The sequence below is a fragment of the Altererythrobacter sp. Root672 genome, assembly GCF_001427865.1.
Classification (GTDB): Bacteria; Pseudomonadota; Alphaproteobacteria; order Sphingomonadales; family Sphingomonadaceae; genus Croceibacterium_A.
Map to the genome: position 1 here is coordinate 280,220 of NZ_LMHH01000003.1, position 56,732 is coordinate 336,951.

A 56,732-nucleotide genomic window follows, 5' to 3' on the forward strand; every position below is an offset into this window, starting at 1 on the left:
CCGCGATCCGCGCTTCGTGGAAGAAGGCGCAAGAGCACCTCATCATGGCCAACACGGCCGAAGAGGAGCACGCAGCCGAGCTCGAGCAGGGCCCGGAAGCAGCGCTGGGTGGCGATCCGTTGGCTGAGGTCGAGGGCGAAACCCACGGCACCGACGCCGATGCGGGCGAGTACCTGGTCCAGAGCGACGAGACGCTCGAAGCGCCCGAGGCCAGTGAAGAAGTCGTGGAAGAGGGCGCTCCCGAAGAGGAGTGAGCTCTAGCTCGCGCTTAAAGAAAGGCCCCGCCGGAGCGATCCGGCGGGGCCTTTTCTTTGTGCGGGGGTAGGCACCTGCTCGCAGTTGCCCGTCATGCAGATGAAACAAATTGCAAAGACGTGACACAAACGCTTGACTTACATTCTCAACTGAATAACTTGAGAATGTAAGAAGTTGATCCCGTCCTTACGAAATAGACTCGCCCAGGGATCCGCGGCTTTTGACCGGGAAGCAGCTTGCTCCGCGTTACCAACGGCTAAAGCGCGCGATGCCCAGGCGACCACGCTCGGCGTCGTGTTCCCTCTACAAGAGGCAATACGATGCGCATGACCAAGACTTCATAAAAGACCGACACAGGGCCGTGTCCATCAACTGCGGCCTATTCCTCGGCGTCGAGTAACGCCGTGGCCCGTCGCGACTGCGTGGTCGCGGCCCTGTGTTCCAACGGCACGAACGAAAGAGTGAACCCACTACGGCTAAACCTGCGGCGCTGAGGATGTGAACACGATGAACCTGCTCACCCCGATTGCAGTGACTCCCTCGGCAACCGACGTTCCGGCCTTCCCCGGAGCCGAACGGCAAGTCGAGTTTGTTGGTCCTCCAGGGGTGGGGAAGTCGGCGATCTATCATGCCGTCCGCGATCGCCTGGGAAGCCAGAGCATCTATCGCACGGCGCAGGAGGGCCGATTCCTGGCAGCGAAGGCAAGCCTGGGTAAGGTAAGCCCGCTGCGCCGCCCCGCCTATCGCGCCGTGTTTCAATTGCCGCGTGTTGGGGAGTTCTATGCCCGGCGGTTGGCCGTGGCCTCGTCGGAGGACACATTGCGCCAAGCCCTGCAGCTCCAGGGGGCGTTCCTCGAATGTTGCAGCGAACTGGCGCAGACTGGCTTCGGCGATCCCCTTGCCCGGTTCTCCAGGTTGCCGATCATGTTGGACGAACTACGCGACCTGCATCTCTGGACCCGGCTGCCCGGTAACGTGCAGGTGCTGCAACCAGACGGTCTGGTCCAGAAGGGATGGGTGAGCGCGCCACAGTCGCGGGAAGCGTACTTCTCCTCGGTACCCAAGCCCGGCGCGGTCGTCGTGGTCACGGCTTCGCCCGATGTCATCGTGGACCGTCTCCGGACCAGGGGGCGCAGGATCCACGCTCATGTGGGCCTTAGCGATAGCGAACTCCATGCCGCTTCAGTGCAGGCTGCTGAGACCTTCGCTCTCGCCACTGAGCTGCTGCGGCGCCGTGGCGTTCCTGTGTTCGAGGTGGACGGGGAGGCGCCGCTGTCGGAATCAACCGAGCGGGTCGCCGAGTTGTTGCGGAACAGGGTTGCTTGGCAGGAGGCCGGCTGATGGATTTTCAAGCATTGAGCACTGCGTACACGGGCGAAGCGGCTGCAGGCTACGATGCCCGCCGTGCGCCGACTACGAAATGGCTGACGGAGGACGAGACGGTTCGCGAACTCTTGCGCGTTCTGCCGGCCGGCGCCTCGGTCCTCGACGTACCGGTCGGGACCGGGCGGTTTCTCGAGCTCTACCAGGAGCGCGGCTTCAAGGTGGCGGGGCGCGACATTTCGCCCGACATGTTGAGCGCTGCACGCCACAAGCTAAGCGAGCTGGACGGGCTGGACTGTTCGCTGGAGCTTGCCGACATTCGCAACATCCCCGGTACCGACGACCAGTATGACTGCGTCCTCAGTATCCGTTTCCTCAATTGGGTGGATGCCGGTGGCCTTGAAGAGGCACTGCGCGAACTCCGCCGTGTGTCGAAGCGCTATTTGATCGTGAGCATCCGCCACAACGTTCCCACGCGCGACTTGCTGCTCCACGGGCCGAACGGCTTGCGCCGGTTCGTGCTGCGATATCTGCTCGGCTTCAGGCGATTGCTCAAAGATCTGCGCAGATTCGGGAAACCGAAGGCACCCCGGACGAACCAGCACGAGAAGGAAGTAGTCCTGCAGACTTTCAGCAGGCTGAGGCTCAATATCGATTCCATGCAGCTCGTCGAACACGGGCGCGACGGGACCGATTTTTACCTCTATCGCCTGACCAAGGAAGCGTCCTAGGCGGTTGGGCCTTTGCTGCTCCCGCTGTAGAGCCCCCAGACGCTAACCCCGTCAGTCAAACAACATCACGGCCCACGCGGCCAAGCTCCCTGCCGCTACGAGCACGATTCCCACCTTTGCGGTGATCACCTTCTTCTGTTCGCGGACCACTTGCCGCCGGCGCTGTTCTTCCTTTGACATAGCGCGGGCCACTGCAAGATTGGAATTCACCGGTCAACAGGGTGGTTGGCAGAACCGTCACTCCAATGAAAACAAACACTGCTGTGGCCTGGGCTCGATCGAGAGAGGTCACTTGCAGTTCTTACGCGCTGCTTTTCTTTGTCCCCCTGAAAGACGGGTTGATGCGGGCGTCGTCACCCCCAGATACAGGCCCAGACCTTTTCCGGAGCTTCCTGCATGACCGACACCTCCGTCCTCTTCCAGCCGTTCAGTTCGCCCAAGCTGACCTTGCCCAATCGCATCGTCATGGCCCCTATGACGCGCAACATGGCGCCCGAGGGCGTGCCGGCCCGGCCCAATGCCGACTACTACCGCCGCCGTGCCGAAGGCGGCGTGGGCCTGATCCTGTCCGAGGGCACGGTCATTGCCCGGCCCGCCTCGCGCAATATGGCGGCCATTCCATTCTTCCACGGCGACGCCCCGCTCGGCGGCTGGCGCGGCGTGATCGAGGGAGTGCATGAAGCGGGCGGCAAGATGGGCCCGCAGATCTGGCACACCGGCGGGGTGCCTTCCTCCGACGCAGGGTTCGAACGCGGCCCGCTCGATACGCCCTCGGGCCTCGACGCCCCGGGCAAGCCGGCTGGCGAGCCGATGACCGAAGAGGCGATTGCCGACACCGTTGCCGCCTTCGCCCGCGCCGCCACCGACGCCAAGGCGCTCGGCTTCGACACGCTCGAGATCCACGGGGCGCACGGTTACCTGATTGATCAGTTCTTCTGGTCCGGCACCAATCACCGCGACGATCGCTACGGCGGCGCGACAATCGCCGAGCGCTCGCGCTTCGCTGCCGAGATCGTGGCCGCGATGCGTGAGGCGGTCGGGCCGGACTATCCGATCCTCCTGCGCGTCAGCCAATGGAAGCAGCAGGACTACGCAGCCCGCCTGGCGGAAACGCCGGAGGCCTTGGAGCAGTGGCTCGGTCCCCTGGTGGCCGCGGGTGTCGACGTCCTGCATTGTTCGCAACGCCGCTTCTGGGAGCCGGAGTTCCCCGAGATCGACGGCGAGCAGGGCCTGAACTTCGCCGGCTGGGCCAAGAAGGTCACCGGCGCGCCAACCATCAGCGTCGGATCGGTCGGCCTCAACTCGGACTTCATCTCCACCTTCCAGGGTGGCGAAGCGCAGTCCTCCGGTCTCGAGGGGCTGGTCACGCGGATGGAGCGAGGTGAGTTCGACCTCATCGCGGTCGGTCGCGCGTTGCTGTCCGATCCGCACTGGGTCGAGAAGGTCCGCGAAGCCCGCCACGACGACATCCGGGACTTCGATCCGGGTACTCTGTCGGTGCTCGCCTAAGCGCCGAAGCTTCCCCCCGGCGTGAAATCGCTTATGGGGCGAAACATGGTTGCAACCACCCGTTTCGCCCCGTCGCCCACCGGCCGGCTCCACGTCGGCAACTTGCGCACGGCGCTCCACAACTGGATGCTGGCGCGCAAGGCCGGCGGGCGGTTCCTGCTGCGGATCGACGATACCGACGCCGCACGCAGCGAAGAGCGCTTCGTCGAGGCGCTCCGTACGGATCTCGCCTGGCTCGGGCTGGAGCCCGATGGCGAGGAACGGCAGTCGGCCCGGCTGGCGCATTACGAGGTCGCATTTGACAAGCTGAAGGCGACGGGGCGGGTCTACCCCGCTTACGAGACGGCACAGGAACTGGAGCTCAAGCGCAAGGTCGCGCTGGGGCGCGGACTGCCACCGATCTACGACCGCGCGGCGCTCTCGCTGACTGACGCCGAGCGAGCCGCCAAGGAGGCGGAAGGCGTGGCCCCGCACTGGCGCTTCAAGCTCGACCACGACACGCCGATCGAATGGCTCGACGGCATTCGCGGACCGCAGCACTTCGAGGCGGCGCAGTTGTCCGACCCGGTCGTGAGGCGGGCTGACGGTTCGTGGCTCTACATGATGCCGAGCGCTGTCGACGACATCGAGATGGGCGTGACCGACGTTCTGCGCGGCGAGGACCACGTGCCCAACACCGCGGTGCAGATCCAGATGTTCACCGCGCTCGACGCCGAGCCGCCACGCTTCGCACACGAGGCTCTGCTGGTGGGCAGCGAGGGCAAGCTCTCGAAGCGGCTCGGCTCGCTCGGCTGCGATGCCTTCCGCGATACCGGCATCGAGCCCGAGGCGATCGTCGCCCTGCTCGCCCGCATCGGCACCTCGCAGCCGGTCGAGCCGATCGCCGACCGTGCGGCGCTGGTCGAGAGTTTCGACCTTGCACACTTCGGCCGCGCGCCGGCCCGGTTCGACGAGACCGAGCTGGCCCGGCTCAACACCGCCATCGTGCACCAGTTCCCCTATGACCACGTGGCGCAGCGCCTGCCTGAGGGCATGGGCGCCGCTGCCTGGGAAGCGATCCGCCCCAACCTCGAGAAGGTGGAGGATGCGGCCGACTGGTGGAGCGTCGTCACCGGGCCCATCGACGCCCCTGAGTTCGATGCCGAGACTCGCGCTTTTCTCGGCGAGGCGGCCCGGCTGCTGACGTGGAGCGACGATCCGTGGGGAGGCCTGACCGGCGTCCTCAAGGAAGCCACCGGGCGCAAGGGCAAAGCCCTGTTCCTGCCGCTGCGCCAGGCCCTGACCGGGCGCGATCACGGTCCAGACATGCATACCCTGTTGCCGTTGATCGGTGAGGACGAGGCCCGTGCGCGCCTGTCCCGCCACTCCACCGCCTGACGCTCCCCCAGCGCAACTCATCGAAAAAGCGCTTGCCCGGATGAGAGCCCGCCGTTAGCGGCTAATGTGATAGTATCACATACCATATAACAGGGTCCCTCTCACATGAATGCATATCGCCTCGCGCTCTTCGCCGGGACCTCGCTTGCGCTTTCAGCGCCGGCCCTGGCCCAGGACGCGCCCGCCGACGCGTCGGCCGCTTCCAGTAGCGCCGACGATTTTCACGAGGACGTGATCGTCGTCACCGCGGGGGGCCTAAACCGGCTCGACATGCTCGCCGGGACTTCGGTGATGGACGGCGTGGACCTGCAGCGGAACCTCAGCGGACAGATCGGTGAAGTGCTGACCCAGATTCCCGGCGTCTCCGCCACCAGCTTCTCGCCCGGTGCCTCGCGCCCGGTGCTGCGCGGTTTCCAGGGGGATCGGGTGCGCGTGCTGGTTGACGGGATCGGCTCGATCGACGCTTCGAACACTTCGGCCGACCACGCGGTGACGATCGATCCGCTGACCGCCGACAAGGTCGAAGTGTTGCGCGGGCCGGCGGTGCTGCTCTACGGCAGCTCGGCCATCGGCGGCGCGGTTAACGTGATCGACAAGCGCATCCCACAGAAGGTGCCGAACGAGTCCATCCACATCGATGCGCTGGTTGGCGCCGACACTGCCTACGATCTGCGTGAGGGCGGTGCTTCGGCTGACGTTCCGCTGTCGAGCGAGATGGTGTTTCACGTTGATGGATCGTGGCGGAAGACCGACGACGTCAAGATTCCCGGGTTCGTGCTCACCGACTCCTTACGCCAGGAATTGCTCGAAGAAGCCGCTGCCGACCCGGATCATGCCGACACACTGATCGCCCAGGCCAACCAGCGCGACGTGCTGCCTTCGAGCGCGACCGAGACACTCTCGCTCGGCTCAGGCCTCGCCTGGATCGGCAGCGGCGCCAGCCTTGGCGTTTCGGTGGGCTATTACGACACCCAGTATGGCGTTCCGATCCGACCGGGCGCGCACGCGGACGAAGAGGGAGCGGTCTCGATCGACCTCAAGCAATGGCGCGCGGATTTGCGCGGATCGGTCGATCTTGGCGGCGGCTTCTTCGAACAGGTCAAGACCCGCTGGGGCTATTCGGACTACACGCACGTTGAGCTCGAGGGCGATGAAACCGGCACTACCTTCGCGGTCAAGGGCGTTGAAGGCCGGGTCGAGTTGATCCAGCGCGAACAGGGTGGCTGGCGCGGCTCGTTCGGCGGGCAATACATGTTCCGCGACTTCTCGGCGGTCGGAGACGAAGCCTTCGTGCCGCCCAACACGACCGAGAGTCTTGCTGCCTTCACCTTGCAGGAACTCGACCTCGATCCGTTTGAAGTCGAGTTCGGAGGACGCTTCGAGCACACCGGGATCAAGACCGAAACCCTTGGCCTCGATCGCAGCTTCGACGGCTTTTCCGGCGCGCTGGGCCTGGCCTGGAACGTGGCCCCGGACGTGCGCATAGGCCTCAACGGCTCGCGCGCGGCCAGAGCGCCCTCGGCCGAAGAGCTGTTTGCCAACGGCCCGCACATCGCCACGCAGCAGTTCGAAATCGGCGATCCGGACCTGAAGATGGAAACCGCCTGGGGCCTGGAAGCCTATGCCCGCGCGGCGGTAGGTGGAGCGGACCTGGGGCTAAGCGTGTACCAGTCGTGGTTCGACGATTTTGTCTATCTCCAGGCTACCGGAGACGTGATCGACGAGCTGCCAGTCTATGCCCAGATGCAGCAGGGGGCGAAGCACTTCGGCGTAGAGGCGGAGGCCAGTGTCCCGCTGTTCGACGTGGGGCCGTTCAAGGCCGTGGGCGACTTGCAGGGCGACTATGTCCGGGCGACCCTGGCGGATGGCTCGCCGGTACCGCGCATTCCTCCGCTGAGCGCACTGGCTGCGCTAGAGCTGCAGTCCGATCCGGTGGACTTCCGCGGGGAAGTGCAGTGGTTCGATGCGCAGAACCGTATCTCGCCGCTCGAAACGCCGACCGATGGGTTCGCGCAGGTCAACATGTCGGTCGCCTGGAAGCCCCTGCGCGGGGGCAAGAATGTCACCGTCATGCTCCAGGCGAACAACCTGTTCGACGCCGAAGGGCGGCGGCATGCGAGCTTCACCAAGGATTTCGTCCCGCTCGCCGGGCGCAATGTGAAGCTGAGCGTGAAGACGAGTTTCTAACTCAGATCCTCCCCGAGCTTGTCTCGGGGAGGTGGCGCGTGCCGTAGGCGCGTGACGGAGGGGTAAGCGGAAGAACGCAACACCCCTCCACCATCCGCTTCGCGGACGGTCCCCCTCCCCGAGACAAGCTCGAGGAGGATCTACACCTTGTCGTAATGAAACGGCGCGATCACCGGCTCGGGATAGGCCTCGTACTCGAAGCTCGGCGGCCGGTCGGGCTGCGCGCCTTCGACTGAGCGCAACAGGGGCACCCCGCCGCGATGCCAGCCTTCGTCATACTCGGAGTAGAAGTTGACGATCCCGTGCAGGCTGGCGATGCGCCACTTTCCGTCCTCGCGGACATAGCTGTTCTCGTAGGTCGCCTCGCCCCAGCGGCCTTCCTTGCCCAGCGCGCCGACCATCATCAGCGTGCGCCAACGGCCCTTCGCGGTGCCGGCCTCGCAGTCGATGTGCAGCACCGGCTGCAGCTGCATGTGGTTGTAGATCACGCCGTAGCCGTAGGGTGGCAGGCGATGGAGATACTCGCGCACCCGCTCGCGCCCGACATAGACGCCGCGCCCGGCGATCTCGAGCGAGCCTTCACGTGCGAACAGCTCGGCCGCCTTGTCCCACAGCCCCTTGTCGACGAAGTAGCCGTAGGCGCCCTGGAGGTTGACGAGGTCGCGATAGTCCTCGGCCGCCTGGGCGCGTTTTTCGAGTCCCTCGATACGCGCGGTGAGCGCAGCGATCTGATCGGTCATCGCAATCCTCTCATTCCAACCCGTTCGTCCTGAGCTTGTCGAAGGACCCTGGCGTAGCGCTACGGTGGTTCGACAAGCTCACCACGAACGGAGAAGGGCTTGGCCCGGGTCCTTAGAGCTTGGGCAGCGTAACTCCGCGCTGGCCCATGTACTTGCCCGAACGGTCGGCATAGCTCGTCTGGCACGGTTCGTTCCCCTTGAGGAACAGGAACTGGCAGGCGCCTTCGTTGGCGTAGATCTTGGCCGGGAGCGGGGTGGTGTTGGAGAATTCCAGCGTCACGTGGCCCTCCCACTCCGGTTCGAGCGGCGTGACGTTCACGATGATGCCGCAGCGGGCGTACGTCGACTTGCCGAGGCAGATAACCAACACGTCGCGTGGGATGCGAAAGTATTCGACCGTGCGCGCGAGGACGAAGCTGTTGGGCGGGATCACGCAGACGTCGGTCTTGCGGTCGACGAAGCTGTTGGAGTCGAAGTTCTTCGGATCGACGACGGCGGAATCGACATTGGTGAAGATCTTGAAGTCATCAGCCACCCGGGCGTCGTAGCCGTAGGACGACAGCCCGTAGCTGATGCAGCCGTCGCGCTTCTGGTGTTCGACAAAGGGTTCGATCATGCCGGATCGGCGCGCTTCGTCGCGGATCCAGCGGTCGCTGAGAATCGTCATAGGTCAGGGATTCCGGAGTGGGCGGGCGGGGGCAAGCTCGCCGCGGATTTATCCCCCGGCAAGCAGGCTTGCGTTGCCCCCCGCGGCGGTAGTGTCAATGGTGGTGACGCGTTCGGTAGCGAAGCGGACGACGTAGTTCGGGCCGCCTGCCTTTGGCCCGGTACCCGACAGGCCTTCGCCGCCGAACGGCTGGCTGCCGACGACCGCGCCGATCTGGTTGCGGTTGACGTAGAAATTCCCCGCCCGCGCGCGGCTCTCGACAAGGCGGCGCGTGGAGTCGATGCGGCTGTGGAGGCCGAGGGTCAGGCCGTAGCCGGTGGCATTGATGGCTTCGACCACTTGTTCCAATTCTCCCGCGGCAAAGCGCGCGACGTGGAGGACCGGGCCGAAGTTCTCCTTCTGCAAGTCGGCGATTGAGGAGACCTCGATGATGGCCGGTGCTACGAAAGTGCCGTTCTCGCACTCGGCCGGAAGCTCGCGCTGCCAGACCTTGCGGCCCGAGGCGCGCATGGCGGTGACGTGTTCGTCGAGAGAGGCCTTGGCCTCGGCATCGATTACCGGGCCGACGTCGGTCGCGAGCTCGGCTGGATCGCCGATCACCAGCGTCTCGAACGCGCCGCGGATCATCTCGATCATGCCATCGGCCACGTCCTCCTGCACGTAAAGCACGCGCAGGGCCGAGCAGCGCTGGCCGGCGCTCTGGAACGCCGAGCTCATCACGTCACGGGTGACTTGTTCGGGCAGAGCTGAGCTGTCGACAATCAGCGCGTTCTGGCCACCGGTCTCGGCGATCAGCGTGGCGATCGGCGCGTCGCGCGAGGCGAGCGTGCGGTTGATGATGCGGGCGGTTTCGGTGGAGCCGGTGAAGGCAACCCCGGCGATGCGAGGGTCGGACGTGAGTGCGGCACCCACTCGGCCATCGCCCGGCGCTAGTTGGAGCACGTCGTCGGGAATTCCGGCGTCGTGACAGAGCTTTACCGCAAGGGCCGCGACCAGCGGGGTCTGCTCGGCGGGCTTGGCAATCACCGTGTTGCCCGCCGCCAGCGCGCCGGCGCATTGGCCGATGAAGATCGCCAGCGGGAAGTTCCACGGACTTATCGTCGCGAAGACCCCGCGGCCATGCAGGCGCAGCAGGTTCTGCTCCCCGGTCGGTCCCGGCAGCGGCTGCGGTGCGCTGAACAGCATGCGCGCTTCGCAGGCGTAGTAGCGCAGGAAGTCGACCGCCTCGCGCAGTTCGAGCACGCTGTCGGTGAGGCTCTTGCCCGCTTCGCGCTGGCACAGGCTGATGACCTCGGCGGAATGGGTTTCAAACAGGTCCGAGGCTGCGATCAGGCGGGCGGCCCGTGCTTCGCCGCCGAGCGCGTCCCATGCGGGTTGGGCGGCCTCAGCGCGCGCGAGCATCAGGGTGACGTCGGCAGGCGTCGCGTCGAGTGACTGCCCAATGAGAGTGCCGTCCTGTGGCGAGCGGACTTCGCGTTGCGATGCGCCGGACGGGCTAGTGATGACCGTAGCGACTGCAGCCCAGTCGCACGCTTGGAGCGCGCCCAGTTTCGCCAGCAGGGGTTCGCGCACCAGCGGATCGGCCAAATCGATCCCGGCGCTGTTGAGGCGGTTGGGATAGATGCCGGCTGGGAGCGGGATGCCCGGATTGCGCCGAGGCTTGAGTGCGGCGAGTTCCTTCACCGGATCGGCGACCAGCTCGGCAATGGGCACGTCGGCGTCGGCCAGGCGGTTGACGAACGAGGAGTTGGCGCCGTTCTCGAGAAGGCGGCGGACGAGATAGGCCAGGAGGTCTTTGTGACCGCCCACAGGGGCGTAGACGCGGACGCGGGTGGGACGCTCGCCCTCGGTCTCGGCAAGCTCCTCATAGACCTGCTCACCCATGCCGTGGAGGCGCTGGAATTCCAGTTGCCGGCCGGCAGCAAGGACCTTGATCGCGCCGACGGTATAGGCGTTGTGCGTGGCGAAAGCCGGGTAGATCACGTCCTCGGCCGCAAGCAGCTTGGCGGCACAGGCTAGGTAGGAAACGTCGGTCGCGACCTTGCGGGTGAAGACCGGGTAGTCGGTATGGCCGCCGACCTGGCTCAGCTTGATTTCGCTGTCCCAATAGGCGCCCTTCACCAGCCGGACCATGAGCCGCCGGTTATGTCTGCGAGCCAGCGCCGCCACCCAGTCGCACATCGGCACCGCGCGCTTTTGATAGGCCTGCAGGGCCAGGCCAAAACCTTCCCAGCCGTTGGCGAACAGGGTGTCGTCGGCGACCAGCGCTTCGATCAGGTCGAGCGACAGCTCCAGCCGCTCGGCTTCCTCGGCGTCGATGGTGAAGTGGATGTTCGCCCGGCTCGCGGCGAGGGCCAGGTCGTGCACGACCGGCAGTAGCGCTGCTTTCGCCGCATCGGCGTGGAGGAAATCGTACTTCGGGTAGAGCGCCGAGAGCTTGACCGAAATGCCGGGACTGGCGCGCATGTCGCCCGAGGCCTCTCGGGCCAGTCTTGCGATCGCGGCCTGGTAGCTCTTCCGGTAGCGTTCGGCGTCGGCCAGGGTCATCGCCGCTTCGCCGAGCATGTCGAATGAGTGCGTCTCGCCGGGGCGGGGCGAGCTATCGGCCCGCTTGAGCGCCTCGTCGATCGTGCGCCCGAAAACGAACTGGCCGCCCAGGATACGCATGGCTTGCAGCGTCGCCTGCCGGATCACCGGCTCGCCCAGCCGGCCGACCGCGCGGCGCAGGGCGTTGGCGAACCCCTCGTCCTGCCGGGACCCGCCGCGCAGAACCTCTCCTGTCAGCATCAGCGAAAAGGTCGCGGCGTTGACGAAGGTGGAGTTCGAGTCGCCCAGGCGTTCGCCCCAGTCGATGCCCGAAAGCTTGTCGTGGATCAGCGCATCGGCGGTCTCGGTATCGGGTACGCGCAGCAGCGCTTCGGCCAGGCACATCAGCGCGATGCCTTCGTCGGTGCCGAGCCCGTAAGTCGCGAGAAACGCGTCGAGCCCGCCGGGCTTGCGTCCCCTGGCGCCCTCGATCAGCCGCCCGGCGAGCTTGGCGGCTTCCGCATGGACGGCCGAGGCCGGGGCGGCCTGGCGCAGCCTCTCTTCGATGCAGGCGCCTTCTTCCAGGCGGTAGGCGGTGCGGAGCGCGGAACGATCGATTGCCATGACCTGCGCCCCTGCACCCGGTATCAACTGTAATCAATCCATTCGTAGCGGAACGCATCGCCATCGCGCTTTACGTAGCCCGCCGAAGTCCGCCGGAAGTGCGCCGGGAAACACATGGTGTCGGTATCGGCGAGCCGCTCCATCGTTGCCTTGCGCACTTTGCAGGCGGTGGCGCCGTCGGCGTCGAAGGCGAAGGGTAGGTCGTGACGGATCAACTGCACCGGGTGATGGATCACATCGCCCCAGAACGCGCCCGGAGGGCCATCGGCCTGGGCGTTGATGATGCAGCAGCCGGGTGAGTGGCCGAACGCCGGCTCGAGCCACACGCCGTTGCCGATTTCGCGGTGGGCGATGGTATCTTCGTCGACCAGGTCGCCCTGGCCCGCCTCCATCACCGGCACGATCGAATCGAGGAACGCCGCGTTGTGCAGTTCCTCGCCCTCGGGGTTGCTCTTGAAGTACTCGAAGTCGCGCTTGCCGAAGACGTAGCGGGCCTTCGGGAAAGTCGGGACCCACTTGCCGTTGTCGAGCCGGGTGTTCCAGCCGACGTGGTCGAAGTGCAGGTGGGTGCACATGACCATGTCGATATCTTCGGGCGCGAAGCCGGCGCGGTGCAAGTTGCCGAGGTAGTCGGTGTTGAGCTGGTTCACCTCGGGCAGGAAGCGATCCTTGTGGTTGCCGCAGCAGGAATCGACCAGGATCCGCAGGCCGTCGAGCTCGATCACCCAGCTGTGGACCGAGAAGGTCATGAAGCTGGTCTCGGGATCGGTGGTGATCTCGTCGGGCTGGTCGTACCAGCTTAGCAGGCGCTTCATGTCGTCGGCGGTGGTGCCGGGAAGCTGGCTCAGCAGCGGCACGGGGCTGTCCATCTCGTGCACTTTGTGGACGCGCATGCGACCAAGTTCGATTGGCTTCATTGCTCTCTCCCTCGGCCTGTTCTAGCCGTCTCGCGGCCATCTTGGGAGATATGATGAGACAGGGCAACGGCATCGCCGACCAGCAAGTCCACGCCAACGGCACGGTCGCCGATGCGATCGCGGCCGTGCTCAAGCGCGAAGGCGTCGACATCGTGTTCGGCTATCCGCGCAACCAGATCCTCGAAGCCGCGGCGCGGATCGACATCCGCACGGTGATCGTGCGGCAGGAGCGGACCGGCCTGCACATGGCCGACGCGGTCAGCCGCATGTCCAAGGGCGAGCGCATGGGCGTGTTCGTGATGCAGCAGGGCCCCGGCGCGGAAAACGCCATGGGCGGCGTGGCGCAGGCCTTTGCCGACAGTGTGCCGGTGCTGGTCATGCCGCAGGGCTATGCGCTGAGCCAGATGCATGTGCCGTACAACTTCAACTCGACCCGTTCGATGGCGACATACGCCAAGCATGCCGAGCCGCTGACGAGCGGTGACCAAGTGGTGCCGGTGCTGCGCCGGGCCTTTGCAATGTTGCGCAACGGCCGTCCGCAGCCGGTGGTGATCGAGCTTCCTTACGATGTGCTCGACAAGCCCTACGACGCGCCGTTCGATTACGTGCCGGGCAAAGTCGCGCTGTCGCAGCCGGGACAGGCGGATATCGAGGCCGCGGCGGACCTTCTGGTCAAGGCGACCAATCCGGCGATCTATGCGGGGCAGGGCGTCCACTGGTCGGAGGCCTATGCCGAGCTGCAGGAGTTGGCCGAGCATCTCGCGATCCCGGTGATGACCAGCCTACCGGGCAAGAGCGCGTTCGATGAGACTCACCCGCTCGCGCTCGGCTCGGGCGGCAACGGCATCAACGGCGGCGTGCGCAAGTGGCTCGAGGAGAGCGACCTGCTGTTCGGGATCGGCTGCAGCTTCACCGCGACTTCGTTCGGGCTCAAGATCCCCGACGGCAAACGCGTGATCCATTCCACTCTCGACCCCCTCGACATCGACAAGTGCGTGCCGAGTGAAGTCGCGCTGATCGGCGACGCGAAGCTGACTCTGGCAGCGCTGATCGAAGCGGTTAAGCGCCGTGTTCCCCAAACTCGCGATGCATCGTCAGTGGCGGCTAAGATAAAAGAAACCGAAGCGGCCTGGTTCGCCAAGTGGCGTGCCAAGTGCGAGCAGGAGACCTCCCCGCTCTCGCCTTACCGCGTGCTGTGGGACCTGCAGCAAACGGTTGATGTCGCGAACACCATCATAACCCACGACGCGGGCTCGCCGCGCGATCAGCTGGTGCCGTTCTGGAAGTCGACCACCCCGCACAGCTACATCGGCTGGGGCAAGTCGACGCAGCTTGGCTATGGCCTCGGCCTCGCCATGGGGGCCAAGCTGGTCCATCCCGACAAGTTGTGCATCAACGTCTGGGGCGATGCCGCGATCGGGTTCACCGGCACCGACCTGGAGACCGCCGCGCGCGACCGCATCCCGATTCTCTCGATCCTGCTCAACAACCACGCGATGGCGATCGAACTGCCGATCATGCCGGTGGCCACCGACAAGTACCGCGCGACCGACATCTCGGGCGACTACGCAGCCTTTGCGCGTTCGCTTGGGTGCCATGGAGAGCGGGTCACTGAGGCGTCGGAAATCGTCCCGGCGCTCCGCCGCGCCATCGCCGCAACCGAGGCCGGACAGCCTGCTTTGGTCGAGTTCATTACCGAACAGGAAACCGAAATCTCACGGGGTTAAGGGACGGTCCTCTCGGTATCGGTAAGAGGCTCTTAACCACATTGCGTCCATAGCTCCTGCACCTGATGAGGTGGGGTACCTCCGAGAGAAAAGGGGTACCCGCAAGGGGTGGGGTTATGGACGATCTGCTGGCGGAATTCGTCGCCGAGACGCGAGAAATGCTGGCTGCGCTGGCGGGCGAGATCGTCGCCTGGGAAGCCGATCCTGCTGATCGGGCGCGCCTCGATACCATCTTCCGTTTCGTTCACACCGTTAAGGGCAACTGCGGCTTCTTCGATTTCCCGCAGCTCGAGGCGCTGAGCCACGCGGCTGAAGACGCGCTGGCGGACGTTCGCAATGGCCACCGGAATGCCGATCGCCAGCTGGTCGATGCCGTGCTGGCAGTGATCGACCGCATCGGCGTAATGATCGAAGAGATCGAACGCGGCGAGCCCATCTCCGACGCGGCCGACGATAATCTGATAGCCGCGCTCAAGGGCGTGCCCGATGTCGAAGTGCATGTCGCGCCGGCCACCGGTTCGCATCCTGCAGCAACCGCTGCCGCCGAGCAGCGCACGATTCGCCTCCCGGTCGACCTGATCGACCAGGTGATGAGCGGCGTTTCCGAAATGGTCCTCGCCCGCAACGACCTCGCGCGGCGGATGCAGCACATGGGGACCGACACCGGCCTCGAAACGACTTTTGCCCGGCTCTCCAGCCTGATCGCCGAAGTTCGCGATGCGATCACCCGCACGCGCATGCGCCGGATCGAAGGCCTGTTCTCGACCTTCCCGCGCCTCGTCCGCGATCTGTCGGCTGAGCTTGGCAAGCAGGTCTTCATCGAGCTCGAGAATGGCGAAGTGGAACTCGATCGCGAGATGATCGAGCTGATCCGCGATCCGCTGCTGCACATCATCCGCAACGCCGTTGACCACGGCATCGAAATTCCGGCGGACCGCCGCGCCGCAGGCAAGCGCGAAGCAGGCATGCTGACCATCTCCGCCCGCCAGACCGGCAATACCATCCGCATCGGTATCCAGGACGACGGCCGCGGCATCGACTGCGACAGGCTCGCCGCCAAGGCGGTCGCCGCGGGATTGCGGACCGAACAAGAAATCGCCGCGATGAGCCGCGCCGAACGGATCGAACTGATCTACGAGCCTGGCCTGACCACTGCTGAATCGGTGACCTCGATCTCCGGCCGCGGCGTTGGCATGGACGTGGTGCGCGCCAATCTGGAAAAGTTCGGCGGCACTCTCGAAATCGAAACTACCGCTGGCGAAGGCACCCGCTTCCTGATCGGTGTCCCGCTTACGCTCAGCATCCTGCCGAGCCTGACGATCGAGGCAGGCGGACAGAAGTTCGCCATCCCGCGCTCCTACGTCGAGGAAATCGTCAGCACTACCGGCGGGCAACTGGAGTTCGCCCAGGTCGGCGAGCGCCGCTACATGACCTTCCGCAATCGCCGCCTGGCCTGCGTCTCCCTGGGAGATTCGCTCGGGCTCGAACGGCCCGCGGGCGAAGAGGAACTTTTCGTTATCCTGCGCCTCGGCTGGGGCGACCTTTACGCGCTGGCGGTGGACCAGATTTTCGATCACCAGGAACTGGTCATCAAGCCGCTGTCGCCCGGGATCATGGAGAGCGGCATGTTCGTCGGCTGCACCCAGCTCGACGACGGCACTCCGGTGCTCGTGCTCGATGTCGCGACGATCGGCTACAGCGCCGGCATCCCGCGTGAACTGCAGCGCCCGACGGCGCCGACTCAAGAAGATGAGGCGACCCAGGGCGAAGGCCTGCGTGTGGTCCTGTTCCGCGGCCTCGACGGCGAACGGCGTGCGATTGTCATGACCGCAGTCGAGCAAGTCGAACGGACCGCTTCGTCCAACATTCGCCATCCGGGAGCCGACGCGCAAGTCGTGCTCGGGGAAGACATTCTTCCGATCGCCGGCGTGCCGGAAGGAGCCGAACTGCCGGAACGCTTTACCGTGCTCAAGCTCAACGATGGCGGGGTACGGATCGCTTACGCGGCCCGCGAAGTGCTCGACATCTCCACGCTCACGGGCGAGCTCAAGTACGTCAACGGCCAGACCCTGGTCGCCGGCGTCACGCTGGTCGATGGGGAGCCCGCTGAGCTGGTCGATTGCCACGCGCTGTTTGCACGCCACGCTTCGCAGCAGCTTGGCACCCATGCCCTTACGTGCCGTCTCGACGGCGATGATGCGTGGATGCGCGGCTTCCTCGGTCCGATCATCGAAGCTGCCGGCTATCGCGTCGTCGAAGGCAGCGGCCCGGCGGACGTCGTGTTCGTCGATGACGGGACCGAGCGCGAGGAACTGGGCGAAGCGCGCAAGGCCATTCGTCTGCGGAGCTCGCCGGGCTCAGCCGGAGGGCCGGACACTATTTACCGTTATGACCGCGCGGGGCTGATGGCCGCGTTGCTGCGTGTTGGAGAGGAGCTCGCGGCATGACGGATATGCTGCTCGTCGTCGTTCTTGCGGGCCGCCGTGCGGCCTTGCCGGCGGGGAAAGTGAATTCGGTTATCGAACTGGCGGAAGTCACGCCGGTGCCGCGCTCGGCGGACCATATCCTTGGCCTTTCGGCCCTGCGCAGCCGGCCGCTCACGGTCGTGGACTGCACGGCGGCGCTCGGTCTCGGCAAGTACGAAGCTGGCTGGCAAGGAAGCCGGGCCGTAGTCGTGGAGCACGAAGGGCACCTCTATGCCCTGCTCGTCGACGGCGCGGACGACATTGTCGCGGCGCTGGACGAACCCGGCCCGCTTGGGGCGGATCCTGGACCAGGCTGGCGCAATGGAGCGCTTGGCCGGGTCGAAACTGAAGCCGGAGCCTTGCTCCTTCTCGACATCCCCGCACTCATCGCCGGACCCGGCGCTGTAGTGGCGGCTTAAGGTTATCCTCACACACATGGCCTATTCGGCGAAAAAACAATGGGGTCTCGGCAAATGAAACACTGCCTTATCGTCGATGATTCGCGAGTAATCCGAAAGGTCTCTCGACACATCGTCGAAAGCTTCGAGTTCGAGGTTTCGGAGGCCGAGAACGGTCGCGATGCTCTCGCCAAGTGCGAGGAAAGCATGCCGGACCTGATCCTTCTTGATTGGAACATGCCGGTCATGAACGGAATCGAGTTCATCGCCGCGCTGCGTAGGCTGGCCGGTGGGGCCGAGCCGAAGGTCGTGTTCTGCACGACGGAAAACGACGTCGCTCATATCCGCGAGGCGATCGAAGCCGGTGCCGACGAATATGTGATGAAGCCGTTCGATCATGAAACCTTGCAGATGAAGCTGCAACTCATCGGCGCAGCCTGAAGGCGAGGGTAAATATGGGCACCGCGCCTGATCTCGCGGTTCGTGACAGGGGCGGCCAACCGGCGGTTCCGGTCAGGGTCCTCGTTGTCGACGATTCTCCGACGGTTCGCGCGGTCTTCGCGCGGTTGATCGAAACGGAAGCCGACCTCGCGCTGGCAGCATCGCTGGGCTGTGCCGAAGACGCCCTCGAAGTGCTGCAGCAGACGCCTGCCGACGTCATCCTGCTCGATCTCGACATGCCCGGAATGGGCGGTCTCGACGCGATCCCGCGCTTGCTCGAAGTGGCCTCTCCGGCCCGTATCCTGGTGGTCTCCTCGCTCGCCGTGCGCGGCGCTGAGCACACCCTATCCGCTTTGTCGCTGGGTGCCGCAGATACGCTGGCCAAGCCGCGTCCGGGCGAGTTCGGCGGTGAATACCGCGCGACCCTGCTGCGCAAGATCCGCCTGCTGGGGCGGGTAGCCAAGCGCGCGCGCCTCAAGTCGGAACCGCCCGCTCCGCCACCTCTTCTCCGCCCCTATGGGACGATCACGCCGCATGTCCTGGCGATCGGCGCCTCGACCGGCGGAATTCACGCCGTCGGGCAACTACTCTCTGCGCTGCCGGCGCAAGTGAACGTGCCGATCTTCATCACCCAGCATTTGCCCGGCTCGTTCATGGAGCCGTTCGTGCGCCAGCTTCGCGCGGCCTCTGGCCGTGAAGCGCGAGTGGCCGAAGACGGGCTGGTTGTCCGCCCGGGACATATCATCGTCGCGCCGGGCGACGCACACCTTACCGTGGCCGCCAGCAAGGAAGGGCTGTTCGTGGTCCGGCTCGAGCATGGCGCGGTAGAGAGTGGCTGCCGCCCCTCGGTCGATCCGATGTTTACTAGCTGCGCCAAGCTCTACGGAAGCCATGCTCTGGGCGTCGTGCTGTCGGGCATGGGGCGTGACGGAGCCGACGGAGCGTCGCGCATCGTCGCGGCCGGCGGGACCATTCTGGCGCAAGATGCCGCTAGCTCGGCGGTTTGGGGCATGCCGGGCGCCGTGGCGAACGCGGGCCTCGCGTCCGCGCTGCTGCCGCCCGACCAGATCGCCCATCGAATTGCCGAAGCCGCAGGTGTTGCATGACTGACCATAGCCAGAACGCCCTCGGTATCGTCGCCGGACTGCTCGAGGCCCGCACGGGCCAGAAGCTGACGAGCGACCGGCTATGGCGCGTGGGGACGGCCCTGTCGGGTGTCCTGCGCCAGAACGAGCTGGAGACGCTGGAAGACCTGGCTCAGCGCCTTGGCAAGCCCAACCAGGGAGCGCTGGCGCAGAAGGTGGTCGAAGCGCTGCTCAATAACGAGACCTACTTCTTCCGCGACCGGGCGATGTTCGACCAGCTCAGCAACACGGTCCTGCCGATGCTGGCCAAGCGCCGCGAAGCGACTAAGCGGCTGTCGATCTGGTCGGTCGGGTGCTCGACCGGGCAGGAAGCCTATTCGGTCGCCATGCTGTTCGCAGAACTGCCGGCGCGGTGGCGCGGCTGGACCATCGAGATCCTCGGTACCGACGTGGCGCGCTCTGTCGTGGAGGCAGCGCGCGAAGGCAACTTCTCGCAGTTCCAGATTCAGCGCGGCCTTGGCGTCGCGCAGATGGTCAGCTTCTTCGAGGAATCGCGCACTGGATGGCGCGCCAAGGAGAACCTGCGCAAGATGGTGCGGTTCGAGACGCACAACCTGCTCGACACGCCGCCCGAGCCGGGTCGCTTCGACCTGGTCCTGTGCCGCAACGTGCTGCTCTACTTCGATCGCGCCACTCGCGAACGCGCCTTCGTGCGCCTATCGACGGCCCTCTCACCCGACGGCCTGCTGATGCTCGGCGCAGGCGAAACCACTGTCGGACAGACCGACGTGCTGGTTCCTGAAACGAGCGGTTCGGGCTTCCACCGCCTGGCCATCGGTGCGCCGTCAGCGGGCGTGAGGACTGCCTTTGGCAGCCGCCAACCCCACGGTGACGTGGGCGTCACCGGAACAAGGTAAATCCCAAGTTACGATACCTTAAGAGGTTCGTTCTATCGCGATGACTGGAATCACGGGGGAAGGGTTTCCAGGCGTGTTGCATGCGATTGGCCTGAAGCAAATGCGTCCAGCGGTGCTTGTCATCGCGCCGGTCGCTGTGCTTTCGCTGATCTCTGCCACAGTGCTTGCGATGCTGCTCAACCGCGCAGGCGCGGACTTGAGTTCCTCCCAGTCGATCCTCGTCACCGGCGGCATCGCTTACGGTACGGCCGTCATCCTGCTGATCCGCTTCGGACTATCGAGCGTCGGCAAGCTCGAGGACCTGGGGCTCACCGATACGCTTGCGGCCATGCCCAACCGGCGGGCGCTGCATCTCGATTACGCTCGCGCCGCTCCCGGTACGGAGAGGGCCTTGGCGCTGCTCGACCTCGACGGCTTCAAGTCGGTTAACGACCAGTACGGCCACTTCATCGGCGACCGGCTGATCAAGGAATGCGCCAAGATCCTGGCCGAAGTCTGCGGCAAGGAAGGCCGCGCCTATCGCCTCGGCGGAGACGAGTTCGCGATCCTGGTGGTCGGCCCCATTGCCGGCAACATCCTCGAAGGCATCTGCCACACCCTGCTCGGTCGCCTCGGCCAGTCGGTGACTATTGACGAACGCAAGCTCCAGATCGGCGCCAGCGTCGGCCTGTCGCGCAGTAGCCGACGGGACGAGCTGTCCTCATCGGAACTCCTGCGCCGCTCGGACATGGCGATGTACGTCTCCAAGGACGCAGGTCGGAACCGCTGCACCTGGTTCAGCGACGACTTCGATCGCAACCGCGACGTCACCCAGCAAGTCGAAGCCGAACTGCGCGAAGCGCTGCGGCTGGAAGAATTCCGCCTCGCTTACCAGCCGCTCGTCGACGCCAAGAGCGGCGACATCGTCGCGGCCGAAGCGCTGCTGCGGTGGAAGCGTGCCGACGGCACGATGGTCAGCCCGGGCGTGTTCGTCCCGATCGCCGAGAAGTGCGGGGTGATCTACCAGATCGGCCTGTGGGTCCTGCGCACGGCGTGTCGCGAGGCGCTGGCGTGGGACGAGATCAAGCTGTCGATCAACGTCTCGCCGGTGCAGCTGCGCAATCCGGAATTCCCGGTCGAGCTCGGTCATATCCTCGAAGAGACCGGCTTCCCGCCCTCGCGTCTCGAGCTCGAGGTGACGGAAACCTATCTTGTTAGCGATCCGGTGGTGGCGAACCGCAACCTCGACGTGATCCGCAAGTTCGGCGTCGGCATCGCGCTCGACGACTTCGGCACCGGCTATGCCTCGATCGGCTTCCTGCGCAACTTCCGCTTCGAAAAGCTCAAGCTCGATCGCACGATGATCGTCGATGCCGGGCTGGATAGCGGTTCGCTGGCCATGATGGCCTCGAGCATCGCGGTGGCGCGGGCGATGGACATGGAAGTCACGGCCGAAGGCGTCGAAACCGAAGCTCAGGCCAACTTGGTCCGCACCGCAGGGTGCGATCAGATTCAGGGTTGGTATTACTACAAGGCGATCTCGGCGGGCGAAATCCGCGGCCATCTGGACGAGATCCGTAACCGCAACAACACATTGGGTATTGGGGAAGCACATGGACATGTCGGATAAGCTCGTGGCCGAAGGGGCGGACGAACTCGAACGCGAGCGCGAGCGGCTAAAGGCGGCGGCGGAGTACTATGGCACGCCCCAAGGCGACAACTCGGTGTCCTCGATCGGCGTACGCATCAAGCTGATGTTCAGCGCCTCGGCGGGCGCTTCGACGCTGCTCGGCACGTTGGCGCTGGCCGGCCTGATGGGCAAAGGGTCCGGGAATGGCGGCCTGCTGATCGCCATGGGCATGGTCGCCCTGGCCACGGTGGCGATCTCGATCGTCTCGATCCGCTTCGTGCAGGACCAGCTGGTCCACCCGATCGAATCTCTCTGCTCGGCGATGCGCGAACTGGCGCAGGGCAACCGCGAAGTCTTCGTCCCGCACGTCGACCGCCAGGACGAAGTCGGCGCGATGGCGCGCTACCTCGTGGTGATCAAGAAGGCCGCCAACAAGTTCGACCGCATGCGCAAGGAGCGTGAAGACGCCCAAGCCGAGGAGCTGGTGCGTGAGGCCGAAATGGCGGCCGAGCGTGAACAGCACCGGGTCAAGCAGGCCGAAACGCTGCGCCAGCTGGCCGACAAGTTCGAACGCACCGTGGGCGAGATCGTCGGCGGCGTGGCTGCGGCCTCGACCCAGCTCCAGGCAACCGCGAGCTCGATGGCTTCGGCCGCCGAGCAGTCCTCGATGCAGACCGGCGACGTCTCTTCCAGCCTCAACGAAGCTTCGGCGGGCGTCACCGCCGCGGCCGCGGCGAGCGACGAGTTCGCGATGTCGATCGGCGAGATCAGCCGCCAGGCTTCGACCTCGGCCGAACTGGCCCGCAAGGCCTCAACCGCGGCGGAACAGGCCGACTCCACGATTTCGGCGCTGACTCTGTCGGCGAGCCAGGTGGGCGACATCGTCGAGATGATCTCGACCATTGCCCAGCGCACCAACCTGCTGGCGCTCAACGCTTCGATCGAAGCGGCACGCGGCGGCGAAGCCGGGCGCGGGTTTGCGGTGGTTGCGGCAGAGGTCAAGGAACTCGCCACGCAGACTGGCAAGGCGACCGAGGAAGTCTCCGGCCAGATCCGTGCGATCCAGGAAACCACCTCGGCTAGCGTCGAGGCGCTGCGTTCGATCGCCAAGCAGATTGCCCAGCTCGAAGCCACGTCGGTCTCGATCGCCGCGGCGGTCGATCAGCAGTCGGTGGCCGGGCAGGACCTTGCTCGCAGCATCGATCTCGCCGCGCGCAACACCGAAGACGTTTCGACCAATATCGGCCAGCTGCGCGAAACCTCACTCTCGACGGGTGCGGCCGCCAGCCAGGTGCTCACCAGCTCAACCGAGCTGGAGCAACAGGCTTCAGTGCTGAAGAACCAGGTCGACGAATTCCTGAGCCACGTCCGCGCGGCTTGAGCTAAGTGGTTCGACAGGCTCACCACGAACGGGGCTAGACTACTCTACCTCCGTTCGTCCTGAGCTTGTCGAAGGACCCTTGCTGACTAGCGCTCAGAAGAACGGGCGCGAGAGCATGTCGAACGCGCGATAGATGCTCAGGTAAGGGCGCGCGCAATCGGCATGGTAGAGACCGTTGAGGTCTTCCAGGTGATGCTCGTGATCGACCGGGAATGCGACCGTTTCGGTCGGCGCGCCGGGCTCGATGAACTGCTTGCAACTGTGGCAGCGGGGCGGAAGCGGCTCATAGCCACCTTCTCCCGACGCCGGGATATCCATGAACATTTAGCGACCTTTCGTCCACCGGGCGTCCGACCCGGCCCCTGCTCGCGATTGGGCCACACTGTGGGCGTGGCAGCAATCAATCGGGCAGCATTTCTCGGGGATATTTCCCGCCCGACTAGGGGTAAATCCCGAGGGTGAACGAAAGCTGACACCCGTGGCTTCCCGCCGCCGACATCGGGACAAATCCCGATGGCTCCAGACGACCAGCGTCGTAATCAATTGCTTCAAATTGCGATGGAACCCATCCGGCGGCGGTCGCTAGCGCGAAACTTCAACTTCTGCGCCGTCAATCAGAACCCTTCCGGTTCCTCGCGCCGAAGGAGGCAAGTCTATGCCCAATCCGAAACTGCTCCGCCGATTCGTTATCGCTCCGCTGCTGCTGGCGGCGGCTGTGCCGCTGGTTGCCCAACCGGTGGACGGCAACTGGGACGGGCTGCTCGAAGTGAAGGCCAAGAAGATGGACAAGGTCTATCTCCTGCCCAACGCCGACTTCAGGACTTACACCAAGGTCATGATCGACCCGACCGAGGTGTCCTTCAAGAAGAACTGGCAGCGCGACCAGAACCGCGACCGGCTCGACCTCGCCAACCGTGTGGACGACTCCGACGCCCGCCGCATCATCGACGCGGCGCAGAAGGGCTTCGATAAGTACTTTGCCGAGGCCTACACCAAGGCCGGCTTCCAGGTGGTCCAGGCACCGGGTCCCGACGTGCTCCACCTCTCGACCGCGATCATCAACCTCGATGTCACCGCGCCCGACGTCAGTATGTCGGCAGGATCGCGCACCTTCTCGCGCGATGCGGGTGAAGCGACGCTGGTGCTAGAGGCGAAGGATTCCGTCAGCGGCCAGGTCCTCGGCCGAGCGGTCGACCGGCAGGAATCCTCCGACATGGGGCCCTACCTCCGCAACAGCGTAACCAATTCCGCGGCGTTCGAAGAGGTGTTCAAGAAGTGGGCCGAGCGCAGTGCCGAAGGGCTGAGCGACCTGAAGGAACTGTCCCCGGTCAACCCGAGCGCGCTGCAGGCGGGCAACTAATATCAAGTCGCGGTCAACGCGGTTCATACTGATAGTCTTCCTCTCCCCTTGGGAGAGGGATGAGCGCCGTCAGGCGCGGAGGCTGAGGGTCCAACTTCTCTCACCTGTCAACCTCACCCAACCCTCTCCCAAGCTGAGAGGGCTAAAAGCCCTGATCGAACCAGGCGTGGATGAACCGCAGTTCCTGGCTACAGGTGCTCGCAACCGGTCCGCGGCTGTGCCAGCATGCGTGCAAACGAGAATCTGTGGGAGGGTACATGAAGATAGGATTCGCCGCGTTCGGCGCGCTGTTGCTTGCCGGTACGGCTTGCGCGCAACCCGCCCAGCCACCAGCACCCCCCGCCGCGCCGCCCGGTCCTCCGCCCATTCCGGTGTGTAATCCGGTCGCCGGCCAATCGGTCGAATGCCGCAAGCCCAACGCGCCCGACTGGACTCCCGCCTTCGCCCAGCAGACGCGGGCGCCGTACACCCCGTCGAACATCGCGCTCAATGTCGAGGTCCTGGCCGAGGGTTTCGTCTCCCCCTGGGGCTTCGCCATGCTGCCCGACGGCCGCTTCCTGGTGACCGAGAAGGCCGGTACCATGCGCCTGGTCTCGGGCTCCACCCTCTCGCCGCCGATCGAAGGGCTGCCGCCCGTCACGGTGCAGGAGATATCCGGCCTCGACGACGTGGTGCTCGACCCGGCGTTCGCCAGCAATCACCTCATCTACTGGAGCTATGTCGAGAACCGCCCGGCGGGCAACGTGCTCGCGGTTGCCCGCGGCCGACTGGTCGACGGTCCGGCCCCGCGGGTTGAGGACGTCAAGGTCATCTACCGCCAGGAGCCCGACCTCAAGTCAGAACACGGCAACTTCGGCGCCCGCCTGCTGTTCGACAAGCAGGGCGCATTGTTCGTCACCCTGGGCGACCTCGCCTCCGACCCGCTTCGCCCCTACATCCAGCAGCTCGATTCCGGCATCGGCAAGATCGTCCGCATCACCACCGATGGCGCGCCCGCGCCCGGCGGTCCGTTTGCAGGTCAACCCGGTGCGCGGCCCGAACTCTACGCGCTAGGCTTCCGCAACCCGCTCGGCCTCGCCTTCCGCCCCGGCACCGAGGAGCTGTGGGAAGTCGACGTAGGCCCGTTCGGGGGTGACGAACTCAACAAGATCGAGCCAGGCAAGAATTATGGCTGGCCGCTGATCAACTACGGTCTCGAATATAGCCGCAAGCCGGTGGGCGAAGGACCGGTCAAGGACGGCCTGACGCAGCCGGTCTACTACTGGGATCCGGTGATCTCGCCCTCGAGCCTGATGTTCTATTCGGGCGACCTGTTCCCGCAGTGGAAAGGCAACGCCTTCGTCACGTCGCTCAGCCAGGCGCACCTCGCACGGCTGGTGATGGATGGCGACAAGGTCGTGGGCGAGGAGCGCCTGCTGGCCGACCGCAAGGAACGTCTGCGGCTGATCCGGCAAGCGCCGGATGGGGCGCTGTACATCCTGACCGATGGACCGAAGGGGAAGCTGCTTAGGGTGACACCGGCCGGGTAGGGACGAGAACGAATCCGCTCCGAAGCGGATCGGTTTCTGATTGAACTATTTGAATAAGAACATAAATTCAGATTTGCCCAATGGGCCGAGACGTGAGTAACCCCTTCCACGGCTAGAGCCCCACACCGCGGCGGCGGTGCGGGGCTCGACCATTTCGGGACATTAATCAGGCGGGGCTGATTAGCCCACCGCCTCCACCTTCGCCGCGGCAAACTCGCGGGAGGCCAGGAAGCGTTCGGCATCCAGCGCTGCCATGCAGCCCGTGCCCGCCGCCGTCACCGCCTGGCGGTAGATGTGGTCCATCACGTCGCCACAGGCGAACACGCCCGGCACCGAGGTCTTCGGCGTACCAGGCTCGACCAGCAGATACCCGCTCTCGTCCATCGCCAGCTTGTCCTTGAACAGGCTGGTCGCGGGGGAGTGGCCGATGGCGACGAAGGCGCCTTCGGTGGCGAATTCGCTGATTTCGCCGGTCTTGGTGTCGGCGAGCCGGACGCCCGTCAGGCCACCCTGGAGCGGGGCGCCGAGGAATTCCTCGACCCGCTTGTTCCACAGCACGTTGATCTTCGGGTGAGCGAACAGACGGTCCTGCAGGATCTTTTCGGCGCGCAGTTCGTCGCGGCGGTGGATCAGGGTCACGTCATCGGAGTGGTTGGTGAGGTAGAGCGCTTCCTCGACCGCAGTGTTGCCGCCGCCGATCACCACGACCTTCTTGCCGCGGTAGAAGAACCCGTCGCAAGTGGCGCAGGCGGATACGCCCTTGCCGCTGAGTGCTTCCTCGCCCGGGACGCCGAGCCACTGGGCCTGGGCGCCGGTGGCGATGACGAGGACGTCGCCGATGTATTCGTCACCGCTATCGCCGATCGCGCGAAACGGGCTGCCGCCGGCGATATCGACTTGGAGGATCGTGTCCCACATCATGCGTGTGCCGACGTGCTCGGCCTGGGCCTGCATCTCCTGCATCAGCCACGGGCCCTGGATCACGTCACGGAAGCCGGGATAGTTCTCGACATCAGTGGTGATGGTCAGCTGACCGCCGGGCTGGAGGCCCTGCACCACGATCGGCTCCATCCCCGCCCGCGCGCCATAGATCGCGGCGGTGAGGCCGGCCGGGCCGGAGCCGATGATGAGCATTTTCGTGGTATGCGTAGTCATGCGTGAATCCCGTCAGAAACTGCTTGCTAGGTAGGCAGTGGGCCTTGGGAGTCAACGCGCGGAGAGCAGGCGGATGGGTTGGGGTTGTTGAGAACCTTGAATACATACCAACCGTATAGTATGAATGCCGAATGCCGAGGCCCTCGAAACTATCTCCGGAGCGCGGTGGCGCTCGAACGCGTCTTCTAGAGGCAGCGTGCGACCTGATCCGGGAACGGGGTTTTGCTGCCACGTCGGTCGACGATCTCTGCAAGAAGGCCGAGGTCACGAAGGGGGCCTTCTTCCACCAGTTCGGCAGCAAGGAGGCCCTGGGCGTAGCGGCCGCGGACTTCTGGGCCGAAACGACCTCCGCATTCTTCCACTCCGCACCCTATCATTTGCCGCCGGATCCGCTGGACCGCGTTCTGGCCTATGTGGCGTTCCGCAGGGCCATCATCAGCGGCTCGGCGGCGGAATATACCTGTCTGGCCGGAACGTTGGTCCAGGAAGTCTTTGCCGCGTCCCCCCCTATCCGCGACGCCTGCTGCAGGAGCATTTTCGGCCATACGGCAACGCTGGAAGCGGACATCGAGGCGGCGCGACAGGACCGTGGCGTTACCGGCAACTGGACCGCCGAAAGTCTGGCCCGGCATACGCAGACCGTCATCCAGGGTGGCTTCGTCCTCGCCAAAGCCGGCAACGATCCCGCTCTTGCCCGCGAAAGCCTCGATCACCTGGATCGTTACATCCGCTGCCTGTTCGATCTTCCCGAGGAGCCGAGGCCATGAGCGAAGCCACGCAACTGCAATGCCTGTGCGGCGAAGCACGCCTTGAGGTTCGCGGCGAGCCCATCATCGTGTCCGAGTGCTTTTGCGACAGTTGCCGCCTCGCTGCGGACCGCTTGGCGGCTCTGCCGGGTGCCTTGCCTATTCTGACAGCCTTGGGTGGCTCGCCTTGTGCGGAATACCGCAAGGATCGTGTCCGTATCATGGCGGGTGCTGACCATTTGGCCGCGTTTCACCTTAGCCCAGAGGCCGGGACGCGGCGCGTCGTTGCAAGTTGTTGTCACACACCGATGTTTCTCGAGATGCCGGGAGCCCATTGGCTGAGCGTCTACCTCCATCTTTGGCCGTATGAGATGCGCCCTACCGTTCAGGTTCGGACGATGACGAGCGATGTCGATGATCCGTCAGACCTGCCCGGCGACCTGCCTAATCTGAAAACCCATGCGGTCAGCTTCTACGCCAAGCTCTTTTTCGCGTGGGTCGCAATGGGATTCCGCAGTCCGAAGCTGGTGATCGAAAGGAAGATCGATGCCTGACAAAAAGATCGAAATCACCAACATCAATACGCCGGGACGCACCGAACGCGTGGACCGCGCCAAATACGAGGCCATGCGGAAGGCGCTGCTGGCGGTGCTGCCCGAAGACGCGCCGGGCCTGCTGGTCGCGGATGCAAAGTCGGCTTTGCTGCCCGCATTGCCCGAGGCGCTCTATCCGGGAGGCAAGACCGCCGGGTGGTGGTTGAAAGCGGTTCAGCTCGATCTCGAAGCAAAGGGGATCATCGCCCGCGCAAAGGCTAAGCCGGTACGGCTGTACCGGGTATAGCCGGATAACGCGGGCGGCAGACCGGCTCATCCCTCCCGGATCAATGCCGCCGCCTTCTCGCCGATCATGATCGCGGCCGCGTTGGTGTTACCGCCGACGATGCGCGGCATGACCGAGGCGTCGGCCACGCGCAGGCCGTCGATGCCGCGCACTCGGAGCTGGGCGTCGCATACCGCCTCGGCGCCGATGCCCATGGCGCAGGAGCCGACCGGGTGCATCGCGGTGCTGACGAACTGGCGGACCCAGGCGTCGATGGTCTCGGTCGAGTTGGCGTCGGGGCCGGGCAGCATCTCTCCCTTGACCACATCGGCCAGCGGCGAGGTGGCGACGATCTCGCGGATCTGCGGGATGATGCGGCGGAAGAAGGCGCGGTCGTTCTCGGTCGAGAGGACGTTGGTGAGGATGCGCGGGCCCTGGCGCGGGTCGGCGCTAGCGAGCTTGACCCATCCGCGGCCCTCGGGGCGCAGCAGGACGCAGGCCATGGCGATGACGTCGGGCGCGGGTTGCTTGACGCCGGGGAACCACGGGCGGGCGAAGATCGAGGTCGGCTGGAACAGGCACTGCGCGTCAGGGCGCTCGAGTTCGGGCCGGGTCTTGATGAAGCCGTTGGCGGTGACCGGCATGTTGGCGATGCGGCCTTTGCCGGTGGCGAGCCACTCGAGCACCGACAGCGTCAGGCGGTCGAAGCGCAGCTCGTTGGTCAGGGTGACCTCGCGCTCGGCGTTCCACACCATCGCGATCGAGGGGTGGTCCTGCAGGTTGCGGCCGACGCCGGGGAGGTCGTGCACCACGTCGATGCCCTGCTCGCGCAATTCGTCGGCGGGTCCGATGCCGGACAGCAGCAGCAGTTGCGGGCTGTTGAAGGCGCCGCCGGAGAGGACGATTTCACGGTCCGCCTCGATCCGCTGGGTTTGGCCATCCGCAACCAATTGGACTGCGGTGGCGCGGCCGTTGTTGACCTCCACCTTGGTCACCAGCGCGCCGGTGATGACCTTGAGGTTGGGTCGCTTCATCGCCGGGAACAGGAACCGCGCGGAAGTGCTGCCGCGACGCCCCTTGTGGATCGAGATGTCGGGCGAACCCCAGCCTTCCTGGTCGGGCCCGTGGTGATCGACCTGGGTCTTGTAGCCGAGCTGGTTCACCGCCTCCATCAAGCGCGGGAACAGCCGCGTGTCAGGCACGTGCTTGGTGATCGAGAGCGGGCCGCCGCGGGCGTGGTAGTGATCCTCGGGCCCCCAGTGGTTCTCGCTCATTTTGAAGTAGGGCAGCACGTCATCATAGCCCCAGCCTTCGAGGCCGAGCTGGCGCCACTCGTCATAGTCGCGCGCATGGCCGCGGGCGTAGAGCATGCCGTTGATCAGGCTCGATCCGCCAAGCCCCTTGCCGCGCGGCTGGCGAATGCGGCGGTCGTTCGCGAAAGGCTCCGGCTCGCCCTCGTAAGCCCAGCTGAAACGCTTATCGAGCATGACCATCGGGAAGGCGATCGGCATCGAGAGCAGCGGATGCCGCTGGCGCGGTCCGGCTTCGATCAGGGTCACGGTGACGCTCGGGTCTTCGCTCAGGCGAGCGGCGACGACAGCCCCCGCCGAGCCTGCGCCGACGACGATGTAATCAGTAGCTTTGGTCATTTGCTGGAGTAACGGCCCGACTTGATCTGCACGATCTTCCCATTGGAAGTGCGATACATGTTGATGCTCTCGACGATACGAACGTCGCCCTTCACGGTCGGCCAGATCTCGAAATCGGGCCAGTCCTTGAAGGTGGTGAACTTGGTGCGGCTGTGGAGCGCGGCGCCGTCGGGGGCGACGATCAGGTCGATTATCTCGAGCTCCTCGGCGATGTGGTCGAACACTCCGGTGTAGAATTCGACGATGCCCTGCGCGCCGATGATCTGCTTGCGGTCGCCGAGGTTGAACTCGACGTTGTCGGCGTAGAACTTGCTGAACCCGGCGAAATCGCGCACGTTGAAGGCGGCGATGTATGTGCGGAAATCGTCCTCGGTCATGCGGCTTCCTTCTCTACAGCGGGGAGCGAGCGGCCGCGGATCAGGTCGCTGGCTTTTTCGGCGACCATGATCGTTGGGCCATTGGTGTTGCCGCCGGGTACGTCGGGCATGATCGACGCGTCGATCACCCGCAGGCCGGCGATACCGTGCACGCGGAGTTCCGGGTCGACTACGGCGTTCGGACCCGTGCCCATGGCGCAAGTGCCGACCGGGTGCTGCGTGGTGCCGGCGGTGGCGCGGATGTGCTCGTCGATCGCGGCGTCGCTCTGCACGTCGGCGCCGGGGTTGGACTCGCGTGCGATCAGGCCGGCCATGGGCTCGGTACCGTAGATTTTGCGAGCCAGCTTGAGGCCGGCGTGGGCCGTGACGAAGTCGGCCTCGTTGTCGAACAGGTTGAGGCGGATCGCCGGGAGTTCGTGCGGGTCGGCGGACTTGAGATTGACCCACCCGCGCGCTTGCGGGTGGAGCAGGATCACGTCGGCGGAGAAGGCGTGCTCGGGGCTCTTCACGAAGCCGGGGAACCACAAGTGCGCGGAGAGCTTCACCGGGTTCGAGAACAGCTGGATGTCGGGCTGGGCCAACCTCGGGTCGGTCCGCAGCATCGGGTTGGCGCTGTTGAGCTGGCGGGCGAAGGGGCCGGAGCCGAAGAGGTACCACTGCGCCACGGCCCGCGCTGCGCGGTCGAAGCGGAGCTGGTTGACGAAGGTGATCGGACCGTTCGCCGCGAACTCCAGCGGCACGCGCGGGTGCTCGGATAGGTTGCGGCCGACGCCGGGCAGGTCGTGGACGAGAGGGATGCCCATCTCAGCCAGGTGCTCTGCCGGGCCGATGCCCGAGAGCATCAGCAGTTGCGGCGAGTTGTAGGAGCCGCCCGAGAGGATGACTTCGCGCGCGGCCTTGGCAACGCGGACTTCTCCGCCGACTTCGTATTCGACGCCGGTCGCGCGGCCATCCTCGACCACGACCTTGCGGGTCAGCGCATGGGTCACGACCGCCAGGTTCGGCCGCGCCATCGCGGGCTTGAGGTAGGCCTCGTAGGTCGAAGCACGGCGGCCCTTCTCGTCGATGGTCAGCTCGACCAGGCTGGCGCCTTCCTCGGTACCCGCGTGGATGTCCTCGGTGACCGGCAGGCCCGCGTTGGCGACGGCCTGCATCAGCTCGTCATGCAGCAGGTATTCGGTGTTGTTCTTGGTCACCGGCAGCGGGCCGGAATGGCCGTAGTTGTCGGTTCCGCGCCAGGAGCGCTCCATCCGCCGAAAGTAGGGCACGACCTCGGAGTGGCTCCACCCGCGGCAGCCCTTCTGCGCCCAACGGTCGTAGTCCGCCGAATGGCCGCGCATGTAGACCATGCCGTTGATCGAGCTCGATCCGCCGAGCAGCCGCCCGCGCGGCAGGAACAGGCGGCGACCGTTCAGCGTCGGCTCCGGCTCGGTCATCATGCGCCAGGTCAGCTCGGGCTTGAGCATGGCCTTCATCATGCCGAGCGGCATCTTGATCAGGAATTTGTCGGCCCCGCCGCCTGCCTCGAGCAGCAGCACGCGCGTGCCTGGGTCCTCGGTCAGGCGCGCCGCCAGAACCGAGCCGGCCGAACCCGCGCCGACGATCACGTAGTCGAACTGGCCCTCCAAGGGCGCCTCTCCTCAACATCGCACTATGGTAAGTGTTGCTTACAATCTCTATGCGCTGTCACAGCGCCGACAACAAGCCATGGAGAGAGTGCCGTGAACGCCCAGACCCCGATCGAAAACCGTCTCGAACAGTTCCGCGAGCGCTGGAACGGCAAAGTCGGCAAGATGCTGGTCGGCGGCGAATGGCGCGAGGCGGCGAGCGGCGAAACCTTCTCTACCGAAGACCCGGCCACCGGCGAAAAGCTGGCCGATGTCGCCAGCGCAGGCGAGACTGATGTCGATGCGGCGGTGGCTGCGGCGCGTGCGGCGTTTGAAGGTCCGTGGAGCAAGGTCAAGCCGGACGAGCGCGCGCGGCTAATCAACAAGCTGGCCGATTTGATCGACGCCAACGGCGACGAACTGGCGCTGACCGAGACGCTCGACGTTGGCCGTCCGATCCAGTTCAGCCGCTTCGCCGATGTCGGCGGCGCGGTGGGGCAGTTGCGCTATCAGGCGGGCTGGGCGACCAAGCTCGCGGGCGAGACGCTGGAGCTTTCGGCGCCCGGCGAATGGCTGAGCTACGTCCTGCGCGAGCCGGTTGGCGTTTGTGCCCAGATCGTGCCGTGGAACTTCCCGCTGGCGATGGCCGCGGCCAAGCTCGGCCCGGCCTTGGCGGCCGGTTGCACCGTGGTCCTCAAGCCCGCGGAGCAGACTCCGCTTTCGACCATTCGCCTGGTCGAGCTGGCCCTCGAAGCCGGCTTCCCCGAAGGCGTGGTCAACCTCGTGACCGGCTACGGCCGCACGGCGGGCGCCGCGCTGGCCGCGCACATGGACGTCGACAAGGTCGCCTTCACCGGCTCGACCGTGACCGGCCGCGCGATCATCGATGCCAGCAAGACCAACTTCAAGCGAGTGAGCCTGGAACTCGGCGGCAAGTCACCGACCTTCATCTTCGCCGACGCCGATCTCAAGAAGGCGATCCCCGCCGCGGCGATGGGCATCTTCTTCAACGCCGGCCAGGTCTGCGCCGCGGGTAGTCGCCTGTTCGTGGCTGAAGAGGTCGCCGACCAGGTGCTCGAAGGCATCGCCGGCATGGCCAAGATGCTGCGCGTCGGTCACACGCTCGACCCCGAGACCGTGATCGGCCCGTTGGTCAGTGCCCAGCAGCTAGAGCGCGTGACCGGCTACATCGAAAGCGGCCGCCAGGAAGGCGCGCGGGTGCTGGTCGGCGGCGAGCGCAAGGAAGGCCCCGGCTGGTTCGTCGAACCGACCGTGCTGGTCGACACCGAAGCCACCATGCGCGTCCGCCGCGAAGAGATCTTCGGCCCGGTCCTGTGCGCCACCCGCTTCTCCTCGGCTGACGATGCCGAGCGCCTGGCGCGGCTCGGCAACGAGACCGAATTCGGCCTCTCTGCCAGCATCTGGACGCGCGACATCGGCATGGCCCACAAGCTCGCCCGCCGCCTCCGGTCGGGCACGATCCGCATCAACGGTTCGGGCGGCGTCGACCCGGCGCTGCCGCTGGGTGGTTTCAAGGCCAGCGGCTGGGGCCGCGAGAACGGCAAGGCCGGGGTTGAGGCTTACACCGAGTTGAAGGCGATTTCGGTCAACCTGGACTGAGGCCGATCAAGATCCTCCCCGAGCTTGCTCGGGGAGGGGGACCATTCGCGTAGCGGATGGTGGAGGGGCGTTGTGTTGTTCCGCCTACCCCTCCGTCACGCGCTTGCAGCGCGCGCCACCTCCCCGAGACAAGCTCGGGGAGGATTTGAGTCTACTCGCTACTTCCCCAGCGATGCCTTGATATCCGCCACCGAGGTCAACCGGTCCGGGTTGAGCGAGTGGATCGACATGATCCGCTCAGGCTGCAGCCCTAGCCGCTCGATATTGGCAAGGAACACCTGCGTGCCGAACACCGGCGGGTTGGGCACTGGATTGTCCGCTGGGGGCAGGTTGAACATATCGGCGTAGACCAGGATGCGCTCTTTCGGGAGGTAGCCGATCACCAGGCCGTCCGCGTGGGGCAGGCCCTGGACCACGTGGATCTCGAACCGGCGGGTGGCGTCTTCGAACACGCGCTCGGTGCCGGGGAATCCTTCGATCACCGCTGCCTTGCCGCTCTGGCCGATGGCGTCGGGGGCGAGGGTGCGGGGGGCGCTGAAGGCGCGTTCGAAGAAGGCCTTGTTGACCTCTGGCGTGACGATGGTGATGCCCTCGGCGACGACGGCGGGCAGGCCCGAGGTGTGGTCGAAGTGGTGGTGCGAGATCACGCCGTAGCGGATCGGCTTGCCGGGAATCACGCGCTTGGTTTCGGCGATGATCGCGCGGGCGCGTTCTTCGTTCTGCGGGCCGGGTTCGAACAGCACGACATGGTCGGAGAACTCGACGGCGAGCGCGTTGTAGGCGCCGCGGATGCGCCAGATGCCGGGAGCGAGCTGCTCGGATGCAGCCTGCGGTGCACCGCCCGGAGGCGGACCGAAAGCGGGAGGGGGCGGCGGCGCTACGAGGCGCTCGGCCAGATCCGCCGGGTTGGCCTGGACCCCGAGCAGCTGCACCTCGAAGGTCGGCGATCCGGCGCGGCTCTGGACGATCGTGCTCGGGAACTTCAGCCCGCCCAAGTCGCGGTAGTTGGAGAACTCGGTCCCCACGTGCAGGTCGCCCAGGAGCGGCGCCTCGACCCAGGTCTCGACCCAGTGAACGAGGTTGTCGTCACCGATGTAGCCGACGACCTTGTAAGGCTGGCCCGAGGGCGATTTCTGCGGCGGGCTCCAGGTCAGGACCTTGTAATCGGTACCGTCGAAGGTCTCGGTGGTCAGCGTCGCGCCGTTGGCCTGCGCGCCCTTGAGGAAGCCCCACGGCGTGGTCCAGATTTCGAGGTGCTGGCCCCAGGCGGTGTTGGCCGGGCTGGCGAACTGGTTGAACGCGCCCTGCGTTGCCGCACCGCCCGTTACCGGGACCGCCCAGGTGACCGCGCTCGTGCGCGTCGCGGGCTGGGTGAAATCGATCCAGCGGTTGAAGTCGTTGAGGTTGGTGCGCGGCCAGGGGCCTTCGGAATTGTTGTTCTGCCCGACCTGGAACGAGGCGCCCGAGCCCCACATCTTGATCGAGTTCAACCCCTCGATCCCCATGGCCTTCGTGGACGCGGCGATCACGGCTTCGGCCGTCTGGGCTGCTGCGCTCTGGGCGCCGGCAAGAACCAACAAGGCGGCCATCCAGGCCAGGCGCACGATCCGAAAGGTCATGGTCGATCTCCTGTGTGGGCTAGGCGGTCATGGCTCCCGCCCGGTTGCATCGAAGGCGAAGTTCAGCGCCACCGAGCCGCCAAGACCCGCTGCCGTCTCGCCGGTGCCGACCGAGAAGGCGTTGCGGTCGATACTGGCGCTGCCCTCGACATGGCGGCGCAGGCCTTCGCCCGAGAGCCTGAAGGTCAGCGACTGCGGCTTGCTCACGCCCTTGAGCGAAAGCGTGCCGTCGGCGCGGAAGCGGTTGGGTCCGGTCTGGGTGACCGAGCTGCTGCGCCAGGTCGCGGTGGGGTTGGCCGAGGCGGCGAGGAAGTCGGCCCCGACCAGCATGCCGTCCATCGTTTCGTCGCCGATCGATGCACTAGCGAGGTTGATGCTCATGCGAATGTCGGCGCTGCCCGGATTCTCGGGATCGAACTTGATCGCGCCGCTCCAGTCCGAGAAGCTGCCCTTGTAAGTGTCCGAGCCGCTGGTGACGGTGAAGCCGAGGCGGCCTCCGCGCTGGATTGCCCAGGTCAGCGGCGAGGCGGGTTCTTCCTCCTCGGCAACCTCGATTTCCTCCGCCACGGGCGTCGCCTCGACGGTCGGCGTGGCGGTGGGCGAAGGCACGGCGGCGGGAGCCTTGGGGCCATAGCCGCCAGCAGCCACGACATCGCTCGAGATCTTCATCCCAGTACCGAAGTAGACGACCACGACCAGCGCGGCGAGCAAGCCCGCGAGTCCGGCCGATCCGCGCGGCCCCATGCGCTTGAGCAGTCCGTCCTTGACCAGGAACTGGTGCCGCAGCGCGCCCGCGACGTGGAGCAGGAACAGCGCGATGCCGATCCAGGCCAGCAGTTCGTGCCCTTCCTCGGCGATCTCGTGCACGGCGTGGGACAGCGGCAGGTGCGGCCAGGGGATCGCGCCCCAGAACATCGTCGGCACCTGGATGCGCGAGGTCGAGACCACCGCCCACCCGGTCAGCGGAGCGCCGATCATGAACACGTAGAGCAGGACGTGCACGGCTTTGGCCAGGAACCCGTTGAAACCCCTTTCGACCGCGGGTGGCGGACGATGGGTCAGCCGCCAGGCGAGGCGCGCCAGCGTCAGCAGCAGGATCGTGATCCCGACCGACTTGTGCAGCTGATAGAGCGCAAAGCCGCTCTCGTTCTTGGGCATGGCGAAGCCGAGCGCGAGCTGGAACGCCAGCGCCAACGCGATCGCCCAGTGAAGGAGGATTGCGACTGTGCTGTAACGCTGCTGTGCGGCTGCTGAATCAATTGTACTCAGTTTCACCCTCCTCGTTGACCGGGTTGCGGTCATTTTCCGAGCATTGGAATTCGTAAAGCTTGCCGTAGCGGTCGCGACGGTAGCGAGTCGTCACTTCGAAGGGTTCGACCAGAGCCTCAGGGTCCACCATTCGCATCTCGTTGACAAGTATGTCCGGGTTGGACGGGTCGAGATGGAGGCGTTCGGTCAACACGAACTGGTCGGAGTGCGGCCAGCCGGTGTCGATCTCCAGGTCCGGGGAGATGCCGCGGGTTTCGACCACCAGCGTGTCGCCGTCCCAGCGGCCGACGGAGTCGCCCATGAAGCTCGGGTCCGGATCTTCCTCGTGCGCGCGGCCATCGGTCCAGATCGTGCGGGTCTGCATCCACGCTTCCTGGTTCACCGTGACGCGGCCGGGAGCGAAGATGAACTCGTACGGGTACTGCGCAAGCCGCATGATCCGCGGCATGCCCGGTGGGCTGCAGTTGGAGCGGTTGCGGCGGACGACGCCGTCGCGCGACCTGGCATCGGCCACCCATTGCTCGCGCCTGGCGAGATATTCGCCCTTGAGCTTGGGTTCGGCCGGCGTGGTTCCCGGAGCGGGCGGGCCGCCCATGACGAACCAGATGCCGCCCCAATCGGGCAGCGCATCGAGTTCGGCGTAATGCCCCTTGGGATTGGCCGCTCCCTGGCCCTCCGTCACGCCCTCTGGCGCCGGCGACTGGGTCGCGGCCCCGAGTTGCGCCGCGGCCGGAGTGGCGAGGCAGAGCGCGGCGCAGGCGGCGCCTGTCAGGAGCCGCATCAGCTCACCGTGCCCAGGGTCGAGCCGTCGGGAAGCTTGACCCCAGCGTAGCTACCGCCGCGGTCGCCGCTGCGCAGCGGGTGGACCCAGATCTTCACCTTGTCGCCGGGCTTGAGCGAGGTGCGCTTCCAGCCTTCCTGGGCGAGGTTGTTGGGACTGGTCATCTCGATGGCCCAGCGTTCGGTCCCCGCCTTGGTGGTGATGTCGGCTTCGATGAAGGCGTGCGGGTTCTGCCACTTGAAGCGGACGACCGAGGCGTCGAGCACCACGGTCTTCTGCATGTCGAACATCGCATAGCTGTGATGCGCGGCGGCGGGGATCGCGAGCGGGGCCAGCAGGAGCGCCGCGAGCGGGAGTAAGCGATTGCGAGTCATGATCCTCTCCATCACAGGCGCGGGACATTCACCGGAGTGCCGTTCTTCGGCAGTCCGGAATCGAGCACTTTGCCATTGGCGAGCTTCACGTCGAGGAACAGGCCCCCGTGCTTGCCATCGCGCAGCGGGTTCATCCGCAGCGAGACCTTGTCGCCGGGCTTTAGCGCGGTGCGCGTCCAGCCCTGGCGCTTGAGGTTGTTCGGGCTGTTGAGCTCGATGCTCCAGTGCACTTGCTTGCCTTCGCTCGGGACGTCGATCTCGATGAAGGCGTGCGGGTTGGTCCACTGGAATTCGGTCACCGTGCCGTCCAGCGTCATGATCTTGCGCTGGTCGAACATGGCAAAGCTGTGGTGAGCCAGCGCCGGGGTGGCGATCATCGCCGCGGCTGCCAGGGCGACAGCGATGGGGGCTATTGCCGCCTTACTTCTCATTGGAAACTCCCTCGACTTCGCTGTGCCCGCGTTCCTCGGCCGTCTCGCTGCCGAGATTGGTGCCGGGCAAGTTGGCATTGTACTGCAAGATGCAGTTGGCCTCGTTGATGTCGGTGTGGTCCGCGCGGTTGAAGCGCTTGGTCGAGCGCCACTCGCCCTGCCACATCTGCGGATCGATCAGGGTGTATTCGACCTGCATGACCTTGCCGCCATCGACCAGCTTGATCCGTTCGATCAGTTCGAACTGGTCGGAGATCGGGATGCCGAGGTCGATGTAGTGGTTGTCGGTCTCGAAGTAGGTGGTGTGCACGACCAGCGTGTCGCCTTCCCAGCGGCCAATCGATTCGCCGTTGTAGCTCGGCACCACCAGGTCGGGATCGCTATGCTCGCGCCCGTCGAGGAAGATCGTCCGCACCGAGTTGTTGAAACCGCTGATGACGTAGATCGCGGTCGGCAGCTGGACGAAGGCATGCGGCCACACGCGCGTCATCAGCATAGGCATGCCCGGCGGGTAGCACTGGCCGATCGCGTCGCGGTAAGTCGTGCCGCGGGCCTGGGCCTTGGGCGCTTCGATCAGCGCCTCGACGCCTTCGGGACCGAACTTGGGATAGGGCGGGCCGAACATGTAGTCGGCAAAGCCCTTGGACAGGTCGATGAACCAGGTTCCGGTGAGGTCGAACGGCGCCGCGGGGCGGGCCTTCTTGAGATTGTCCGGCGCCAGCGCTCCGAGATATCCCGGATGCTTGGGCACCATCTGTTCCAGCCGCTCCGCCGGAATCGGCACGAGCGGTCGGACCACCTCTGGTTGCTGTAACTCCCCTGCGTCTTGCGCTCCGGCCGTCGCCGGAATCAGCGCAAGCGTCATCAATGCTATGCCTCGCCAGGCAGAACTTCGCCGCACCCTATGCCTCCCCTTAAGCCGCTTGCTGCGACCGATTTTTCATTATCATTGCCCTGTCTTTTTGACTTTGACCAGCACCGGACTTGTCATTGGCCTGTTGTGCACTGCAATAGGGCCGGGATGAGGATTGCAATCGTCGACGAAAGCGCCAGCCGCGCCTCGATTATCGAGGAGGGTCTCGCGCAGCTTCCCGACATCGAGCTGTTCGTGCTGACCGAACGGCGCGGGTTGCTGGCGCGCATCGAGGAGATCGCGCCCGACGTCGTGCTGATCGACCTCGGCAATCCTTCGCGCGACGTGCTGGAGGAATATTTCACCGTCAGCCGGGTGGTCGCCCGCCCGATCGCGATGTTTGTCGACGAATCGGACGAGGAGGCGATCGGCGCTTCGATCGACGCTGGGGTTTCGGTCTACGTGGTCGACGGCCTCGCCTCGAACCGCATTCGTTCGGTGCTCGACCTCGCGGTGCGGCGCTTCAACGCCTTTGCGCGGCTGCAGTCGGACCTGGCCGAGGCCAAGGGCAAGCTGGCCGAGCGCGAGACGGTCGACAAGGCCAAGCGGATCCTGATGCAAAGCAAGGGCGTGACCGAGCCGGAGGCCTATGCCGAGCTGCGCCGCAAGGCGATGAGTTCGAGCCGCCGGATCGTCGACATTGCCGAGGCGGTCGTCACCGCCCACGAACTGATGGGGGGCGAATGACCGAGCACCTTACAATCGGCTTCCTGCCCCTGGTCGATGCCTGCCTGCCGATCCTGGCGCACGAGCATGGCTTCGCCGAGGAACAAGGTGTGGCGCTGAGCTTCCAGCGCGACGTGAGCTGGGCGACCGTGCTCGACCGGCTGCTCTATGGCCACAGCGACGCGGCGCACCTGATCGCGCCGCTGGCGATTGCAACGACGCTTGGGCGTGGGCGACCGGCACAGCCGCTTGCGACGCCGTTCGTGCTCGGGCTCAACGGAAATGCGATCACGTTCAGTCCGGAACTTGCGGCCAAGGTCGCTGAGCCCGGCAAGCTGTCCGATCCGGTTCGGCTTGGCGCGGCGCTGGCCGAAGAGGCGCGGGCGAGGGTGGCTGCCGGCAAGCGCCTGCGCTTTGGCGTGGTGCATCGCTATTCGAGCCACAACTACATGCTGCGCTACTGGCTTGCGGCATCGGGCATTCGTCCGGACGAGGACGTCGAGATCGTCACCGTGGCGCCGCCGTTCGTGGCCGATGCGCTGGAGACCGGCGAGGTCGACGGGGCCTGCGTGGGCGAGCCGTGGAACAGCGCGGCGGTCCAGCGCGGCGTCGGCGTGATCGTGCTGGCTACGGCGCAGATCTGGCGACGCGGGGTCGAAAAGGTGCTCGCGTTCCGAGCCCCGGTGCTCGAAGCGCGCCGTCCGGCGGTCGAGGCGCTGATCCGGGCCATGCGCAAGGCAGGCGCCCATTTCGTCGACCAGGCCAACTGGGAGACCAATGCGGAGATTCTCTCGCGGCCAGAGTACCTGGGATCCGATCCCAAGCTGATCCTTGGAGCGATCTCCGACCGGCTCGTGCTGGTGCAGGGTGCGGAGCCGGTGCGGTACGACGACTTCATGTTCCAGCACCGCGAGGCGGCGAACTTCCCGTGGGTCAGCCAGGCTCAGTGGCTCTACTCCCAACTGGTTCGCTGGGACCACATTCCCTACTCGGCAGAGGACGCAGAGGCGGCCGCTCGGGTGTTCCGGCCCGACGTCTATCGTAGCGCGCTGCTCGAAACCGGCGACCTCCTGCCCGGCGCCAGTTCGAAGGTCGAAGGCGGGGTCGGCAAGCTCACCGCGGTGACCGCCCAGCAAGGCGCGATGGTCCTCTCGAAGGACACCTTCTTCGACGGGCGGACTTTCGATCCCGACGACCTCGAACGCTACCTGGATTCGCTCAGGAACGGCTAATTTCGCTGCGCTGCAAAATTTCTCTTTCGCACCTGCAGCGATTCGGATAATCATCGTGCGTCCGGAAGGTCCATCCGATGGCGGGTGGGCTTATTCTTCCGGGTCCAAATTCAACACGCGTGGCAACGTCGCCGCCCGATCCGACCCCTTCAACCGGGTCTAGTCGAGGCGGCTTTTTCGTATTTGCCCGCAGGAGAGGCGCGAGCGGCATGGGGGTCGTTCGTGAAGCTAGTCTCGCCGCGCCTGGGCGCGGTTCATCGCGGGCAATGGCGCTCGCTTCTCATGCGATTTCGCAAAGGGAGGTGTGCGCATGCGTTCGACGGTATTCCTGCTCACAGTTGTTTCCGGCTTGGCCTGGGCTGTCCCTGCGGCGGCAGCGGCAGGCGATCCGATCGATCTCGGGAACGGGGTCCTGCTCGATCCCATCTTCGCCGCGAGGCTGCGCTACGAGACGGTCGATCAGGCCAACCTGCCCGCCAGTGCCGACGCGCTGACATTCCGCGCCCGCGCCGGGATTGAGCTCAAAACTTCAGGAGTTTCGATCCTGGCCGAGGGAGAAGGCACGCTCGCCCTGGTCGACAACTACAACGACACGATCGCCAGCAACGGTGTCGAGCCGTTTCCGATCGTCGCCGATCCGGAGAACCTCGAACTCAACCGCTTCCAGGTGTCCTATCTCAAGGACGGCACCGGGGTGACGCTCGGCCGCCAGCGCATCATTCTCGATAACGCGCGCTTCGTCGGCAATGTCGGCTGGCGGCAGAACGAGCAGACTTACGATGCGGTTCGCGGTGTGGCCAAGTTGGGCAAAGTCTCGCTCGATGCGACCTACTCGGTTTCGCAACGCACCGTGTTCGGCAAGGACAGCCCGAACTCGCACTACAACGGCGACTTCGTGTTCCTGGGCGGCGGGCTCGACCTGCCCGTGGTCGACATCAAGGCCTTCGCCTACCTGCTCGACTACGACACGCGCCTGGCCTTCTCGAGCCAGACCTACGGCTTCCTGGCGACGGCAGGGTTCGACATCCCGGCGGTCGGTAAGCTCAGCGGGCAACTGAGCTATGCCTCGCAGTCCGACTACGGCGCCAACCCGGTCAGCTACAGAGCCGACTACATCAACGCCCAGGCCGGGCTGAGCGTTTCACACTTCACCCTGACCGCCGGCTACGAGGAACTCGGCAGCGACCATGGTGTGGCCGCGGTGCAGACCCCGCTCGCGACTTTGCATGCCTTCAACGGCTGGGCTGACTTGTTCCTGACGACCCCTGCCAACGGCCTACGCGACTACTACGCCACGGTCGGCGCGGCGTTCGGTGTCTCGTTCCTGCCGGGTCTCAAGGCGGACCTGACCTACCACCAGTTCGACAGCGATTTCGGCGGGCTCGACTACGGTTCGGAGTGGGATGCTTCGGTCGGCTTCAAGCTCGGCCCGGTCGCATTGCTGGCCAAGTACGCCAACTACCAAGCGGACCAGTTCGCCGTCGACACCGAGAAGGTCTGGCTCCAGGCCGAGGCGGCGTTCTGATGCGCTCAGCCCAGCACCAGCGAAGCGACCAGCGCAATTGCCAGCAGCGCGCTGACGATCTGCCAGAACCGCACCGGATCGCGCTCGATCAGCGGGCGTCCGCGCAAGGCGGCGAGCTTGAGTTGCGGGCCGCCTCCTTCGAGCGACTGCAGCAGCTCGACCACGTCGTTGAAACGCGCGCTAGGATCGGGCTGGATCGCGGTGAGGATCGCGTCATCGAGCCAACTCGGGATCTCCGGCCGATGGCGCGAGGGCGGTGCGGGCCGTCCGAAGCGGGGGCGCTGGAAGGCTTCCTGCTCGCCGAAGGGCCACTCGCCGGTGAGCCAGCGGTAAAGCGTCACGCCAAGTGCGAACTGGTCGGTCAGGGCATCGCCGGCGTTCCCGTCGAACTGTTCGGGCGCCATGAAGCCGGGAGTGCCGGGGATCTCGTCGCCGTGGAAATCCTCGACCCGCGGCAGGCGGGCGACGCCGAGGTCGATCAGCTTGAGCCCGCCCTTGGCGGTCAGCATGACGTTGTCGGGCTTGATGTCGCGGTGGACCACTTCGAGCCGATGCAGCGCGGCGACGGCGCGGGTCAGGTTGATCGCCTGTTCGAGCGCCTCTTGCAGCGGGGGCAGGCCACGGCCTTCCATCCGCTTCGCCATGGTTTCGCCCTGGAGCAGCGGCTGGACGCAATAGAGCGCGGTCTGCCGGTCCGGGCGGATCGGGTGCGCGGCGATCACGAACGGGCTCGATACGCGCTGAGCCAGAAGCAGTTCGCGGGCGAAGGCCAGGCGAGCGGAGCGCGAGCTCAGGGCATTGGGGCGCGGGAACTTGAGCACGACCTTGCTGCCGTCCTCGGTGTCCACCGCTGCCAGCAGGATGGCGTAACGCCCTTCGCTCAGCACGCGCTCGACGCGGAAGCCGTCGATGCTGGTGCCGGGAGCCAGGGGCTCGATGGCAGGCAGGCTCGAAAGCCCCGCGAGAATCCCGTCGTGGTCGGGTTCAGGCAGGCGGACAATGTCGATCACCAGCGCGGTCGCGTTGTCTTTCGTACCAGCGGCCAGCGCGGCTTCGACGATCTCGTCGGCCGTGGCTTCGGCAGATGTTTCGCGGGCGAGCAGAGCGGCGATACGCGCAGCCGAAAGGGTGCCGTGGACGCCGTCGGTCGTGAGCAAGAGCCGGTCGCGCTCGGCCAGTTCCAGGGTCATGTGGTCGAGCCGCAACTCGGGCTCCATGCCCACGGCGCGGATCAGCACGTGGCGCAAGTCCGGCTCGGGCCTGACGTGGTCGGTCGTGAGGCAGGACAGTCGCCCGCCGGAATAGCGCCAGGCGCGGCTATCACCGGCGTGGACGAGGTGAGCGCGCCTGCCGCGCAGGGCGATAGCGGTCAGCGTCGTCCCGCTGTTGGCCATGGTCTCGCCGCGCGCCTGGGTGTGCAGCCAGCGGTTGTAGGCCGCGAGCGGGATCTGCATTCCGCGCGCCGGGCCAACCGTGTCGGGCACCGCGTAAAACCCCTCGATCAGCGCGCGCACCGCGAGTTCCGCGGCCTGGCGGCCTTGCGCCCCGCCGCTCACCCCATCGGCCACTGCAGCGATCACGCCATGGCGCACGCGTTCGAGCGCGGTGCCGAGGTGGATGCCGCCGAAATCCTGGTTGTCGTCACGCGGGCCCGTCGCGGTCGCGAAGCCCGCCGCCAACACCAGTTCGCCCGCAAACCGCATCAGTTCTCAACCCCTCGCGTGACGCGCCATGCGCCCGCACGTGAGGAAACCAGTCCCTGTTACTTTGCGTCAAGCCCGGTAAGGAGTGCATCATGAACAAGAGCTTCTGGCAGTCGGGTCATCGGCCGACCCTGCTCGCGGCCTTTCTCTATTTCGACGTGTCTTTCATGGTCTGGGTCATGCTCGGACCGCTGGCCCCGATCATCTCGGGCGAGCTTGGGCTCGATCCCGCGCAAAAGGGCTTGATGGTCGCAGTGCCGACGCTGGCCGGGGCCGTGCTCCGGATCGTCAACGGCCTGCTGGTCGACAGCATCGGTCCCAAGAAGACCGGCACGATCAACCAGCTGATCGTGATCGTCGGCCTGCTGATCGGCTGGTGGTTCGGCATCGACAGCTTCGCCGGAACGCTCGTGCTTGGCGTGCTCCTCGGCTTTGCCGGAGCGAGCTTTGCCGTCGCGCTGCCGCTGGCGAGCCGGTGGTACCCGCCCGAGCACCAGGGCAAGGCCATGGGCCTCGCCGGGATGGGCAACTCGGGTACGGTCCTCGCGGCGCTGTTCGCTCCGGGCCTGGCCAAGCTGTTCGGCTGGAACGCGGTTCTCGGCCTGGCGGTGATCCCGCTGGTGGCAATCTTCGTGGTCTACCTCGTGATAGCCAAGGACAGCCCCGACCAGCCCGCGCCGAAGCCGCTCGCAGCCTATGGCGAAGTGCTCAAGGACAAGGACGCCTGGTGGTTCATGCTGTTCTACGGCGTGACTTTCGGTGGTTTCGTCGGCCTGTCGAACTCGTTGTCGATCTGGTTCACCGACAACTTCGGCCTGTCGCCGGTGATCGCAGGTTACTGCACCGCCGCCTGCGTGTTCACCGGCTCGCTCGTCCGTCCGTTCGGTGGGGCGATGGCTGACCGGTTCGGCGGGATCAAGACGCTCACGGTGGTCTACATCGTTGCGGCGATCGTGCTTACGGTGATCAGCACCAATCCCGCCACGCTGCCGCTGGCCCTTGCGCTGTTCGTGGTGGTCATGGGTACGCTCGGGATCGGCAATGGTGCGGTTTTCCAGCTAGTGCCGCAGCGGTTCCGTAACGAGATCGGCGTGATGACCGGCCTGGTCGGGTTCGCCGGCGGGGTCGGCGGGTTCTACCTCGCCTCCTCGCTTGGGTTTGCCCAGAAGCTGACCGGCAGCTCCTCGGCCGGGTTCCTGATCTTCGCCGGCCTCGCGCTGGTGGCGCTGGCCGGGCTTACCGCGGTCAAGGGCCGCTGGCGGACGACTTGGGGTGCCGCGTTGCAGGGCGCTCGCATCTGATCCAAATCCTCCCCGAGCTTGCTCGGGGAGGGGGACCGTTCGCGCAGCGAATGGTGGAGGGGTGTGGCACACTTCCGCCTACCCCTCCGTCACGCTCCTGCGGAGCGCGCCACCTCCCCGAGACAAGCTCGGAGAGGATTTTATGCTGCAGTGCAAAAATCGCTTGCCCGGAATCGCGCGAATCAGGTAAGCATGGCTCAAGCGGAACCGGCCTCGTCCACTGACGGACGAACCCAGGCCGAACCGTCCTAAATCAACATCGCGTGGCAATGGCGCCGCCAGTCTCCCCGAAAGGGCACGACTTGGCGGCTTTTTTGTGTGCGCGATCGGTCCGAAGGGGTCTGACGAGTGAACGCACCCACGAGCTTCGACAAGGCCAGCGCCTTGAGGGAGAAACTGGTCGTCATAGGCAACGGCATGGCCGGCTGCCGCGCGGTCGAGGAGATCCTGGCGCGGGACCCAGAGCGGTTCGACATCACCATCTTCGGCGCCGAGCCGCGAGTGAACTACAACCGCATCATGCTCTCGCCGGTGCTGGCGGGCGAGAAGACCTTCGATGAGATCGTCCTCAACACCGCCGAATGGTACGCCGAGAACGGCATCGAGCTGGTCGGCGGCGACCCTGTCGATCACATCGACCGCGAGCGCCAGACCGTGGTCAGCCGCTCAGGCCGGGCGGAGCCTTACGACAAACTGCTGATCGCGACCGGCTCGGATCCGTTCATCATTCCCGTAGCAGGCCGCGACCTTCCCGGCGTGGTGACTTTCCGAGACCTCGATGACGTCGATAAGATGCTCGCCGCGGCAGGGCAGGGCGGCAACGCCGTGGTGATCGGCGGCGGTCTGCTCGGGCTCGAGGCAGCGCATGGCCTTTCGCTCCGCGGCATGAAGGTCACCGTGATCCACCTCATGCCGACGCTGATGGAGCGCCAGCTCGATGAAGCCGCCGGGTGGCTGCTCAAGACCGAACTCGAACGCCGCGGCCAGACGATCCTGACCGGTGCCGACACGCAGGAGATCATCGAAAAGGACGGCCACGTCGCCGGAGTGCGGCTGAAGGACGGGCAAGAGATCCCAGCCGACATCGTGGTCATGGCGGTCGGCATCCGCCCCTCGACCATGCTCGCCAAGACCGCCGGGCTCGACTGCGAACGCGGGGTTATGGTCGACGATCACATGGTTACGTCCGACGCTAACGTGCTTGCGGTCGGCGAATGCGTGCAACACCGGGGGCTGTGTTACGGCCTCGTCGCGCCGCTATGGGAGATGTGCCGTTCGCTCGCCGATCACCTCACCGGCACGCCCAGCGGGTACCAGGGATCGGTAACCTCAACCAAACTTAAGGTTTCCGGAATCGACGTGTTTTCGGCCGGTGATTTCTCCGGCGGAGACGGGGCCGAGGACATCGTCATGCGCGACGCCGCACGCGGGGTCTACAAGCGGGTGGTGCTCAAGGACGACAAGATCGTCGGCGCGGTGCTCTACGGCGATACCGCCGACGGGAACTGGTACTTCGACCTGCTCAAGAAGGCGGAGGACATCTCCGAGATCCGCGACGGTCTGATCTTCGGCCAGGCCTTCGCACTCGGCGGGGGCGCCAACGCGGACCCTAACGCCGCCGTTGCCGCCCTCTCGGACGACGCAGAAATCTGCGGCTGCAACGGCGTATCCAAGGGCAAGGTCGTCGATACCATCCGCGCCGGGGCCTGCAGCCTCGATGCGGTCCGCTCGCAGTGCAAGGCCTCGGCCAGCTGCGGTTCGTGCACCGGCCTCGTCGAAAGCCTGCTGGCGCTGACCCTCGGTGACGAGGTCCAGGCGGGCGCCAAGACGCTGTGCAAGTGCACCAGCTTCACTCACGACGACGCGCGGCGCCTGATCGTGGAGAAAGAGCTGCGGGCGATGCCGCAGGTCATGCAGGAATTGCATTGGACCACGCCCGACGGCTGCGCCTCGTGCCGCCCGGCGCTCAACTACTACCTGCTGTGCGCCTGGCCCGGCGAGTACGAGGACGACCAAAAGAGCCGCTTCGTCAACGAGCGCCTCCACGCCAACATCCAGAAGGACGGCACCTACTCGGTGGTGCCGCGCATGTGGGGCGGCCTCACCAATCCGCGCGAGTTGCGGGCGATCGCCGATGTGGTCGAGAAGTATGACGCACCGATGGTCAAGGTCACCGGCGGCCAGCGGCTCGACATCTTCGGGATCAAGAAGGAGGACCTTCCCGCGGTCTGGGCCGACCTCAACGCCGCCGGGATGGTCTCGGGCCACGCCTACGGCAAGTCGCTGCGCACGGTGAAGACTTGCGTCGGCAGCGAGTGGTGCCGCTTCGGCACCCAGGATTCGACCGGTCTCGGGGTCAAGATCGAGCAGATGACCTGGGGCAGCTGGATGCCGCACAAGTTCAAGATCGCGGTCAGCGGCTGCCCGAGGAACTGCGCCGAGGCGACGATCAAGGACTTCGGCGTGGTCTGCGTCGATAGCGGCTACGAGCTGCACATCGGCGGCAATGGCGGGATCAAGGTCCGCGCCACCGACCTGCTGTGCAAGGTCGGCACCGAGGAAGAGGTGATGGAACACTGCGCCGCCTTCATCCAGCTCTACCGCGAGGATGCGCACTACCTCGAGCGCACCGCCCCGTGGCTCGAGCGCAAGGGCCTCGAGTGGATCAAGGCGCAGATGTTCGACGATCCCGACACGGTCCGCCGCCTCGCCGCGCGGTTCCGCCAATCGCAGAAGTTCATGCAGAACGATCCCTGGGCCAAGCGCGCCAGTGGCGATCGCAGTGATCTCCACCAGCACCTTGCCACGATCCGTCCGGCCCTCACGGAGTATGCGTAACATGCAGGCCAAATGGCTCGATATCGGCCCGGTCACCCAGATCGAACCGGGCATGGCGGCGACCCTGCCGGTGATCGGCGGCGAGGAGATCGCGGTGTTCCACACGATGCGCGGCGAGTTCTACGCGCTGGTCAACAAGTGCCCGCACAAACAGGGTCCGCTGAGCCAGGGCATCGTCCACGGCGACAGCGTGACCTGCCCGCTGCACAACTGGCGCATCTCGCTGCGGAGCGGCGAGGCGCTGGGGGATGACGAAGGTTGCGTGCCGACGATCCCGGTCAAGGTCGATGCTGGGCGGATCTACTTGCTGCGAGAAGCGGTGGTGCCGCCGACGCCGGCCCAGAGGAAGGCAGCCTGACGATCATGCAGCCCATTCGCACCACCTGCGCCTATTGCGGTGTCGGCTGCGGAATCAAGGCCACGGTCACCGGCGAGCGTGAGGTCACCATCGCCGGAGACGCCGAGCACCCTGCCAATCGCGGCAAGCTCTGCTCCAAGGGCACGCACCTTGGCGAAACGGTCGGCCTCGAAGGGCGGCTGCTCTACCCGGAGATCAAGGGCAAGCGTGCAAGCTGGGACAAGGCGATCCGCCAAGTCGCCCGCACCTTTGCCGAGACCATCGAGCGTCACGGCCCGGACAGCGTCGCCTTCTACGTTTCCGGCCAGCTGCTGACCGAGGACTACTACGTCGCGAACAAGCTGATGAAAGGCTTCATCGGCTCGGCCAACATCGACACCAATTCGCGCCTGTGCATGTCGAGCGCCGTCGCCGGGTACACCCGCGCTTTCGGCGAGGACGTGGTCCCTGCCACTTACGAAGATCTCGACAAAGCCGACCTCGTGGTGCTCGTCGGCTCGAACACCGCCTGGTGCCACCCGGTGGTTTACCAGCGGATCATGGCCGCCCGCCTCCTGCGCGGCACCAAGGTCGTGGTCATCGACCCGCGCCGGACCGAGACTTGCGAGGAAGCCGACCTCCACCTCCAGCTTCGTCCCGGCACTGACGTCGCGCTGATGAACGGGCTGCTCGCCTATTGCCGCGACGCGGGCGTGCTGGACGAAGCCTTCCTGGCCCAACACGTCGCGACCCCCGACGATTTCTGGAGTGCGCTCGGCGAAGGGTCCGACTTATGGTCCACCGCTCGCACTTGCGACCTCGCCCCGCTCGATCTCAAGCGCTTCTTCGAGCTGTTCGCGGCCAACCCGCGCACGGTCACGCTGTTCAGCCAGGGCATCAACCAGTCGATCCGCGGCACCGACCAGGTCAACGCCATCGTCAACGTCCACCTCGCCACCGGACGCATCGGCAAGCCGGGCGCGGCGCCATTCTCGATCACTGGCCAGCCCAACGCGATGGGAGGGCGCGAGGTCGGCGGGCTCGCCTCCACCCTGGCGGCGCACCGCGACTTTGCACCCGAAAACGTCGCAGAAGTTAAGCGCTTCTGGGCCGCCCCGCGCATGGCCGAGAAGCCCGGCCTCAAGGCGGTCGACCTGTTCCGCTCGATCCGCGAGGGGCGGGTCAAGGCGCTATGGGTCATGGCGACCAACCCGGCGGTCTCGCTGCCCGATGCCGCGCAAGTGCGCGAGGCGCTGGCCCTGTGTCCGTTCGTCGTCGTGTCCGATTGCATCGGCGATACCGACACCTCGCGCTTCGCCGATGTGAAGCTCCCCGCCGTGGGCTGGGGCGAGAAGGACGGCACGGTCACCAACAGCGAGCGCCTGATCAGCCGCCAGCGCGCACTGATGCCGGCGCCTGGGGAGGCCAAGCCCGATTGGTGGATCGTCACCCAGGTCGCCCGCGCGATGGGCTGGCGCGATGCCTTCGCATACGAAAACGCCGCGGATATCTATCGCGAGCACGCCCGCCTTTCCGCCTATCGCAACGAGGGCAAGCGCAAGTTCGACATTGGCTTCCATGGCGCTATCACCAATCGCGAATACGATGCCATGGAGCCGACCCGTTGGGGTGGCGCTCCGTTTGCGGAAGGCCGCTTCTCCACCCCGGACGGTAAGGCGCGGCTGATCGCAGTCGAGCAGCGCGAGCTCGACCCGGCTTTGGCCAAGTGGCCGCTCACGCTCAACACCGGCCGCTATCGCGACCAGTGGCACACGATGACCCGCACCGGACTCTCACCCAGGCTGTCGCAGCACCGGCGCGAGCCGCAAGTCGAGATCCACTTCCTCGACGCGGAGCAGCAGGGAATTGGCGACGGTGACCTTGTCCGCGTGGCCACTCCGCAGGGCGAAAGCGTGTTCCGCGCGGTCATCAGCGAAGGCCAGCGCCGTGGCGAGATCTTCACTCCGATCCATTGGACCGACCGCCAGTCGAGCGGTGGACGAACCGGCTTGCTGCCGCGTCCGCTGGTCGATCCGCACTCAGGGCAGCCGGGCTTCAAGTCCACTCCGGCGCGGCTCGAGAAGCTGGCGGTCGAATGGCGCGGCTTCCTGATCGCGCGCGAGGTGCCCGAACCGATCGGCGCGGACTACTTCACCAAGGTCAAAGTCGGGCAAGGTTGGCTGGTCGAACTGGCCGGAAACGGCGAGCCCGATGTTACGCTCGGCAATCTGCTCGCGGGTGGCCAGCGGATCGAGAGCCTCGACCGTGCACGCGGCGGATGGCGGGCGGCGGTGCTCGACGGCAATGGTCGCCTGAGCGCCGCGCTATTCGTCAGCAGTGCAGGCCGCCTGCCCGATCGCGAATGGCTGATCGCCCAGCTTGCCGCCGCCGAGACGGCGAGCTCGGTCGAGTTGCTCGCTGGCCGCCCGGCAACGCCGCAAGCCGATCGCGGGCCGATCGTCTGCGTGTGCTTCGACGTCGGCATGAAGACCATCGTCGAGGCCATCGGAAGCCAGGGCCTGATCAGCGTCGAGGCTGTCGGCAAAGCGCTGTCTGCAGGGACCAACTGCGGCTCGTGCAAGCCGGCGATCCAGCGCCTGATCGGCGAAACCAAGGAAGCAGCCCATGCGTGATCCTGACTTTGAGCCCGGAATGGTGTGGCTGGTCGGCGCGGGGCCGGGCGACCCAGAGCTGCTGACGCGCAAGGCCGAACGGCTGATGCGGAGCGCGAGCGTGATCTTCTACGACGCACTCGTCGGCCCTGGCGTGCTGGACCTCGTGCCACGCGGGACCAGGCTGGTTTCGGTCGGCAAGCGATCTGGCCGGCACTCGAAGGATCAGAAGACCATCGACATGCTGATCGTCGAAGCGGCTTTGGCTGGTGAGCGGGTGGTGCGGCTCAAGGGCGGCGATCCGTCGATCTTCGGCCGCTCGACCGAGGAGCTTGAGGCTTGCCGCGCTGCCGGGGTGGCGGTGCGGATCTGTCCCGGCGTCACCGCGGCGAGCGCGGCAGCGGCAGGCCTGGGTCTCTCGCTGACCCTGCGCGGCCTCGCCCGGCGCCTGACTTTCGTCACCGCGCACGCGCGGGCGGGCGAGGAACTCGATCTCGATTGGCAGGCGCTCGCCGATCCCCAGGCGACGCTGGCGATCTACATGGGCAAGGCTGCGGCGCCGGTCGTCTCGAAGCAGTTGATCGAAGCCGGGCTCGCGCCCGACACGCCGGTCGCGTTGGTCGAGAACGCCAGCCTTGAGGAGGAACGCCACTTCACCACCCGCCTGGACCTGCTTCCGCTCGCGGCCCGGACAGCGCTTGGTGATGGACCGGCGCTGATCCTCGTGGGCCGCGCGCTTGCTTTAGGCCAAGAGAAGCCCATCCCCAGCGCGGATGTGGCGGCACCCAGCGAACGGGATCAGGCAACTCCACTCCGTTCGTCCTGAGCCTGTCGAAGGGCGCTAGAGCGGCGCCTGCGTGGTTCGACAAGCTCACCACGAACGGGAGGGGGGCTTTTGCTGGTCGCCTACCCGAGCCGTCGAGTCAGGCGAGCGAGCGTGGCTTCGTCGCCCTGCCAGGTCTGCGCGAACAGGCCCTGGGGTCCGAACAAGGCCGCCGCGATCCCGCTTGAACCGGTATTCGCCCATAGCGTGACCAGCTGGGTGGCCATGGGGTCATCTACCGGCCTGCGGTCCCCCCGGACATGCTTGAGCCAGGCGGCGAGGGCTTCGATCAACGCTGGACAAGGCGCCCCGCGCCGCTGGTGATAGGCGAGCGTTTCGAGCCAACGCTGCGGGATCTTCTGGCTGCCATCCATCGCGATCTGGATCAGGCGATGGTTGAGCGCCGGGTCGGCAAAGCGGGCGATTAGCGCGTCGGCATAGGCTTCCAGGTCCTGCCCTGGAGCCGGTGACAAACTGGTTGCCGCTTCCTGCCGCATCAAGCGTTCCACCAGCCCGCGCAGCATGGGATCGGCGATGGCCTCGTGGACGAATTCATAACCGAGCTCGAGGCCGCAATAGGCGAGCGCCGAATGCGCGCCGTTGAGCATGCGAAGCTTGGCGGTTTCGTAAGGCTCCACGTCGCGGACGAGTTGGGCGCCGTGTCGTTCCCAGCGGGGTCGGGGACCGGCGAAGCGGTCTTCGATCACCCACTGGCTGAAGCGCTCGGTGAAGATCGCGCCCTCGTCGCGCACGCCGAGCTGACCTTCGAGCCAGTCGATGTCGGCGGGGGTCGTGGCCGGGACGATCCGGTCGACCATGGTGCTGGGGAAGGCGCACTCCGCAGCGACCCAGGCGGCGAGGTCCGGGGCCCGTTCGGCGAGCCATTCGCCGAACAGTCGTTCCAGTTCGCGGCCATTGGCCGGGAGGTTGTCGCATGACACCAACGTCAGGCCGGGAAGGTCGTGCTCACGCCGGAGCCGCAACCCTTGGGTCAGCAAGGGGTAGAAGCTCGCCTCAGCCGCCGCCAAGTCGAGCGATCCGCCGGGCCGGCGGGCGTAGCCTTTCTCGGTCACGGTGAAGCTGACGATGCTCACGGACTGCGAGCCGAGGCGGGCGATGACCTTCTCCGGCTCTTGCGCCGCGACCAGCACCTCGCGCACCGCTCCGATCACGCGCGTCTCGCTGTCATCGCCGCTACGTTCGGTCAGGGTGTAGAGGCCGTCCTGCGGATTGAGCTGCTCGGCGACAGTGGGCGAGCGGAGCGAAACGCCCGAGATCGCCCAGCCGCGCTCGCCGGCGTCCATGCACAAGTCGGTATACCAGGCCTGGTGCGCGCGGTGGAACGCGCCGAGGCCGAAGTGGACTATGCCGATCTCCTGCGCCGCGCGCTCGTAAGAATAGCGCGCGATGCCGGGTGGGACGTGGTCGAGACTTGTAGCCGAAAGCCTCATTCTCCCCTCCGTTGCGGTCTCGCTCACAGCTTGTACGCTCCTTTCGCGAGATCGTATGTCAGCGCCCGCGCCAGTTCGGCCGCTTCCCAGTCTTCAATGCGATGCTCGGCCACCAGCTCCGCCAGGAAACCGCAGTCGATCCGCCGGGCGACGTCGTGCCGGGCCGGGATCGAGAGGAACGCGCGCGTATCGTCGTTGAAGCCGACGGTGTTGTGGAACCCGGCGGTCTCGGTGGTCATGCGGCGGAAGCGGCGCATGCCTTCGGGGCTGTCGTGGAACCACCATGCCGGGCCGAGCCTGAGACAAGGGTAATGCCCGGCCAACGGCGCCAGTTCGCGGGCGTAGCTGCTCTCGTCGAGGGTGAACACGATCAGCGTAAAGTCGCGCTCGTTGCCGAAGCGGTCGAGCAAGGGCTTGAGCGCGTGGACGTAGTCGGTGCGCATGGGGATGTCGGCGCCCTTGTCTCGCCCGAACTTCTCGAACAGCTGGCGGTTGTGGTTGCGGAAGCTGCCAGGGTGGATCTGCATCACCAAGCCATCGTCGAGGCTCATCGCCGCCATCTCGGTCAGCATCTGCGCGCGGAATAGCTCGGCCTCCGCCGGAGCATGGCCACCTGTCGAGACACGGCGGAACAGGCGCTCGGCCTCGGCGGGGGAGAGGTTCGCAGTCTGGGCGGAAGGGTGACCGTGGTCGGTGCCGGTCGCGCCCATCTGTGCGAAGAAGGCCCGCCGCTTGCGGTGAGCCGCGAGGTAACCGGTCCAGTTGCGGCAGTCTTCTCCGGTCAGTAGCGACAGGCGGTCGAGGTTCGCCTGGAAGCCTTCGAAGTCGGGATCGATCACCGGGTCGGGGCGATAAGCCGTGATGACGCGCCCGCCCCAGCCGCTCTCGCGGATCGCCTGGTGGTGTTCGAGCGTGTCGAGCGGGCTTTCGGTGGTGGCGATGACTTCGATGCCGAACCGCTCGAACAGCGCGCGCGGGCGGAAGGCGTCGGTCTGCAGCGCATCGGTGATCGTGTCGAAGTAGAGGTCCGCCGTCTCGCCCTCGAACTGCACTTCCAGCCCGAACACTTCGGCAAAGACCCAGTCGAGCCAGGTGCGCGAAGGCGTGCCGCGGAACAGGTGGTAGCGTTCGGCCAGGATGCGCCAGGCCGCGCGTGGGTCCGCCGCATGGCCGCCAATGCCCAGGTCCTCCAGCCGCACGCCTTGCGAATAGAGCATGCGGAACAGGTAGTGGTCGGGCACCAGCAACAGCTCGCTGGCGTTGCCGAACGCTTCGTTGCCGGCAAACCACGATGGGTCGGTATGACCATGCGGGCTGATGATCGGCAGGCCGGCGACTTCAGCGTAAAGTTCACGCGCCAGCGCCCTCACGCCGGGCTCGGCCGGCAACAGGCGATCTGGGTGCAATTCGAGCTTACGGGGCAGGTTCACTCTCCTCCAGCTTGTATTTTTTGCTTCCTTATCGCAATGTTAGCGCTAACGGGAGAGGAGATTCCGAGATGAAGATCACATCGGCAAGGGTTATCGTTACGTGCCCTGGCCGCAACTTCGTGACTCTGAAGATCGAAACAGATCAAGGTGTTACCGGAATCGGCGATGCGACGCTCAATGGGCGCGAGCTTTCGGTCGCCTCCTACTTGGCCGACCACGTGGTCCCCTGCCTGATCGGGATGGACCCGCAGCGCATCGAGGACATCTGGCAGTACCTCTATCGCGGCGCTTACTGGCGGCGCGGGCCGGTGACGATGAGCGCGATCGCGGCGGTCGATACGGCGCTGTGGGACATCAAGGCCAAGATGGCCGGCATGCCGCTCTACCAGCTGCTCGGCGGGCGCAGCCGCGACCGGGTGCTGGTCTACGGCCACGCCAATGGGCGCGACCTTGAAGAGACCGTCGACGCCGTCGGCAAGTATATCGACATGGGCTACAAGGCGATCCGCGCACAGAGCGGCATTCCCGGGATCGACAAGGCCTATGGCGTCGGCCGGGGCGACATGCACTACGAACCCGCCGATGCGCGCCTGCCGACCAACACCGTGTGGGATACGCCCAAGTACCTCAACTTCGCGCCCAAGCTGTTCGAGAAGCTGCGCGACACTTACGGCAACGAGCGCGAACTGCTGCACGACGTCCACCACCGGCTGACCCCCAACGAGGCGGCGCAGCTGGGCAAGGCGTTGGAGCCGTACCGCCTGTTCTGGATGGAAGATGCGACCCCGGCGGAAAACCAGGAAGCGTTCCGCCACATCCGCCGCCACACCACCACGCCGCTCGCGGTGGGAGAGGTGTTCAACACGATCTGGGACTGCAAGCAGCTGATCGAAGAGCAGCTGATCGACTACATCCGCTGCACCGTGGTCCACGCTGGCGGGATCACGCATCTGCGGCGCATCGCCGACCTCGCCTCGCTCTACCAGGTCCGCACCGGCAGCCATGGTGCGACGGACAACTCCCCGGTGTGCATGGGCGCGGCGCTGCACTTCGACACCTGGGTGCCCAACTTCGGCATCCAGGAATACATGCGCCACACTGACGAGACCGACGCGGTCTTCCCGCACGACTACCGCTTCGAGGACGGCTTCCTCCATTGCGGCGAAACGCCGGGCCACGGGGTCGAGATCGACGAGACGCTGGCCGCCAAATACCCCTACGATCCCGCCTGTCTTCCGGTCGCCCGGCTGGAAGACGGCACCTTGTGGAACTGGTGACATGACCGGGGGGGTGGAAAACGGATTTCGCGTCGTCTGTCTCGGGGAGGCGATGGTCGAACTGACGCCGCACCAGGGGCGGTGGAACATCTACTATGGCGGCGATACGCTCAACGTTGCGCTGCACCTGACGCGGCTGGGGCTCGAGGTCAGCTATGTCACTGCACTTGGCGGAGATCCCTTTGCGGGCTTCATGCGCGCGGCCTGGGGGCGGGAGGGGCTGGATGTCTCGCTCGTCCTCGGCGTGCCCGAGCTGACGACCGGCCTCTATTGCATCGACACCGACGAACAGGGGGAGCGCAGCTTTCACTACTGGCGCGGCCAGAGCGCGGCCCGGAGCATGTTCAACGCGCCGGGGATAGACCGGGCGGTGGTCGCGGCGTCGACGGCGGACCTGTTTTTCTTCTCG

49 protein-coding genes (2 of these 49 running past the window's edge) are annotated in these 56,732 nt (G+C 65.8%); 30 read left to right on the top strand and 19 right to left on the bottom strand.

Going from position 1 to position 56,732, the window contains the following annotated elements; genetic code table 11:
- From rpoC to ASD76_RS15430, 3 genes are all read left to right on the top strand, one after another.
- On the top strand, positions 1-254 hold the 3' end of the coding sequence (gene rpoC / locus ASD76_RS15420; RefSeq protein WP_055925100.1) for a DNA-directed RNA polymerase subunit beta'. Its footprint begins 4,090 nt before the window's first position; only the last 254 of its 4,344 coding nucleotides appear in the window; its start codon lies off the left edge, out of view; it ends in the stop codon at positions 252-254.
- Between the two features lie 508 nt (positions 255-762).
- On the top strand, positions 763-1,596 hold the full coding sequence (locus ASD76_RS15425; protein ID WP_055925102.1) for a hypothetical protein: 834 nt from the start codon (positions 763-765) through the stop codon (positions 1,594-1,596).
- Positions 1,596-2,309: a class I SAM-dependent methyltransferase gene (locus tag ASD76_RS15430; RefSeq protein WP_055925105.1), complete on the top strand. Its 714-nt coding sequence runs from the start codon at positions 1,596-1,598 to the stop codon at positions 2,307-2,309. Before ASD76_RS15425 ends, ASD76_RS15430 begins: the two co-directional genes overlap by 1 nt.
- A 51-nt stretch (positions 2,310-2,360) precedes the next feature.
- Here ASD76_RS15430 and ASD76_RS18785 read toward each other — a convergent pair whose 3' ends face one another.
- Entirely contained in the window at positions 2,361-2,489 is a 129-nt protein-coding gene (locus tag ASD76_RS18785) for a hypothetical protein (protein ID WP_268760342.1), read from the bottom strand.
- 216 nt (positions 2,490-2,705) lie between these two features.
- Here ASD76_RS18785 and ASD76_RS15435 point away from each other — a divergent pair, with 216 nt between their 5' ends.
- The 3 genes from ASD76_RS15435 to ASD76_RS15445 all read left to right on the top strand — a co-directional run bounded on the left by ASD76_RS15435 (position 2,706) and on the right by ASD76_RS15445 (position 7,382).
- Positions 2,706-3,818, top strand: coding sequence for an NADH:flavin oxidoreductase (locus ASD76_RS15435; protein WP_055925109.1), 1,113 nt, complete (start codon positions 2,706-2,708; stop codon positions 3,816-3,818).
- Between the two features lie 45 nt (positions 3,819-3,863).
- Complete coding sequence (locus ASD76_RS15440) at positions 3,864-5,195, top strand: glutamate--tRNA ligase (RefSeq protein WP_055925112.1); 1,332 nt, start codon at positions 3,864-3,866, stop codon at positions 5,193-5,195.
- A 105-nt stretch (positions 5,196-5,300) separates the two neighbouring features.
- Entirely contained in the window at positions 5,301-7,382 is a 2,082-nt protein-coding gene (locus tag ASD76_RS15445; RefSeq protein ID WP_055925115.1) for a TonB-dependent receptor, read from the top strand.
- A gap of 140 nt (positions 7,383-7,522) precedes the next feature.
- On the opposite strand, the gene ASD76_RS15450 is transcribed toward ASD76_RS15445, so the two are convergent.
- From ASD76_RS15450 to ASD76_RS15465, 4 genes are all read right to left on the bottom strand, one after another.
- Positions 7,523-8,122: a nuclear transport factor 2 family protein gene (locus ASD76_RS15450; RefSeq protein ID WP_055925119.1), complete on the bottom strand. Its 600-nt coding sequence runs from the start codon at positions 8,120-8,122 to the stop codon at positions 7,523-7,525.
- A gap of 112 nt (positions 8,123-8,234) precedes the next feature.
- A complete protein-coding gene (gene dcd, locus ASD76_RS15455) occupies positions 8,235-8,789 on the bottom strand; it encodes a dCTP deaminase (protein ID WP_055925122.1) in 555 nt (184 codons plus the stop codon).
- A 48-nt stretch (positions 8,790-8,837) separates the two neighbouring features.
- Positions 8,838-11,939 carry a bifunctional proline dehydrogenase/L-glutamate gamma-semialdehyde dehydrogenase PutA gene (gene putA, locus ASD76_RS15460; protein WP_055925125.1) on the bottom strand — a complete coding sequence of 1,034 codons (3,102 nt, stop codon included), beginning with the start codon at positions 11,937-11,939 and terminating at the stop codon, positions 8,838-8,840.
- A gap of 23 nt (positions 11,940-11,962) precedes the next feature.
- Positions 11,963-12,856: an MBL fold metallo-hydrolase gene (locus ASD76_RS15465; RefSeq protein WP_055925128.1), complete on the bottom strand. Its 894-nt coding sequence runs from the start codon at positions 12,854-12,856 to the stop codon at positions 11,963-11,965.
- Between the two features lie 53 nt (positions 12,857-12,909).
- Between ASD76_RS15465 and ASD76_RS15470 the strand changes: the two genes are divergently transcribed.
- From ASD76_RS15470 to ASD76_RS15505, 8 genes are all read left to right on the top strand, one after another.
- Positions 12,910-14,583 (top strand): thiamine pyrophosphate-requiring protein, encoded by a 1,674-nt coding sequence (locus tag ASD76_RS15470; protein WP_055925920.1) that lies wholly within the window; start codon positions 12,910-12,912, stop codon positions 14,581-14,583.
- A 116-nt stretch (positions 14,584-14,699) separates the two neighbouring features.
- Positions 14,700-17,030 (top strand): chemotaxis protein CheA, encoded by a 2,331-nt coding sequence (locus ASD76_RS15475; protein ID WP_055925131.1) that lies wholly within the window; start codon positions 14,700-14,702, stop codon positions 17,028-17,030.
- A complete protein-coding gene (locus ASD76_RS15480; protein ID WP_055925132.1) occupies positions 17,027-17,467 on the top strand; it encodes a chemotaxis protein CheW in 441 nt (146 codons plus the stop codon). The genes ASD76_RS15475 and ASD76_RS15480 overlap by 4 nt, the downstream gene beginning before the upstream one ends.
- 54 nt (positions 17,468-17,521) lie before the next feature.
- Positions 17,522-17,887: a response regulator gene (locus ASD76_RS15485; protein ID WP_055925133.1), complete on the top strand. Its 366-nt coding sequence runs from the start codon at positions 17,522-17,524 to the stop codon at positions 17,885-17,887.
- A gap of 14 nt (positions 17,888-17,901) precedes the next feature.
- Positions 17,902-18,993 (top strand): chemotaxis-specific protein-glutamate methyltransferase CheB, encoded by a 1,092-nt coding sequence (gene cheB, locus ASD76_RS15490; protein WP_055925134.1) that lies wholly within the window; start codon positions 17,902-17,904, stop codon positions 18,991-18,993.
- Positions 18,990-19,889: a CheR family methyltransferase gene (locus ASD76_RS15495; protein WP_082553887.1), complete on the top strand. Its 900-nt coding sequence runs from the start codon at positions 18,990-18,992 to the stop codon at positions 19,887-19,889. Before cheB ends, ASD76_RS15495 begins: the two co-directional genes overlap by 4 nt.
- Positions 19,890-19,989: 100 nt before the next feature.
- Positions 19,990-21,498, top strand: a complete 1,509-nt coding sequence (locus ASD76_RS15500; protein ID WP_235506795.1) for a putative bifunctional diguanylate cyclase/phosphodiesterase — start codon at positions 19,990-19,992, stop codon at positions 21,496-21,498.
- Entirely contained in the window at positions 21,488-22,879 is a 1,392-nt protein-coding gene (locus tag ASD76_RS15505) for a methyl-accepting chemotaxis protein (protein WP_235506797.1), read from the top strand. The genes ASD76_RS15500 and ASD76_RS15505 overlap by 11 nt, the downstream gene beginning before the upstream one ends.
- A gap of 93 nt (positions 22,880-22,972) precedes the next feature.
- Here the strand turns inward: ASD76_RS15505 and ASD76_RS15510 are convergent, their stop codons facing one another.
- The gene (locus tag ASD76_RS15510; protein ID WP_055925140.1) at positions 22,973-23,203 is read right to left on the bottom strand and encodes a hypothetical protein; all 231 of its coding nucleotides are present in this window, start codon (positions 23,201-23,203) and stop codon (positions 22,973-22,975) included.
- A gap of 331 nt (positions 23,204-23,534) precedes the next feature.
- Here ASD76_RS15510 and ASD76_RS15515 point away from each other — a divergent pair, with 331 nt between their 5' ends.
- Positions 23,535-24,239 carry a DUF3313 family protein gene (locus ASD76_RS15515; RefSeq protein WP_055925143.1) on the top strand — a complete coding sequence of 235 codons (705 nt, stop codon included), beginning with the start codon at positions 23,535-23,537 and terminating at the stop codon, positions 24,237-24,239.
- A gap of 257 nt (positions 24,240-24,496) precedes the next feature.
- On the top strand, positions 24,497-25,768 hold the full coding sequence (locus ASD76_RS15520; RefSeq protein WP_082553888.1) for a PQQ-dependent sugar dehydrogenase: 1,272 nt from the start codon (positions 24,497-24,499) through the stop codon (positions 25,766-25,768).
- 180 nt (positions 25,769-25,948) lie between these two features.
- Here the strand turns inward: ASD76_RS15520 and trxB are convergent, their stop codons facing one another.
- Complete coding sequence (trxB, locus tag ASD76_RS15525) at positions 25,949-26,923, bottom strand: thioredoxin-disulfide reductase (protein ID WP_055925149.1); 975 nt, start codon at positions 26,921-26,923, stop codon at positions 25,949-25,951.
- Positions 26,924-27,054: 131 nt separating this feature from the next.
- On the opposite strand from trxB, the gene ASD76_RS15530 reads away from it, so the two are divergent.
- From ASD76_RS15530 to ASD76_RS15540, 3 genes are read left to right on the top strand one after another with little or no spacing between them, the layout of a single operon-like run.
- Complete coding sequence (locus tag ASD76_RS15530) at positions 27,055-27,690, top strand: TetR/AcrR family transcriptional regulator (RefSeq protein WP_055925152.1); 636 nt, start codon at positions 27,055-27,057, stop codon at positions 27,688-27,690.
- Entirely contained in the window at positions 27,687-28,223 is a 537-nt protein-coding gene (locus tag ASD76_RS15535) for a GFA family protein (protein WP_055925155.1), read from the top strand. The genes ASD76_RS15530 and ASD76_RS15535 overlap by 4 nt, the downstream gene beginning before the upstream one ends.
- Positions 28,216-28,509 carry a DUF6958 family protein gene (locus tag ASD76_RS15540; RefSeq protein ID WP_055925158.1) on the top strand — a complete coding sequence of 98 codons (294 nt, stop codon included), beginning with the start codon at positions 28,216-28,218 and terminating at the stop codon, positions 28,507-28,509. The genes ASD76_RS15535 and ASD76_RS15540 overlap by 8 nt, the downstream gene beginning before the upstream one ends.
- A gap of 26 nt (positions 28,510-28,535) precedes the next feature.
- Here the strand turns inward: ASD76_RS15540 and ASD76_RS15545 are convergent, their stop codons facing one another.
- Genes ASD76_RS15545 through ASD76_RS15555 form a run of 3 tightly spaced genes read right to left on the bottom strand, consistent with a single transcriptional unit; the run spans position 28,536 to position 32,142 of the window.
- Positions 28,536-30,137 carry a GMC family oxidoreductase gene (locus ASD76_RS15545; protein WP_055925161.1) on the bottom strand — a complete coding sequence of 534 codons (1,602 nt, stop codon included), beginning with the start codon at positions 30,135-30,137 and terminating at the stop codon, positions 28,536-28,538.
- Positions 30,134-30,514, bottom strand: a complete 381-nt coding sequence (locus ASD76_RS15550) for a nuclear transport factor 2 family protein (protein WP_055925163.1) — start codon at positions 30,512-30,514, stop codon at positions 30,134-30,136. Before ASD76_RS15550 ends, ASD76_RS15545 begins: the two co-directional genes overlap by 4 nt.
- Positions 30,511-32,142: a GMC family oxidoreductase gene (locus ASD76_RS15555; protein WP_055925165.1), complete on the bottom strand. Its 1,632-nt coding sequence runs from the start codon at positions 32,140-32,142 to the stop codon at positions 30,511-30,513. Before ASD76_RS15555 ends, ASD76_RS15550 begins: the two co-directional genes overlap by 4 nt.
- Positions 32,143-32,307: 165 nt before the next feature.
- Between ASD76_RS15555 and ASD76_RS15560 the strand changes: the two genes are divergently transcribed.
- Positions 32,308-33,741, top strand: coding sequence for an aldehyde dehydrogenase family protein (locus tag ASD76_RS15560; protein WP_082553921.1), 1,434 nt, complete (start codon positions 32,308-32,310; stop codon positions 33,739-33,741).
- A gap of 158 nt (positions 33,742-33,899) precedes the next feature.
- On the opposite strand, the gene ASD76_RS15565 is transcribed toward ASD76_RS15560, so the two are convergent.
- From ASD76_RS15565 to ASD76_RS15590, 6 genes are read right to left on the bottom strand one after another with little or no spacing between them, the layout of a single operon-like run.
- The gene (locus tag ASD76_RS15565) at positions 33,900-35,360 is read right to left on the bottom strand and encodes an MBL fold metallo-hydrolase (RefSeq protein WP_055925168.1); all 1,461 of its coding nucleotides are present in this window, start codon (positions 35,358-35,360) and stop codon (positions 33,900-33,902) included.
- Between the two features lie 27 nt (positions 35,361-35,387).
- Positions 35,388-36,635 (bottom strand): cytochrome b/b6 domain-containing protein, encoded by a 1,248-nt coding sequence (locus tag ASD76_RS15570; RefSeq protein WP_235506800.1) that lies wholly within the window; start codon positions 36,633-36,635, stop codon positions 35,388-35,390.
- The gene (locus ASD76_RS15575; protein ID WP_055925171.1) at positions 36,616-37,410 is read right to left on the bottom strand and encodes a hypothetical protein; all 795 of its coding nucleotides are present in this window, start codon (positions 37,408-37,410) and stop codon (positions 36,616-36,618) included. The genes ASD76_RS15570 and ASD76_RS15575 overlap by 20 nt, the downstream gene beginning before the upstream one ends.
- Positions 37,410-37,784 carry a DUF6152 family protein gene (locus ASD76_RS15580; RefSeq protein ID WP_156457760.1) on the bottom strand — a complete coding sequence of 125 codons (375 nt, stop codon included), beginning with the start codon at positions 37,782-37,784 and terminating at the stop codon, positions 37,410-37,412. Before ASD76_RS15580 ends, ASD76_RS15575 begins: the two co-directional genes overlap by 1 nt.
- An 11-nt stretch (positions 37,785-37,795) precedes the next feature.
- Complete coding sequence (locus tag ASD76_RS15585; RefSeq protein ID WP_156457761.1) at positions 37,796-38,215, bottom strand: DUF6152 family protein; 420 nt, start codon at positions 38,213-38,215, stop codon at positions 37,796-37,798.
- Positions 38,205-39,080 carry a hypothetical protein gene (locus ASD76_RS15590; RefSeq protein ID WP_055925180.1) on the bottom strand — a complete coding sequence of 292 codons (876 nt, stop codon included), beginning with the start codon at positions 39,078-39,080 and terminating at the stop codon, positions 38,205-38,207. Before ASD76_RS15590 ends, ASD76_RS15585 begins: the two co-directional genes overlap by 11 nt.
- 156 nt (positions 39,081-39,236) lie before the next feature.
- Between ASD76_RS15590 and ASD76_RS15595 the strand changes: the two genes are divergently transcribed.
- From ASD76_RS15595 to ASD76_RS15605, 3 genes are all read left to right on the top strand, one after another.
- Positions 39,237-39,815 (top strand): ANTAR domain-containing response regulator, encoded by a 579-nt coding sequence (locus ASD76_RS15595; RefSeq protein ID WP_055925183.1) that lies wholly within the window; start codon positions 39,237-39,239, stop codon positions 39,813-39,815.
- A complete protein-coding gene (locus tag ASD76_RS15600) occupies positions 39,812-41,026 on the top strand; it encodes an ABC transporter substrate-binding protein (protein WP_055925186.1) in 1,215 nt (404 codons plus the stop codon). The genes ASD76_RS15595 and ASD76_RS15600 overlap by 4 nt, the downstream gene beginning before the upstream one ends.
- A gap of 310 nt (positions 41,027-41,336) precedes the next feature.
- Complete coding sequence (locus ASD76_RS15605; protein ID WP_055925189.1) at positions 41,337-42,551, top strand: hypothetical protein; 1,215 nt, start codon at positions 41,337-41,339, stop codon at positions 42,549-42,551.
- A gap of 5 nt (positions 42,552-42,556) precedes the next feature.
- Here ASD76_RS15605 and ASD76_RS15610 read toward each other — a convergent pair whose 3' ends face one another.
- Positions 42,557-44,254, bottom strand: coding sequence for a bifunctional protein-serine/threonine kinase/phosphatase (locus ASD76_RS15610; protein WP_055925192.1), 1,698 nt, complete (start codon positions 44,252-44,254; stop codon positions 42,557-42,559).
- Between the two features lie 92 nt (positions 44,255-44,346).
- On the opposite strand from ASD76_RS15610, the gene ASD76_RS15615 reads away from it, so the two are divergent.
- From ASD76_RS15615 to cobA, 5 genes are all read left to right on the top strand, one after another.
- Positions 44,347-45,555 carry a nitrate/nitrite transporter gene (locus tag ASD76_RS15615; RefSeq protein WP_055925195.1) on the top strand — a complete coding sequence of 403 codons (1,209 nt, stop codon included), beginning with the start codon at positions 44,347-44,349 and terminating at the stop codon, positions 45,553-45,555.
- Positions 45,556-45,903: 348 nt separating this feature from the next.
- A complete protein-coding gene (gene nirB, locus ASD76_RS15620; RefSeq protein WP_055925196.1) occupies positions 45,904-48,393 on the top strand; it encodes a nitrite reductase large subunit NirB in 2,490 nt (829 codons plus the stop codon).
- 1 nt (position 48,394) lies between these two features.
- Positions 48,395-48,751, top strand: coding sequence for a nitrite reductase small subunit NirD (gene nirD, locus ASD76_RS15625; RefSeq protein WP_055925199.1), 357 nt, complete (start codon positions 48,395-48,397; stop codon positions 48,749-48,751).
- A gap of 5 nt (positions 48,752-48,756) precedes the next feature.
- Positions 48,757-51,363, top strand: a complete 2,607-nt coding sequence (locus ASD76_RS15630; protein WP_055925202.1) for a nitrate reductase — start codon at positions 48,757-48,759, stop codon at positions 51,361-51,363.
- Positions 51,356-52,168, top strand: coding sequence for a uroporphyrinogen-III C-methyltransferase (gene cobA / locus ASD76_RS15635; RefSeq protein WP_055925204.1), 813 nt, complete (start codon positions 51,356-51,358; stop codon positions 52,166-52,168). The genes ASD76_RS15630 and cobA overlap by 8 nt, the downstream gene beginning before the upstream one ends.
- Positions 52,169-52,248: 80 nt before the next feature.
- Here the strand turns inward: cobA and ASD76_RS15640 are convergent, their stop codons facing one another.
- Both ASD76_RS15640 and uxaC read right to left on the bottom strand, forming a co-directional pair.
- Positions 52,249-53,616, bottom strand: coding sequence for a mannitol dehydrogenase family protein (locus tag ASD76_RS15640; protein WP_055925207.1), 1,368 nt, complete (start codon positions 53,614-53,616; stop codon positions 52,249-52,251).
- Between the two features lie 23 nt (positions 53,617-53,639).
- Complete coding sequence (gene uxaC / locus ASD76_RS15645; protein WP_055925929.1) at positions 53,640-55,040, bottom strand: glucuronate isomerase; 1,401 nt, start codon at positions 55,038-55,040, stop codon at positions 53,640-53,642.
- A 74-nt stretch (positions 55,041-55,114) separates the two neighbouring features.
- Between uxaC and manD the strand changes: the two genes are divergently transcribed.
- Positions 55,115-56,323 (top strand): D-mannonate dehydratase ManD, encoded by a 1,209-nt coding sequence (gene manD / locus ASD76_RS15650; RefSeq protein WP_055925210.1) that lies wholly within the window; start codon positions 55,115-55,117, stop codon positions 56,321-56,323.
- Position 56,324: 1 nt separating this feature from the next.
- Positions 56,325-56,732 carry the start of a sugar kinase gene (locus ASD76_RS15655; RefSeq protein WP_055925212.1) on the top strand. Its footprint extends 561 nt past the window's final position, so 408 of the gene's 969 nt are visible here — the first part of the coding sequence; its start codon is at positions 56,325-56,327; its stop codon lies beyond the right edge, outside the window.

Coding starts and splice junctions, on each gene's coding strand:
- putA (WP_055925125.1), bottom strand. CDS start 11,939: ATGGCAATCGATCGTTCCGCGCTCCGCACCGCCTACCGCCTGGAAGAA.
- ASD76_RS15535 (WP_055925155.1), top strand. CDS start 27,687: ATGAGCGAAGCCACGCAACTGCAATGCCTGTGCGGCGAAGCACGCCTT.
- ASD76_RS15515 (WP_055925143.1), top strand. CDS start 23,535: ATGCCCAATCCGAAACTGCTCCGCCGATTCGTTATCGCTCCGCTGCTG.
- ASD76_RS15545 (WP_055925161.1), bottom strand. CDS start 30,137: ATGACCAAAGCTACTGATTACATCGTCGTCGGCGCAGGCTCGGCGGGG.
- ASD76_RS15505 (WP_235506797.1), top strand. CDS start 21,488: ATGTCGGATAAGCTCGTGGCCGAAGGGGCGGACGAACTCGAACGCGAG.
- ASD76_RS15495 (WP_082553887.1), top strand. CDS start 18,990: ATGACTGACCATAGCCAGAACGCCCTCGGTATCGTCGCCGGACTGCTC.
- ASD76_RS15615 (WP_055925195.1), top strand. CDS start 44,347: ATGAACAAGAGCTTCTGGCAGTCGGGTCATCGGCCGACCCTGCTCGCG.
- ASD76_RS15425 (WP_055925102.1), top strand. CDS start 763: ATGAACCTGCTCACCCCGATTGCAGTGACTCCCTCGGCAACCGACGTT.
- ASD76_RS15605 (WP_055925189.1), top strand. CDS start 41,337: ATGCGTTCGACGGTATTCCTGCTCACAGTTGTTTCCGGCTTGGCCTGG.
- ASD76_RS15430 (WP_055925105.1), top strand. CDS start 1,596: ATGGATTTTCAAGCATTGAGCACTGCGTACACGGGCGAAGCGGCTGCA.
- ASD76_RS15580 (WP_156457760.1), bottom strand. CDS start 37,784: ATGACTCGCAATCGCTTACTCCCGCTCGCGGCGCTCCTGCTGGCCCCG.
- ASD76_RS15600 (WP_055925186.1), top strand. CDS start 39,812: ATGACCGAGCACCTTACAATCGGCTTCCTGCCCCTGGTCGATGCCTGC.
- trxB (WP_055925149.1), bottom strand. CDS start 26,923: ATGACTACGCATACCACGAAAATGCTCATCATCGGCTCCGGCCCGGCC.
- ASD76_RS15440 (WP_055925112.1), top strand. CDS start 3,864: ATGGTTGCAACCACCCGTTTCGCCCCGTCGCCCACCGGCCGGCTCCAC.
- ASD76_RS15575 (WP_055925171.1), bottom strand. CDS start 37,410: ATGCGGCTCCTGACAGGCGCCGCCTGCGCCGCGCTCTGCCTCGCCACT.
- ASD76_RS15595 (WP_055925183.1), top strand. CDS start 39,237: ATGAGGATTGCAATCGTCGACGAAAGCGCCAGCCGCGCCTCGATTATC.
- dcd (WP_055925122.1), bottom strand. CDS start 8,789: ATGACGATTCTCAGCGACCGCTGGATCCGCGACGAAGCGCGCCGATCC.
- ASD76_RS18785 (WP_268760342.1), bottom strand. CDS start 2,489: ATGTCAAAGGAAGAACAGCGCCGGCGGCAAGTGGTCCGCGAACAGAAG.
- ASD76_RS15630 (WP_055925202.1), top strand. CDS start 48,757: ATGCAGCCCATTCGCACCACCTGCGCCTATTGCGGTGTCGGCTGCGGA.
- ASD76_RS15530 (WP_055925152.1), top strand. CDS start 27,055: ATGCCGAGGCCCTCGAAACTATCTCCGGAGCGCGGTGGCGCTCGAACG.
- ASD76_RS15470 (WP_055925920.1), top strand. CDS start 12,910: ATGAGACAGGGCAACGGCATCGCCGACCAGCAAGTCCACGCCAACGGC.
- ASD76_RS15445 (WP_055925115.1), top strand. CDS start 5,301: ATGAATGCATATCGCCTCGCGCTCTTCGCCGGGACCTCGCTTGCGCTT.
- ASD76_RS15500 (WP_235506795.1), top strand. CDS start 19,990: ATGCGTCCAGCGGTGCTTGTCATCGCGCCGGTCGCTGTGCTTTCGCTG.
- ASD76_RS15590 (WP_055925180.1), bottom strand. CDS start 39,080: ATGACGCTTGCGCTGATTCCGGCGACGGCCGGAGCGCAAGACGCAGGG.
- cheB (WP_055925134.1), top strand. CDS start 17,902: ATGGGCACCGCGCCTGATCTCGCGGTTCGTGACAGGGGCGGCCAACCG.
- ASD76_RS15640 (WP_055925207.1), bottom strand. CDS start 53,616: ATGAGGCTTTCGGCTACAAGTCTCGACCACGTCCCACCCGGCATCGCG.
- ASD76_RS15475 (WP_055925131.1), top strand. CDS start 14,700: ATGGACGATCTGCTGGCGGAATTCGTCGCCGAGACGCGAGAAATGCTG.
- ASD76_RS15550 (WP_055925163.1), bottom strand. CDS start 30,514: ATGACCGAGGACGATTTCCGCACATACATCGCCGCCTTCAACGTGCGC.
- ASD76_RS15480 (WP_055925132.1), top strand. CDS start 17,027: ATGACGGATATGCTGCTCGTCGTCGTTCTTGCGGGCCGCCGTGCGGCC.
- ASD76_RS15485 (WP_055925133.1), top strand. CDS start 17,522: ATGAAACACTGCCTTATCGTCGATGATTCGCGAGTAATCCGAAAGGTC.
- ASD76_RS15450 (WP_055925119.1), bottom strand. CDS start 8,122: ATGACCGATCAGATCGCTGCGCTCACCGCGCGTATCGAGGGACTCGAA.
- ASD76_RS15565 (WP_055925168.1), bottom strand. CDS start 35,360: ATGACCTTTCGGATCGTGCGCCTGGCCTGGATGGCCGCCTTGTTGGTT.
- cobA (WP_055925204.1), top strand. CDS start 51,356: ATGCGTGATCCTGACTTTGAGCCCGGAATGGTGTGGCTGGTCGGCGCG.
- ASD76_RS15435 (WP_055925109.1), top strand. CDS start 2,706: ATGACCGACACCTCCGTCCTCTTCCAGCCGTTCAGTTCGCCCAAGCTG.
- ASD76_RS15560 (WP_082553921.1), top strand. CDS start 32,308: ATGCTGGTCGGCGGCGAATGGCGCGAGGCGGCGAGCGGCGAAACCTTC.
- nirD (WP_055925199.1), top strand. CDS start 48,395: ATGCAGGCCAAATGGCTCGATATCGGCCCGGTCACCCAGATCGAACCG.
- ASD76_RS15510 (WP_055925140.1), bottom strand. CDS start 23,203: ATGTTCATGGATATCCCGGCGTCGGGAGAAGGTGGCTATGAGCCGCTT.
- ASD76_RS15585 (WP_156457761.1), bottom strand. CDS start 38,215: ATGAGAAGTAAGGCGGCAATAGCCCCCATCGCTGTCGCCCTGGCAGCC.
- ASD76_RS15520 (WP_082553888.1), top strand. CDS start 24,497: ATGAAGATAGGATTCGCCGCGTTCGGCGCGCTGTTGCTTGCCGGTACG.
- ASD76_RS15465 (WP_055925128.1), bottom strand. CDS start 12,856: ATGAAGCCAATCGAACTTGGTCGCATGCGCGTCCACAAAGTGCACGAG.
- ASD76_RS15540 (WP_055925158.1), top strand. CDS start 28,216: ATGCCTGACAAAAAGATCGAAATCACCAACATCAATACGCCGGGACGC.
- ASD76_RS15610 (WP_055925192.1), bottom strand. CDS start 44,254: ATGCGGTTTGCGGGCGAACTGGTGTTGGCGGCGGGCTTCGCGACCGCG.
- manD (WP_055925210.1), top strand. CDS start 55,115: ATGAAGATCACATCGGCAAGGGTTATCGTTACGTGCCCTGGCCGCAAC.